Raw genomic sequence first — 57671 nt, 5'->3', positions numbered from 1 at the left:
TGGAAGGAGGTCTTCAGCGGACTCGATTCCGACATCCGCACCGTGGTCTGCGGCCACACCCACATGCCGTTCGTCCGCCTCGCTCACGGCCGCCTCGTGATCAACCCCGGCAGCGTCGGCATGCCCTACGGAAGAGCCGGAGCCCACTGGGCCGTCCTGGGACCGGGCGTCGACCTGCGAACCACGGACTTCGACATCGAGGCCGCCACCATCCAGGTCAGCCGGGACTCGGCCTACCCCGAGATCATCGAGTGGGCCGAATACTTCCTGAACGCTCGCGCAACCGACGAAGAAGCTCTCGAAGCCTTCGGCCCCCGGGACGGACGCGACCACACACCGTGACACCCATTCCCTTTGGATGACAGAAGGCAGGTCGAACAGCGACTGCTCGATGGACGACGCCCACCAGTCTCAACCCCGTTCTCCGAGAGGACCGGATCGCACCCGGCCTGCCAGGCGTTTCCCAGAAGCGCTCCTGGTCCTACTCCGCGCTCACCGCCTCGACCACGGACAGTACGGTCGGCGTCGGCACGATTCGTCGCAGGCGCAACCCGGCCTCCTTGAAGAGCTGCGCGAAGTCCTCCTCCGTGCGCTCCCTTCCCACGAGGGAGGCCATCATCATCAGGTCCAGGGTCTTGGACTGGTGGGGCAGGTCGCCGCGCGGCACGACGGCGTCGATGACGAGGATGCGGCCGCCAGGTGCCATGGCCTGCCGGCAGTTTCGCAGGATCGTGGCCGACTGCTTGTCGTTCCAGTCGTGGAGGATGCGCTTGAGGAGGTAGAGGTCTGCTGCCGGGACCGACGAGAAGAAGCCGCCCTCCGACAGTGACCAGCGGTCGGCGATGTCCTCGTGGTCGAGCCGGTGGCCGGCCAGAACGTGCGCCTGGTCGTGGAGGACCCCGTGCAGGTCTGGTTGCCGGCGCAGCACCTCGATGAGCAGGCCACCGTGGCCGCCGCCGACATCGACGACGGTGCCGGTGGACGGGAAGTCGTAGGCCTCGGCGATGGGCTCGTTCTCGGGATCCGACATGGCGGCCATGCCGACGTGGAAGACGGCGGCGGTCTCCGCGTCACGGGCGAAGTGGTCGAAGAATGGTGTCCCGAAGATCTCGGTGAAGGCGGAGACTCCGTCGGTCAGGCAGCGGTGCATCTCTCCGGCGGGACGCCACATGGTGGGGTCGGTCAGCATAAGGATCGCGGCACGGGCCGAATGGGAGGCGTCCGAGCGCAGGGCCTGGCCGGTGGCGGTCAGTCGGAAACGTCCCTCGCAGGCATACGGTCCGCGAGCAGGTCGACCCGGCAGGTGAATGCGGGCGTCCCCTTCCCGATGCCGTGCACCCCCGCCTCCCCGCGCCCGCGGAGATGGTCCCGAGCCGACCTCCACGTATCAGGGCAGCAGCTCCCGTGCGGCGTAGTAGGCGTGCAGCGCGGCCTCGCTGCCGGAGCCCAGGGCGGTCATGATTCGCTGGAAGCGGGCGGAGCGCAGGTCGCCGGCCACGATGATGCGGGGGTGCTGGTCGGTCGGCGGGCAGTAGCCGTCCGCATCACGGCTGAGGTCGCCGGCCGGGGCGGTGGGCGTGTTCCCGATGTTGACGTAGACGGCGTCTGCCGTGACCGTACGTAGTCCGCCGTCCCGGCTCACCACGTCCGCTGTCACCGTGGCCCCTTCGAAGGGGTGCAGGGTCAGGCGCTCGACGGGCAGGAGCGTGACGCGGTGGTCGTCGCGGATCTCCTCGGTCTTGTACTCGTCGGCCTCGGGGTGAACGACGAGCAGGCGGGTGTCGGTGGTCGGGTGGGCGCGCAGGAAGGTGCCGATCGGGCGGTCGCCACCGAGGACGAGGAGGGTGCTGCCTTCGGCGTCGTCCGCGTCGGCCTGCCAGAGCGGGGGCAGGGTGAGGCCGCTGGGTGCGGTGATCCAGGTGGCGTCCGGGGCCTGGAGGGGGCCGACACCGGTGGCGACGACGGCGTACGGGGCGGTCAGGCGGATTCCGGTGTCCAGGATGACGGTGACGTGGTCGTCGGCGGCGCGGAGTTCGACAGCGCGGCGGCCGAGTTCCAGGCGGCACAGCTCGGTGCTCTTCAGCTCCGTGGTGATGGAGGCGGCGAGTCCGGGGCCGCTGGTGAAGCCGCCGAGGACGTTGTTCAGGGCCGGGATGCGGTACAGGTTGCGGCACAGGGTGTCCGGTTCGATCAGGACCGAGCGCATGCCGACGCCGGCGGCCATGTGGGCGGCGGCGCAGCCGGCCGGTCCGCCGCCGATGACGATCAGGTCCGTGTCGTGGGTGGTGGGCGAACTGGTGTGGGGCGGTGTGTCGGCCATGGGGCCATTCCAGCACCGGATCTCCTGAGTACGCGGTGACTTCTCCCACCACATGCTCTGCGGTGACGAGTTGGCCGGTGCCGATCAGGCGGCGGGCGACGACGAGTCCGGCGTCGTGGACGTCCGGGCCGGCGTCACTCGCCAAGAGATCGGGCTTCCGATCCGGGAGCAGCTGCCCGAGAACTGGCAGGCAGATTCTACGCTGGACGCTTTGCACTGCCGCCCCTTCGTTGGACGCGAGAACATTATCGGGTTGGTTACGAGAAGTGTCAGTAGTCGCCCAATGCCGCCCGGCATCGAAGAGCTGTGTCAGCGGTGGATGGCAGCATCGGGCGCATGACGAATACGACACCGCCCGGCTGGCAGCCGTTCCTGCTCGGATGGAGCGAGGAGTGGTCGGATTCCCTGCCCGATGACGAGACGCAGAGTGAGAGGGACGAAGCCGCCCGGCGGGCTCGGTGGTTGGGGTTCCCGCCTGCGTCCGAGGAACGGATCGCAGCCATGGAGGAGCGTCTCGGCCGTCGGATGCCCCCGTCGTACCGGGAATTCCTCAGGGTCAGCGACGGGTGGCAGCACGCCGGCGGGTTCGTCCGGCTGCTGGCGGGGACCACGGACGCACGCTGGCACAACAACGAGTCCGGGCTCGCGGACGTGTTCGAGGAGTACCTGGACGACGACGCCGGACCCGACGAGCGGCGGGAAGCTGACATCTGGCGGCGTGGGCTCCAGCTCGACGTCGAGTCCGACATCACCCACGTCCTCCTGGATCCCGAGGATGTGGACGAGGAAGGCGAGTGGGCCGTGTACACGTGGGCGAGCTGGCGGGCCGCGCCACCCGAGCGGTATGCGAACTTCACCGAGTTCATGCGGGGCATGTACCAGGAGTTCCACGGCCTTCGGGCACGCCCGGCCGACGGGGAGCCGGAGTTCGCCGACGACACGACGCGAGAGCTGGACGCCCGGATGGAGCAGGCCCGGCTGGAGGCGCTGCGCGGCGACTGGGAACGGGCCGGGCACGCGCTGGACGAGGCGAAGGAGTACGGCAGACCGCGGGCCGCCGGGCTGGGTGACCAGATACGCCGCCTGCTCGGACGGACCTGCATGGTGTACTTCGAGGACGTGGTGACCGATCCGCAGTACGCGCCCGAGCTGCTGCCGGCGCTGGTCGCCGAGCACGCGGCGCACTCGTACAGGAACGACTCCACGCTGATGTTCCATCTGCGGAGAGCTGGTGACGACGTGGTGTCGTCGGCCCGCGCGACACTGGAGCAGGTGCGCAACGGCACGTACCGGTACACGGCGCCCGGACCGTTCGGGGAGGCGGTCGAACGAGCACGGGAGCTGGCGCGCTGGGGCGACACCGACGGGGCATGGCGGACGCTGATGGACGCTCTGCCGGTATGGCAACCACTGGGACCCGACCATCTGGCGCCGCTGGGGTGGGTGGCCGATCCCTTGCTCGGACCCCTGCTGACCCCGGAACGGGGCCGCGAGCTGCTGTCCACCCCCAGGGGTGGGCAGGCCGGTGAGGCACCGGGCCCGACGGCCGGCCTCGACCCGGACAACCTGGCGTGGCTCGCGGACCCGGACCCCCACGACAACCTCACGTCCTACCGGTTCGTCCTGGTCGAAGGCGTGAAACCGGAGGACCTTCCCGGACGCCTCGCGGACGGCAACGAGGCAGCGCTGGACGATCCCATGACCGCCGACGAAGCGCGCCACCGATTGCTCCGCGGACAGAGGGAGTTCTCGTCCTACGACGACAAGGCCCTCATGGCGGTCGGCCGCGCCGGTACCCGTTGGAGCTTCGCCTTCGACAGCGACCCTGCGCATTTCGCACCGCAGCGGTTCGTCTCCCCGGCTGCGGCCGCCAGCACGGGGACCCGCGCGGTGGTTGTGTGGAGCGGTCTGAGGACCTGGCGCGAGGAACCGTTCTTCCACCTTTCCGTAGCGCAGGACGGTGCCGAGCAGTACGCCTTCACGTACGCGGACGGAGAGATACACCGAACCGGGGAAATACCACGAACACTGGACCCGGAGCGCTTCTTCGGGCCCCGGGAGGAGGGCACCGAGGCGGAACGTTCGCTACTGGAGGCCATGACCGGCGAGTTCGGTGTCCGACTGCCGCGCCACGCGATCACGGACGGACGGCTGCACACGTTCACCACCCGCTCATGGACGCGGCCGCCGGGAGACGGGGAGACGTACGCCGTGGTCAGCATGGACTGGGGCGCCGCGAGCTGACGGACAGAGACCTGCGTCGGGTCAACGCCCACCCGGGGACGGTCCACACGTCGCGTACAGCCTGCGGACGCTCACCGAGCCGCCACCGGACGGCACGTCCACGACATCACTGTCGTACTGACTTCGCGATGACCAGCCCAGTGACATCCCGTGTCCGGCCCCGCTCACATCTCGACGTCCGACGGCACCGGTCGTGGTCGGTCTGACGTCCGCGGACAACAAAGTCGTCCGACACGGAAATGTCAGTGGTCCCGGCATCGGAAACGTCAGTGCGGTCCGTGCTCTGGGGCTCAGCCGGTTCTCGCGGATCGGTCCAAGGCGTCGAGGTAGGTGGAGAGCTGACCGGCGGCGTAGAGCTGGGCCATTCCGCGGGACGTGAGGTCGCGCCGCCACCCTTCCAGGGCCCTGGCCAGCGCTTCGAGGCTGCCGGCGTCGCGGAGTTCTCCGAGGACGGTGGCGATGGTGCCCAGCGGCTGGCCTCCCCGGCGCAGCAGGTGTGCCAGTTCGGCGTCGCGCACGTCCTGCGGGAGGTACTGGCGGTGCCCGGTGCGCGGGTCACGTCGTGGGGTGAGGGCGCCGGCGCGTTCCCAGGTGCGCAGGGTGGCCGGGTTGAGCGCGAGGTGGCGGGCGAGTTCACCGATGCTGTACGGCGCCCGAGTGGCGGCCGCCGTATCAGGGCTGGCGGCTCCGAGATGTGAGAGCGCCGCTTCGACGGTTCGTAGCGTGCCGCGGTCGCGAGCCAGGAGCGCGTGCCCGTCGTCGACGTACTCCAGTGCTTCTTCGAGCCGGCCGCCGGTGACGGCATGCATGATGCGTCGGCTCGTCGAGTGGCCGAAGGCGGGGACTAGCGCCAGGTGGGCCGCGAGGCCGGCGGCATGAGTGGCGGTGTAGTCCCGGTACCCCGTCGCGCTGCGGTGAGCCTGCGGAATGATGCCGGCGGCCTCGTAGTTGCGGACCGCCTGCGTGGAGAGGCCATGGCGACGAGCCAGATCCACGGGCCGCATATGACCTCCGATTGAGGGTTCTGACGCGGGCGAGCTGAGGATTCCTCGCAGAGTCTCCACCGAGCGTTCAAGGATACGATTCAGGAACATGACGCAGAGCACGCACACCGTGTCCGGAGACTTCGATCTGACGATGGACGAACTGCGCGTCGTGGCACGTTACGTGGTTCGGCACGCGGAGGACGTCCTGTCGGTCTTTGAGCAGGCTGTTCCCGACGATCCGCGCCCCCGTGCGGCGATCGACGCGGCCTGGGCGTTCATCGACGGTGCCAACAGGACGAAATTGCAGCGCGTCACTTCCCTCGACGCTCACCGAGCCGCCCGGTCCGCGCCCTTCGAAGCCGCGCGACTGGCCGCGCGATCCGCCGGCGACGCCGCATCGGCCGCATACTTGCACCCCATCGCCCAGGCCGGCCAGGTCGGCCACATCCTGCGAGCCTGCGCGAGCGCTGCGCGCATCGGGGAGATGGAAGCGGGCGGTGACCCCGCGATCGGGGACGCCCTGCTGGAACGGTCGCGGCAGCGTGCGACACCGGCGCTCATCGACGTGCTGCGCCGCTACCCGCCCGCGACAGGCGGCAGCAATCGTGTCGCCCGGCTGATGAGCGCTCTGGATCATTCCCTGCGCCAGTCGGCTGACCGGCCGCAAGGACACACCGAGGCGAGCGGCTCCGATGCGCGCAGGAGGAGGTGCACGTCATGATCCTCCCGAAGGTCCGCGACCCTCGCTTCGTGACGATCCGCCGCGGTGGGACTCTCACTGACACGGATCACCGCCTCCTCGCTCTATGGGCTGCCGCCTGTGCGGAGCACGTCCTTGGCCTCTTCGAATCGGGCCGGCCCGGGGACCCGCGACCGCGCCAGGCGATCGAGCATGCCCGGGCCTGGGTGCGTGGCGAGGTCAGGATGATGCAGGCCCGCGCGGCGGGCGGCCATGCGATGGGGGCAGCCCGGGACCTGCGTGGGGCAGCGCGGCATGCCGCGTACGCCGCCGGCCAGGCCGGGGCCGTCGCTCACGTCGCCGCGCACGAGCTCGGCGCGGCCGCCTACGCGATCAAGGCCGCACGCGCAGCAGCACCGGAAGGCGAGAGCGAGACCGCGGGACGACTCGAGTGCCAGTGGCAGCGCCATCAGCTCCCGGAGGCGATCCGCGAGCTCGTACTTGATGACCAGCGGCTGCGCAACGACATCTGCTGGTCGGTGTTCGACTGTTGAAGCCGACGTCCGCCCCGGTCTGGACGTCGGCAGGAGCGAACACCACGCCACGGTGCACCCAAACCAGGTCGGCCTCCGGGGGGTGAAGAACCGCCGCCCAGGCAGCCGTCTGAAGGATCTCCCACAGTCCATCGGGCACGACACGCTCCGTTGTTCCCGTGCAAGTGACAGCGACCGATCTCCTCCGGGACTCGCAGTCACGTGCTGTCGCGCGGGATGGGTGTGGCCTGGTGGTAGTACATCTGCCACGTCGTGGCCGCATCCTGCTTGCGCCAGAGCGAACTCCGCCGTGCCCGGTCCCCATCCATCGTGGTCTCGTAGGTGAGGTGCACCAGCCCGGGTGCCAGCAGGACACCGGTGATCCTTGAGGGCTCGTAGCGCGGACCGCTTTCTGCCGCACCGTCCAGCTCGGGCAGCGCCGCAAGCATCTCCTCGTACGTCCACCGCCGCCCCGAAGCGCCGACCTCCACGAAGTCCGGGTCCAGGAGCTGTCGGGCAAGCAAGCGTGACATGCGCACGCTGGGCTCCATAAGGCGCAGCTCGCCTGCGATCGCCTCGCGTACCTCATCCGTCTCTCGGCTCATGCAGGCATCTTCGCCAGGTGATCAAGCCCATCGCAACCGAGTTACCGCGCAGAGCACAGCTCGGCTTCCGGGCCGGCTGGTCGCCACGTGCCGAGACGCCCCCTGAAGCCAACCTGGAGGGCGTGGTCGCCATGGCGCCACAGAGGGCCGAGCAGCGCCGAGATCCGGTCGATGCGCTGGTAGAGCGTGTTGACGTGGACGTAGAGGGCGGTGGCTGTTCGGCTCAGGTTGCCGTCGCAGGCGAAGTAGGTGAGGGCGGTGCGCACCAGATCGCTGCCACGGGTCTCGTCGTGCTCCACCAGCGGACCGATCGTGCGACGGACGAAGCGGTCCAGTTCCTCGCGGCCCGCCGGGCCCAGGAGGATGCCGTGGATGCCGAGGTCGTCGCGGCAGGCGCCCTCGCCGACACGGTCCGGTGCGACCAGTACGTCCAGGCAGCGAGCGGCGTCGCGGTGTGCCTCGACGACGGCAGCCGCGCCGGGTGGCGCGGGCTCCGCGCCCACCGTGACGGGGTGTCCGATCCCGTCGGTCAGCAGTCCGGCGAGGGTGCGGGCGGCGCCGCCGGGGTCGTCGCCGGCGGGCAGGACGACCACCGTGTTGCCGCCGTACTCGCCCGCGATGCCGCCGAGCCGGGTGGCGTGGCCGCCCGCCAGTTCCGTGATGCGGCGCCGCCTGTGGTTGTCCCTGCCCCGGGCCACCAGCACTGTGTGGTCGCGTTCCAGGTCGAGACCGACCAGCGCGGCGCGGCGGCGCAGCCCTTCGGGGTCGCGGTGCGGAGCGCCCAGCAGGTCTTCGAGGATCTCGCCGCGCAGCCGGTGCTCGGCCTCCGCGACCGCGCGTTCGCCCAGCAGCATGAGGGCGGCTGCCTGGGCGGCCCGTTCCAGGGCGTGGATGTCGGAGGCGTCGAGTCCGCCGCGTACGAGCAGCAAGGTCCCGAGGTGTTCGTCGGCGGCGACGATCGGGGTGACGCAGACGGTGCCGCGCGCCGCGGGGCCTCGGCGGGCCCGGGCCTGTGCCATCTCCCGTACGAGGTCCACGGGTTCGGGCGGTGCGTCGCCCGCCGAGGCGAGCGGCCGGTCCTGTGCGTCGAGGACGAGGACGCTGCCGCGCAGGACATCGGCGAGCTCCGAGGCCAGCCCCGCCGGACCGCCACCGTCGAGCGCGACGGCGGTGAGCCGCTCGTGGACGGCCGCGGTCTTGCGGACCTCTTCGAAGAGAGTGGCGTTCTCGATGGCCAGGGCGGCGTGGTTGGCGAGCGAGATGAGCAGGTCGACCTCGTCCGGCGAGAAGGGCCGCACGCGGCGGTTGGCGGCGAACAGCACCCCGTACACCTGATCGCCGAACTTCAGCGGCACGCCCTGGATGGCCACCAGCCCCTCCGCGCCGATGACGCCGTCCACGTAGGGGGTGTGCTCGAAGCGGGCGTCGTTGGGGTAGTCGGCGGTGTGGTAGGGCACGGCGGTCGCGGCGACCAGTCCGCCGAGACCGGTACCGGCGGCGAGCCGGCCGGTCTTGAACGCGTTCGTCGTGATGCCGTCGGTGACGCGTACGTATGTGTCGCCCTCCTCCGGGTCGGAGAGCAGCAGGTACGCGACGTCGGTGCCGATGAGGGTGCGTGCGCGGCTGACGATGGCCTGCAGGACGTCCTCCAGATCGCGGAGCGAGGCGAGGTCACCGGCGGTCTCGTAGAGCGCGGCGAGCGCGGCTTCGCGGCGGCGGTGGGCCGCGAGCCTGGAACGTATCTCCAGGGCGTCGTCGACGAGTCGCGGTGCGGCCGCCACCACGCGGAACTCCGTCTCGTCGGCCTCTTCGCGCAGCAGGCGCAGCAGCACACCGGCTGTCTCCGGCTCTGTCATCACCCGGCCAGTGATATCGCACCGTCGCCACCGTGCACACCGGGCGACGGAGAGAATCTCCACTCATCGCCCGTGGACGACGTGGCACACCTCCATTTCCCGCGGGACGGTTCGCGGCCAACCATGGCCCCGTCCGCTTCCGGAACCCGGCTTCGCACCCCCCTTTCCCCGGACGGGCACCAGTGAAGGAGAACGCACGATGAAGCTCAGCTCCCTGCGGTCCGCCGCTGTCACCCTGGCGGCCGCGCTGGCCGCGGCCCTGGGGCTCACCGCCCCCGCGCACGCGGGCGAGCCGGGTCTCCCCCGGCTCGACATCACCGATACGTACGTCACCGGAATCTCCTCCGGCGGATTCATGGCCTCGCAGCTCCAGGTCGCCTACTCCGGCACCTTCAAGGGCGCGGGCATCGTCGCTGCGGGCCCGTACTACTGCGGCAAGGGCGGCATCGTCGTCGGTCTGATCGCCTGCGGTACGGGGCTGATCTCCACCGACCCGGAAGGCATCGAGCAGATCGCCCGCCGCTGGTCGGCCGAGGGGCGGATCGATCCCGTGTCGAACCTGGCGGGCAAGCCCGTCTACACCTACCACGGCACCAAGGACCCGCTCGTCCGGACATCGGTGAGCGACGAAGGAGTCAGGTTCTACCGGGACTTCGGGGCACGGATCGCGTACCACGACACCGATCCGGCCGGGCACGGCTGGCCCACCCCGAACGCCCCGCTGAGCTGTGGCACCACGTTCTATCCGTTTCTGATCAACTGCGGCAACGACCCCCAGGGGGAGATGCTCGGTCACTGGCTGGGACAGGTGAACCCACCGGCCGCCGCCCAGTCGGGCACCGTCAGCCGGCACGACCAGAACCGGTATGTGCCGGGGGGCCTGGCCCAGTGGTACAGCATGGGAAGCAGCAGCTTCCTGTACACGCCGGACTCCTGCGCGGCGGGGGCCGCGTGCAAGCTGGTCGTCGCCCTGCACGGCTGCATGAGCGACAACAAGTTCGTGGGTGACCGGTTCGCCCGTGAGTCCCATCTCAACGAGTACGCCGACACCAACAACCTGGTGATCCTCTATCCGCAGACCGACATCAGCCTGCTGCGGGGCAATCCCCAGGGCTGCTGGGACTGGTGGGGGTACACGGGCAGCGACTACGCGCAGAAGTCGGGTCCCCAGATGCGTGCCGTCCTGAACGAGGTGCATGCGCTCGGCGGCTGACATGCCCACTCTGCCCGCGCCCGGTCGGCCAGGAGGGAGACCGGGCGCGGGTTGCGCTTTGCGGGCGGGCCACGACGATGGAACGGAAGACGTGTGACCGGGGGCGGGTCTTCCCCGGGGGGCGGATCATCAGCCGCGGCCGGTGGGCCGCAGGAACAGGGCACGCCCGTGCCCGCTCGCGACATGGAGTGGAACATGACCCAGCTGCCTGCGCCGATCACCCCCATCTCGAACCCGCCGCGAAGGAACTGGCCGAGGCGACCGATCCGCACCCACGGATCTACGAGGTCCCGCCCGAGAAGGGCCGGGAGATTCTTCTGGGTCTGCAGAGCGACCCGAGCGTGCCGCGGCCCGATGTCGACGAGGAGTGGGTCGAAGTGGACGCGGGCCGGTGGGGCACGGTCCGCACCCGCGTCATCCGGCCCCGTGGAGTCACCGGACCGCTGCCCGTGGTCTTCTTCATCCACGGTGCCGGGTGGGTCTTCGGCGACGACCGGACGCACGACCGTCTCTTCCGCGAGCTGGCCGTCGGTGCCGGGGCGGCCGGTGTCTTTCCCGTATACGACCGCGCGCCGGAGGCGAAGTACCCCACTCAGATCGAGCAGAACTACGCCGTCGGCCAGTGGGTCGTGGAACACGGCGCGGAACACGGCCTGGATGCCTCCCGGGTGGCGGTGGCCGGCGATTCGGTCGGCGGCTGCATGTCGACGGTGTTCGCGCTCATGAACAAGGAGCGCGGTGGCCTCGGTCTCAAGGCGCAGGTCCTGCTCTACCCGGTGACCGACGCCGGCTTCGACACCCCGTCCTATCTGCAGTTCGCGGAGGGCCACTACCTCACCCGCGACGGCATGAAGTGGTTCTGGGACGCCTACACCACCGACCCGGCCCAGCGTGCCGAGGCACATGCCTCCCCGCTCCGGGCCTCCCTGGAGCAGCTCCGGGGGCTGCCCACCACCCTCGTCATCACCGACGAGGCCGATGTCCTGCGCGACGAGGGCGAGCAGTACGCCAACAGGCTCCGCGAGGCGGGGGTCGACGTCACCTCCGTCCGGGTCGCGGGCATGGTCCACGACTTCCTTCTCCTGGACAGCCTGCGCGACACCCGTGCCGCCGACGTGGCACGCAAGCTCGCCGTGGACGCCCTGAGGACGGCGCTGCACGACGGCTGAGACAACACCTGCATCCGGTTCGCACGTGCCCCCGCGCCGGAAGCCCGCGGGCGGCCCGGGTCCGGCTCCCTTCCGCGTCCCTGGACGGGCCGCTCGCCGCGTTCTCCCACCGGCCGGTGCCACCACAGCGGTGCCACGGTCTGCCGGGAACGAACTCCGGTCACGCCGGCCGGTCGACCGTCGCGGCCTCCTGGGACGCGGCAAGCCAGGCACGGTACCGACGCAGTGCCCCCTGCTCCTTTCGCCACTCGGAGAACAGGGCGTACGCCGGGTGGGTGCCGGGCCTGGGGTCGCTTCCGCGGGCGAGGCGACGCATCTGCTGGCGGACCTGGGCCATGCCGGCGGCCGAGGCGAGGGTCTTGTCGGACCAGCCGGGCCGCGGCATCTGCCGGCCGGCCTCGCGACGGTTCTGCCAGCGGTCGGGCAGGTCCGGTGTGACGGCGAGGGCGGTGCCGATCCCGACGACCGCGACGCCACTGCCGAGGACCTTCTCGGCGGTGGCGCGCCGGGTGATCCCGCCGGTGAGCATCAGCGGGAGGGGGCTGGTTCCGACCATGTCCTTCGCCATGTCCAGGAAGTAGGCCTCACGGGCCTGGGTACGGGCATCGGCGGGGCGGCCGGACATCGCCGGGCTCTCGTAGCTGCCGCCGGACAGCTCCACCAGGTCGACGTCGAGCGGTTCGAGCATCCCGATCACCCGCCGGGCGTCTTCGGCGTCGAACCCGCCGCGCTGGAAGTCGGCGGAGTTGAGTTTCACCGCGACCGCGAAGGACGGTGCGACGGCGGCGCGGACCGCGCCGACGACGTCCAGCAGCATCCGGGCCCGGTTCCCGAGCGAGCCGCCCCACGCGTCGGTGCGGTTGTTGACCAGGGGAGACAGGAACTGCGAGAGCAGATAGCCGTGCGCGGCATGGACCTCCACACCGTCGAATCCCGCCTCCTCGGCACGGCGGGCCGTGAGCGCGAACCGGTGCACGGTGGCCTCGATCTGCTCGGGGGACATGGCGACCGGACGGCCGAAACGGCTGCTGTTCCGTCCCAGGTCGACACCGACGGCGGACGGGCCCCACACGACTCCGGGCAGGCCGGTCTGGACCTGGCGGCCGGGGTGGTTGATCTGCATCCACATCGCCGCGCCGCCGGACTTTCCGGCCTCGGCCCACCCGGCGAACGGCTCCAGCGGCGCGGCGTCGTCGAGCACGACACCGCCGGGGCGGTCGCCGCCCAGGTGAGCGCCGCCGTGCACGCCGCGTTCACCGTCTCCCCGGCGATGAAACGGACGACGGCCGCACCGCCCGGGCCGGAGGGGCCGGGCACGGCACCTGGTCGATCCTGAACTACGACGCGCAGGGCCGCCGGTCGGGGATCCTCGGCTCCGGTGACCGGCGCACGGCCGACTGGAGCCGGCCCGTCGGCGCACCGCAGAAGAGCGGCCCGGTCGCGGGCGCCGATACATGGGACATGCTCAACCTCGATCACGCGGACGCGGTCCAGTCGCTGCGGACACGTGCCCGGGGACTGTGCGCCGACGCCGGAACCGCCCCGACGGCCCCGGCCGGCGCGCTGTCCACGGTGGTACACGACGAGCGCAACGTCCAGCAGGGCGACTGCGCCAGCGGCTACACCAAGTTCCCGTGCGGAGTGGACGAGTTCATGTCCGGGTACAGCGTGCGTGGACAGCGGATGTCGGCGGTCCTGTGCACTCCCGCGGGCCGCGCGCCCGGCCCGCTCCCGCCGTCCAGGCACGGAAGCACACCTGGATCGGCGCGGATTCCACCCTGCCTGTGGCCCGTCCCCAACGCACTTCGCGAGCCGCTCGACACGCCGCTCACTGCCGTCCGCGCCGTTCGGGTGCACATGGACGGTGTGGTCCTGCGAAGGCGAAGCCTCGCACAACTCGGGCCTACCGGGATCGACGGGGATCAGCATCCGGCAACGGCTGCGCGCGACCGCGTGGGGCGGTCCCGCCATGGGACACGGGGTCCGCGAACAGAGCGGGTGCGTCGGCCTGTTCCGCCGCGGACCCCGGACCCGGGGCTCAGGTGGCGGCGGGCCGACTGGCCAGGTACTCGGCGAGGCCCTCGCCGGTGAGCGGATAGTAGTCGGAGAGCCGACCGCCCTCGTCGAGGCGGCGGCGGGCGAACTCCTCACGGTCCTGGTGCAGCAGGGAGTCCTCGGCGAGCGGGATCGCGTTCTGCTGCGGAACGACGACGGCGCCGTCCTCGTCGGCGACGATCAGGTCGCCGGGCGTCACCAGGGAGCCGCCGACGCCGACGGGCACGTTGAACGCGGACGGGAACAGCTCGGTCTGCGAGGCGTAGTGCGGGGTGACTCCGGTGCACCAGATGGGCACGCCGAGCGCGCGGATCCGGGCAGCGTCCCGCACCCGTCCGTCCACCACGATCCCGGCGCCGCCGCGCAGCTTGAAATAGCGCACGAGCATGTCGCCGAGGCAGCCGGTGAAGTGGCTGCCCCGGGCCGACACTACGAGTACGTCGCCGGGCTGGATGGATTCGAGGACGCCCCACAGCGGGGTCTTGCGCTCGATGTCCTCCTGCTCCGCGCCGTTGAAGACGTCCTCGCGCTGCGGCAGGAACTCCAGCGTCACGGCACCGCCGGTGATCTTGACGTCCGGCTCACGGTGCAGCGGCACGGGTCCGTCGATGAACGTCCGGGTGACGCCCATCTGATGCAGCTTCGCGCAGGCCGTCGCCGCGCTCACGTCCTTGAGGGCTTCCACCATCCGAGACGTCGGTCGTACGTAGGCCGAGGTGTGGACCGCCGCTCGCATCGACTCATATGTACGGGACTCCTCCGTCCCGTTGACGCGGGGCGCCCCCGTCGACGGCGCTTCCTGATCCCCAATCGGGTGCATGCACTTGCCTCTCCGCGTGCTCACCGCACGCCACGCCAGTGACATCATCGCCTATCGATGGTAGATAACAGCCAATCGATTAGTGATGTCAATGCGTCTGGAGCCGTCCGTGACCGATGCTTCCGCCGATCCCACCGACTCCCCTGCCCGCACAGGGTGGTTCGAGGCCTCGCGCTTCGGGCTCTTCGTCCACTTCGGCCTGTACAGCCTGGCAGCGCGGCACGAATGGGTACGCAGCCGTGAGGCCATGTCGCATCAGGAGTACGACCGTTACCTGGACCGGTTCGATCCCGATCTGTTCGACGCCAGGCAACTGGCGCGTGCCGCACGGGAGTCCGGGATGCGCTACGCAGTGCTGACCGCCAAGCACCACGACGGTTTCTGCCTGTTCGGCTCGGCACTCTCCGACTACACCTCCGTGCACGCGGCCGGTCGCGATCTGGTGCGCGAGTTCGTCGACGCGATGCGCGCCGAGGGCCTGCGCGTCGGCCTGTACTACTCTCTGCTCGACTGGCACCACGCCGACTTCACGGTCGACGAACACCACCCGCTGCGGGACACCGAGGCCGCGCGGGAGCCCCGTGACATGGCGCGGTACCGGGCGTACATGGAGGGTCAGATACGCGAGCTCCTCACCGACTACGGCCCCATCGACCTGCTCTTCTTCGACTTCACATACCCGGAGAAGGGCCCGGAGGAATGGGGAGCGAGGCAACTGCTCGCTCTGGCGAGAGAGTTGCAGCCGGGCATTCTGGTCAATGACCGGCTCGGCATACCGGGCGACTACGTGACGCCCGAGCAGTATCAGCCCGACCGGCCGCTGGAGCGCGGCGGTGAGCGGGTGCTGTGGGAGGCCTGTCACACGCTCAACGGCTCGTGGGGGTACGACCGCGACAACCACGACTACAAGGACCCCGCGCTGCTGGTCCGCATGCTGGTGCAGTCCGTCGCCTGCGGCGGCAACCTCATCCTGAACGTCGGGCCCACCGGTCGCGGCGCCCTGGACCCCCGGGCCCGCGCCACGCTCCGCGCCATCGGCGAGTGGACCGGGCTGCACTCCCGGTCCGTGCACGGTGCGGGACCGAGCGCCTTCGAGGCGCCCGCCAACGCCCTGTACACGCAGTCCGGGACCCGTCTGTATCTGCACCTGCTGGCCTGGCCTCTGAAACACCTCCATCTGCCGGGCCTGGCCGGGCGCGTACGATACGCCCAACTCCTGCACGACGGCTCGGAGATCCGCTTCCACGAGATGGACGGCGCACGGCACGAGCACAACAATCTCGCGCCACCGGAACAGCCGGCGGGCACCCTCACCCTGACTCTCCCCGTGGCCCGGCCCGACGTGCTGCTCCCGGTGATCGAGCTGGAGCTGGACGGGGAGGAGCGACCTCGATGGTGAGACCGTTGAGCGAGTGCCTTCTGGCGATGCGGGGCGCGGACGGCGGACGGGAGCTGGAGCGGTTGCTCGTCGATCCGGCGAGCCGGGTGGGGGTGCCCGATGTCACCTGCCGCACCGTGTGGGACGCGGTCCCGGGACCGGTCCGGGAGAACGTGCTGAGCGATGCGGCAGCGGAGTTGATGCGCCCAGCACCCCGGCTGGCAGCCGGGGCGTGGGCCCGTACCTTCCGGGACGGTGACCGCAGTGCGTACGAGGACGCGGCCTGGGCACTCCAGGAGCGGGTGTCCGTGCTGGTTCTGGCGGCGGTCCTCACCGGCGAGTCGGCGGATGCGAGGGAGGCCACCGGAGCCTGCCCGCATCTGGACGCCGCGATCGACGGGCTCGTGGCGTTCGCCGAGGCCAGCACCTGGTGCTGGGCACCGCACGAGCGCTTCGCGGCGGAGCGCCGCGACCTCGTGCCTGATCCGGACGACCCCTGTCTCGACCTGGGCGCCGCCGAGGTCGCTTCGCTGTTCGCCTGGGCGGACCACGCCCTGGGGCCCCATCTCGACCTCCGCATGCCGGGGCTTCGACGCCGGCTGCGCCGCGAGGTGGAGCGGCGGGTTCTGCTGCCCTTCGAACGCCGGCGGGACTGGCGCTGGATCGGCATGGACGGCGGCGCCAACAACTGGAATCCGTGGATCCACGGTGCCGTGCTCGCCGCCGCGCTGCTGCTCTGCGCGGACGACACGCGACGCGCCCGCCTCGTACAGCTGGTCGTTCAGGGCCTCGACCACTACGTGGTCACGCTTCCCGACGACGGCGGGATCGACGAGGGCATCGCCTACTGGTGGGTGGGGGCCTGCCGGTTGTTGGAGATCCTCGATCTGCTCGCCGGGGTCGGCGGGCCCGCGCTCGATGCCCGTCGGACCCCTCTTCTCGGGGAGTTGTTGAGATATCCGCAACGCATGCACTTCGGCGGCCGCTGGTACGTAAACGTGGGCGACGCGCCCGCCCGGCTGACCGCTGACCAGCCCTGGCAGGTCCCGTTCCGCTGGGGCAGGCTGCTCGGGCAGCCGGAGACCGTGGCACACGCCTTGGACGGAGCGCGTCGGCAACGCAGTGCCGCACCGCCGCGCCCGGGGCTCGGGCGGGCGCTGGCCGCGCTGACCGACGAGGACTGGTGCCGGGCGCTCACGGCCGGCGGGCCGGACGCCTCCGCGCCCTGGCTGGCCCGCGAGTCATGGCTGCCACGGCTGCAGATCCTGGTCGCCCGCGAGACGGCGGGGAGCACGGCCGGTCTCACCGTCGCGGTGAAGGCGGGCCACAACGGCGAACACCACAACCACCTCGATGTCGGCTCGTACTGGGTGGCTGCCGATGGGCGGCCCATGGTGGTGGACGTCGGCCGCCCCACGTACACCGCGCAGACCTTCGGCCCTGACCGGTACGACGCCTGGCCGTTCCGGAGCGGCTGGCACAACGTGCCCGAGCCCGGCACCGCGCAGCAGCCCGGCCCCGAACACCGGGCCCGGGATGTGCGTGTCGAGCTCGGCCCCGGCAGCACCGGGATGACCGCCGACCTCAGCGGCGCCTATCCCCGCGGCACCCTCACCGCGTGGGACCGCACGGTGCGCCTGGTCCGGGGCGACGGGACCGCTCCCCCGTACGTGAGCGTCAAGGACCGATGGGCAGGGGGCGGGGAGAGCGTGGCCCTGCGTCATGTGCTGGCCGGGCACGTCGAGCTGGAGGACGGCCGCGCCACGGTCACCGCCCCTGACGGGAACAGGCTGGTGATGCAGTGGAATTGCCGGGTCGCAGTCGCCTCCGTCGAACGGAAGGACTTCGACGACCCGCAACTGACCCGGAGTTGGGGTGACCACCTCACCCGGCTCACGCTCACGGTTCACTCCCCTGCAGCCCAAGGTTCCCTCGCTGTGCGATGGTTGCTCGCGCACGAGGGCAGCGAGGACCGGAAGAACGAACTCAGAGGTTTGGCGCAGCACCCTTGAAGAAGCGGGGTGCCGCCCCTAGCATCAACAATCGATAGACGATAGTCACGGAGGCGAGGGCTCCGCCCCGCCTCCACCGCATCGCACCACCCCGCCGGACGGCCTGCACCGATGACCGCCCGCGACCCCCTCCCACTGCTGCTCCACCGGGAACTCTGCGGCTGAATACCAGCTATCGATTATTCACGACTACGCAACGGAGCGTGTCCCGATGAAAACAATGTGGCGTCGTACCTGCGGACTCGCCCTGGCTCCCCTGGTGATGGCATCGGCCGTCGCCTGTGGCAATGGGTCCGACCAGGCCTCGGAGGGCACGACCCTCCGCGTCATCGTGAACATCACGCCGAACCTGACGGAGAAGTACTGGAACGATCTCTTCGACACCTACGAGAAGTCCCACCCCGGTGTCACGGTCAAGCTCGAACTGACCGGCACCATCTCGGCGGACGCGAAGCTGAGGCAGGACCTGGCCGCGGGCGACCCGCCGGACGTCGCCCAGCAGATCACGCCGACCGCCGACACCGCGTCGCTCTTCGCCGACCTGTCCGACCAGCCCTGGACCGCCAGGACTCCGCTGGCCGACCAGTACGCCATAGACGGCAAGCACTACGTGGTCGGTGTGGGTGAGCAGATCCAGTCGCTCGTCTTCTACAACAAGGCCGCTTTCGAGAAGGCCGGGATCGACGCCACGAGCATCCGGACCCTGGATCAGTTCACGGCGGCGATGGGCAGCCTGAAGGGGGCCGGTTACAAGCCGCTGCAGACCGCCGGGCAGTGGGTCACCGGCTCCCAGTTCTCGATGATGGCCGACGCGGGTGTGCTCACCGCCGACCCCGAGTGGACGGCCAAGCGCAAGGACGGCAAGGCCTCCTTCGCCAAGAGCGACTACCTGCCCTACCTGGAGCACTACAAGAGCTGGATCGACAAGGGCTACCTGGACAAGAGTGCCCTCGGTCTCACCTACGCGGACGGACAGACGGCCTTCCTGAACGGCAAGTCCGCCATGTACATCATGGGTTCGTTCTTCGTGCCCGCCGCTGACGCCGCGAAGAAGAGCGACGACATCGGCGTGTTCACCATGCCGACCGACGGGGCCTACCCGTCCGGCCAGTTCGGCAACATCTCCAACCCGTACGTCGTGGTGAACAAGTCCCGGCACAAGGCCGAGGCGATCGAGTTCGTGAAGTGGGCGACCACCGACCCGAAGGCCATCAAGAGCCAGCTCGCCTCCGACGCGAATCTGCGCGAGGGCTTCACGTACCCGATGTCCAGCCTCGGTTCGTCCGTGCAGAAGATCCTGGACAAGGCTCCGTCGGTGATCGTGAAGTCCGGGAAGAGCCAGCCGATCGCCGGGTTCAGCGACGAGCTCAACAAGCAGATCCAGTCCCTGTACACGGGCTCGTCCCCCGCGGGCGCGGCCGACGGATTGGACAAGTGGTGGAACTCGCAGAGCTGAACGCAGGGCTCAAGCAGCGGCGCCGGGCGAGGCTGCGGGACTCGGCGATCTCCCTCGGGATGATGGGCCCGGCCGTCCTGCTCTACACGGTGATGACGGTCGTGCCGGTGGGCGTCGCGGTGTATCTCAGCCTGACCGACTGGGACGGCTTCTCCACCGCCACGTTCACCGGGCTCGACAACTACAAGCACCTGTTCGACGATCCGAGTTCGTCGGACGCCTGGTACGTGACGGGGCTGATCGCCGTGGTCGGCACGGTCCTCATGGTGGGACTGGGGCTCGTGTACGCGCTGGCCCTCAAGGGCCGTTCACGCACGAACTCCTTCTTCCGGGCCGTCGCCTACTTCCCACACGTGATCAGCGCGCTGATTCTCGGCTATCTGTGGGCGGCGATCCTCGGCACCAACGGCGCCATCAACAACACACTCGCCAAGTTCGGCATCGAACCGCTCGGCTTCCTCTTCGACGAGAAGTTCGCGCTGATCTCGCTGATCGCGGTGATCGTGTGGGCCGGATTCGGCTTCAACGTCGTCCTGTTCGTGGCCGCCCTGCAGACGGTACCCGCCGAGCTGCTGGAGGCCGCGGCGATCGACGGCGCCTCCAAGCGGCAGATCAATCTGCGGATCGTGATCCCCATGATCGCTCCCGTGGTCACCGTGGCGACGGTGCTGAACCTGGTGGGGCTCATCCGGGCGTACGACATCGTGGTCAGCCTCACCGGCGGCGGGCCGGCCGGGTCGACGCAGACGTTCACGTACCTCATTCTCGCCCGGTCCTTCGAGGGCACCAAGGTCGGGTACGCGACCGCGCAGGCAGTGTTCCTGATGGTGGTGTCCGCCGTGCTCGCCCTCCTCGTGACGGCGTTGCGCAACCGTCAAGACCAAGCTGCGACAGGTTAGTTAGGAGCCGGTGGTGGTCGTACTAGAGGCAGAGGTCCGCGACAGGCCGAAGGCCGCGCCGACCGAAGGTGGTGTCCCGGCGCGGCGCACGGAACACAAGGAGCCGCGCTCACCGGTGCGGTGGGTCCTACTGGGTGTGCTCCTCGTCGTCATGGTCGTGCCGATCTACCTGCTCGTGGTGAACGCCTTCAAGTCACAGCAGGACATCCTCGACAACCCGTTCTCGATCCCCCTGAGCGGGCTGACCTTCGAGCACATGTCGGCGGCGATCAACAGCCCGCAGTTCAACGTCATCGGCGGTTACGGCTTCACGCTGTTCCTCGTCGTGGTCGTGGACGTGCTGTGCATCCTGCTCGCGGGCCCGGCCGCGTACGCGATCGCGCGCAGCCTCAAGCGGCGTACGCAGCTGGTGCTGCTGTACTTCCTGGCCGGCACGTTCATCCCGGGCGCCGCCGTGATCATCCCGGTGATCTATGTGCTGCGCGAGGTGGGCCTGGCCAATACCGTGACCGGTCTGGTCGCGCACGATGTGGCGTCCACACTGCCGGTGAGCATCTTCCTGTTCGTCGGTTTCATCCGCACCATTCCGGTGGACATCGATCACGCGGCGACGATCGACGGCGCGGGCCGGTACCGGACGTTCTGGTCCATCATCTTCCCGCTGATGCGTCCCGCGGTCGTCACGGTGCTGATCCTCAACTCGATCGGGATCTGGAACGACTTCGTCTCGCCGCAGATCCTGCTCAGCCCGTCCTCCGGGCACTACACGGTCACGACGGCGATCTACGCCGGCATCAGTCAGTACTCGACCGACCTGACGAAGGTGTTCCCGAACCTGCTGCTCGCCGTCGCGCCCGTCGTCATCTTCTTCATCTACATGCAGCGCCACATCATCAGCGGTCTCACCGTCGGCGCGGTGAAGGGATGAGCCGCGAGAGCACGGGCCGCAGGCAGACGGCCGGGCTCGATGTTTCCCGTCCGAGAGAGAGCCGAACCAAGAGAGAGGATCACGGAGTGCTGAGGAGTTGGATGCCACGGTCCCGCAGGGGACCGTGGTCCGCAGCCGCCCTGCTCGCCGCCCTGACCGTGGTGGTGGCCGGTCAGCCCGCCGCCGCCCATCCGGTCAAGTTCCGGACGGGACAGACGTATTACGTCTCACCGTCCGGCCAGGACACCGTCGGCGGCAGAAGCCCCCGGGCGCCGTTCCGGCACATCCAGAAGTGTGCCGACGTGATGGTGCCGGGCGATACGTGCCTGGTCCTGTCCGGCACGTACGAGGAGACCGTGGTGCCGGCCCGTTCCGGCACCGCCGAGCTGCCGATCACGTACCGCGCCGCCCCGGGTGCGGAGGTCACGGTCAGCGGGGCCTCCCGGATCGGCGGCTTCGAGCCGGTCACCGCCGCCGATGTCACCGAGATCGCCAAGTCCGACCCGTACGCCGCGGACTCGCAGTTCAGCGAAGCGGTGGCGGCCGGGCACATCTACAGCACCGGCGTCGACCTCGGCGCGGACGTGACCACCGTGCAGGTGTTCACCGACAAGAAGATGGGCATCGAGGCCCAGTGGCCGTATCCCGGTCTCGATCTCCTCGACCCCACGCTCCAGTACGCCGGTGAGGGCAGCGCGGACGCCACCATCGCCGACGCGGACCTGACCCGCCCGGCAGGGTACTGGGACGGTGCGCGTGCCCTCACCGGCTACTGGTACATCTCGTCCACCACCACGGTGAAGAGCTCCGCCACCGGCTCGGTGACGCTGGACGCGGCACCGCCGTGCGTGCACAAGGTGGTGCCCAAGGAGACCCGGTACGCGCTCTCCGGGAAGATCGGTGAACTCGCGCATCCCGGCGAGTGGTTCTACGACCCGACCGCGAAGCGCCTGTACATGTACGGCACCGACGACCCGGACACCCACACCGTCGAGGCCAAGCGGCGCACCCTCGGCTTCGACCTGACGAACGCGGGTCACACGACGATCGCGGGCATCGGCCTGTTCGCCACCACGATCAAGACGGGTCCCTCCAGTACCGGCGTCACTCTGGACGGCATCAACGGCCGGTATCTGTCGCACTACACGGACATCACCCGGGGTGCGACGGACTGCGGCAGCACGGTGACACGGGGCGTCGGTGACACCGGCATCGTCCTCGACGGCACCCATAACAAAATCGTGAACAGCGATCTGGCGCTGAGCGCCGGGAACGGCATCGCGCTGCGCGGACAGAACAACACCGCCACGGACAACGTGATCCGCGACGTCGACTACATGGGCACCTATGCTGCGGGCATCGCCGTGCAGGGCAACAGCCAGACGGTCACGCACAACACGATCTCCCGCGCCGGCCGCAGCGGGATCAACCTCCAGTGGAACGAGGTGAGCGGACTCACCCCGGGCAAGGACCTGATCGCGTACAACGACATCTCCGGGTACGCCCGGCTCAGCCTGGACGTCGCCGCGATCTACACCTGTTGCAGCGCCTGGATGATGGGCACCTCCATCGACCACAACGTGCTGCACGACCCGGCACCGACCACGACCTCCACCACGTTCGGGATCTCGGGGGTCTACGCGGACAACGGCCAGAGCGATCTGGTGATCGCGAACAATGTGGGCTGGGGCAACCGGGAGGGCACGGTGATGCTCAACGGTCTGGGCACCGGGTCGCACGACAACAGCGTCTACAACAACACCGGTGGAATGACGCTGTTCTATGTGAAGGAGCCGGGGCAGTCGACCGGCACCAGGATCTACAACAACATCGGCACGATCCGCGGCCTGGACGGCGCCACCGACGGCGGGCTCGTGCTCTCCAACAACCTTCCCACGGGCGTCGATCCGCTCTTCGTCGACGCGGCGAACCACGACTTCCGGCTGACCGCGGAATCCCCCGCACGCAATCAGGCGATTCCGCTGCCGGGAATCAATGACGGTTCCACGGACGCGACTCCGAGTCTGGGCGCCTTCCAGTTCGGGGCACCGAAGTGGACTGCGGGCGCCCGTCGGTAGCCCGCGCGCGACACGGCCGTGGGCCCGATCCGGAATTCCGGGTCGGGCCCACGGCCGATTGGTCAATTCGACTTCGCCGCCGGTTTCACGGCCGCGGTCTTCCTGGCCGGCGTCTTTCCGGCCGCCGTCCTGGCCGCCGCCGCCCTCGCGGCCGCCGTCTTCTTCGCCGCGGCGGCCTTCTTGCGCGGCTTCTTGGCCTCCCGCGCGTCCGGGACGGGTCCGCGGCCGGCCGCGTGGTCGGCGAAGGCCTCGGCCGCCTTGTCGGGCTCCCCGGACCGCAGCAGGCCGACGAGACGGCCGTGTTCATCGGCCATCGCACACCAGTCGCCCTCGAAGAGCGGGTCGGAGATGGCCCGCAGGGTGCGCAGGCTCGGCTCGATGACCTCCCACATCCGGGCCAGGAACGGATTGCCCGCGTACTGGCTGACCAGGGTGTGGAACTCTATGTCGGCGTCGCGGAAGCCGCTGACGTCGTTCGCGGCGACCGCCTCGTGCATCCGCTCGACCAGTGCATCGAGCTCGGTGAGCTGTTCCTCGGTGATGTGCTCGGTGGCGAGCCGGGCGGCCAGGCTTTCCAGGGGTTCGCGGACCTGACGGGCGTACTCCGCGTCCTGCGAGGAGATCTCGACGACGAAGTGGCCGCGACGCGGGACATGTGTCAACAGACCCTCACGGGCGAGCCGCTTGACGGCCTCGCGCACCGGGGCCTGGCTGACGCCGAGCCGCCGGGCGATCTCCGATTCGACCACTCGGTCGTTCGGCGCGAGATCGCCCTCGACGACGGCCTGGCGGAGCAGTTCGTACACCTGGTCCGAGATCAGGGTCTTGCGGAACCGGTCCTTGTTGGTGGCCAGCGTGGAGACGAATCCACCCGACGCATTAGATGCCATGAATACCCAATCCTGCACGGGGGCACGTCAGTTGCGACATAATACGCGCCCGTCTTCTCTCGATGGAGTCACATCGAGGTTTCCAGCTGCCTGTCTTCCGGCCGTTCCCGTTCGACAACTTCACGGGCGGTTCGAAATGTGCCATCGGGCCTCTCCGCGGAGGTGGGGACCGACTCTCGGCGAGGTGAAGTCGGTCACTTTTCATCGCCTATCGATCATCGAGGGAATCGAAGCAGGGGCGTTCGAGCACTGTCAACCGCGCGGACGCCGACCGTATGCACATCAGCCACGCGGGCTCAGCCGTCGAGCCCGTACACGCGGACCGCGTTCGTATGCAGTACGCGATCGAGCTGATCGGCCGCCAGATGGGACAGCCCGAGCCTGGACGTGGCGAGCGAGTCGGCCCGTGAGCCGCGGGGCAGGCAGATCGGCCAGTCGGAGCCGATGAGACAGCGGTCGGGCCCGAGCGTGTCCACGACGTGTCGCACCATGTGTGCGATGCGCTGCGGCGGGAGCCCGTGCTGCTGGGTGAGCAGCCCGGAGATCTTCACCACCACGTTCGGACTCGCGGCGGCGCGCTCCACATCACGGAACCACTCCCCCGCCTCCGGTGCGCGCGGGTCCGGGGCGTTGCCCAGGTGGTCGACGACGACGGTGAGCCCGGGATGCCGGGCGCCGACCTCGGCGGCCGCCGCCAACGCTCCACGGTGCAGATTGAGTTCCAGCGAGACACCCGCGTCCTCCAGCCCGGGGACGAGCGCGCGGGCCGGCTCGGGGGTGTCCGTCCACGAGGAGCCGCCGAGCCGCATCCCGTTGGGGCGGGTGTTCCCCAGGTCCTGGAGACGGGCGCGGAAGGCATCGGGCCCGTCCGCGCCGTGGACGTGCAGATTGGCCACGTATCCGATGACCAGTTCCGGACGGCGCCGGCGCAGTTCACGCAGGGCGAGCGTCTCTCCCGCGTCGCCCCGGGACGCCTCGACCAGGATCGCCCCGGCAAGGTCGAGGCCCGCACCCGACTGCTCCAGGTCGTCCTCGTCGAAGGCGCGATGGTGCTCGCCGCCCGGCCGGATCCACGGGAATCCCTCGGCCGGATCCCACAGGTGGACATGGCAGTCGATCACGGTGCGCCTCCTCCTCGGGCCTGTCGGGGCCGCTCCGAAGTATTGACACTTCGGCCCCCCTCCTATGAGTCTAACTATCGGCTATCGATGGGCGATTGTTCAATCCGTACATGACGAGGGTGCAGGTGTTCTCGATGCTCAGGCCTGAACGAACCGGCGACGCGCGCAGCACGGGCGAGGCGCACGGACCTCTGCTGACCGCGACCCGGCGCGTCAGTGAGGTCCCCGAGTGGGCTTACTTGGAAAGGGAGTTGTTCGCGGCCCAGGACAAGGCATGGCGACTCTTCGCCGACCGCTACACCGAGGGCGACGGCCGTCTCGTCTTCCGCGACACGCTCGGGCGGGGCATGGACGGCCGGGACGGCGTGGACGACTTCTACGAGCCGTTCTTCAACTGGCCGACGCTCTATCTGCTCGGCGGCAGCGCGGAGCTGCTGACCGCCGCGCGGCGCCACTGGCGCGGAGTCACCGCGCAGCTCACCGAGATGGGGATGCTCTCCGACGGTCTGGAGCGGGGCTACGACTGGTTCCACCAGGGCGAGGGACTGCTCCTCTTCTACGGCCTGTGCCTGGCCGACCCGCACGACGCGGAACTGCGCGAACTCGCCGTCCGCTTCGCCGATTTCTACCTTCCCGGCGGCCCCAACTACGACCCCGGGCACCGCCTCCTGCGCGCCCCGCACAACGGCTCGGCGGGCCCGCGCTTCGGCTTCAGCGACGAGGAGGCGTACTTCCCGTGGAGCCTGGCGCTGCGCCCGTACGGTCTGCCGCTGGACGGGGTCGACGACGTCGCGTCCTTCGACGACCTGGCAGCGTCGCCCGAGCGTGCCCGCGCGTACGGCCGCGCGATGTGGGACCGGATGGGCCGGGGTGACACGATCGTGAACCTCGCTGCCACCGGCCTCGCCACCAACGCCTTCCTGCTCAGCGGGGAACAGCGTTACGCGGACTGGGTGGCCGAGTACGTCGACGTGTGGCAGGAACGGCTCGCGGGCCGCGACGTCGTGCCCGACAACGTCGGCCTGAACGGTGTGGTGGGCGAGTACCTGGACGGCCGCTGGTACGGCGGCCATTACGGCTGGTCGTGGCCGCACGGCCTGTCCCCCGTCGGCAGCGCCACCGTCATCGGCGCCGCCAACGCGACACTCCTCACCGGGGACCGGGGCTTCCTGGACCTCGCCCGCAATCCGCTCGACGCGGTGCTGCGCCATGCCGAGCAGCGCGGCGCCGACGGGATGGGCACCCTGGGCGAGCGCTGGGAGCCGCACCTGCGCGCGATGACGGCCGAGCGCACCCTGATGGTGCCGCAGCGGCACAACGACTCCGGCTGGTTCGACTTCACCGTCATGCCGGGCCAGCTCCCGCTCGCGCTGTGGCACTTCAGCCGCGAGCAGGCCGACCGGGACCGGATCGAGCATCTGCGCGCCGAGTCCCACTGGGACTGGACCACCGTGCACACCCAGCGGATCAAGGACGAGGCCGGGCACGAGGAGCCCTGGTACGAGTTCCTGCACGGGCGGAACCCGCACTTCCCCGAGCGGATGCTGCGCAGCGCCCTCGCGAGCTGCGCCGAGCGGGTCGAGGCCATCGAGAGCGACACCGTCGACCCGGCCGTCGGCCCCGACGCCCTGGACATCCACCACTGGCAGCACCTCAACCCCGTGGTGACGGAAGCCCTGTTGCAGCTGACCACGGGCTCGCCGCAGGTCCTCTACAACGGCGGCCTCGCCCAACTGCATGTGCGCTACCACGATGCGGAAGCCCACCGCCCCGGCCTGCCGCAGGACGTCGCCGCGCTGGTCCGCGACATCCGCCCGGACCACACGGTGGTGGAGCTGCTCAACCTCGGCGGTACGGCGCGCTCCCTGCTGGTGCAGGCGGGGTCGTTCGCCGAGCACCACGTCGCCACCGTCCGTGTGGACGACGGACCCGAGCTGCCGGTCGACGGGCCGTACTGCCGCGTCGGCCTTCCCGGGAACTCAAGGATCCGGCTGACCCTGACCATGACGCTGCGCGCGAGCCGCGCGGCCTGTGCCTCCCCGTGGGAGACGGCATGACCGACACCGCCGCAACGAGCCGGCTGCCCTTCACCCTGCCCCGCCTCGGCATCGGCACCGCTCCCCTGGGCGGGCTCTTCGAGGAGGTCACCGAGCAGGAAGCCGCCGCGACCCTAAGGGCCGCCTCCGAGGCCGGGATCACGTACTTCGACACCGCGCCCCGCTACGGACACGGCCTCGCCGAACAACGCCTGGGCCGCCTGCTGCCCCCGTCCGGGGACACCGGCCCGGTGATCTCCACCAAGACGGGCTGGCTGCTGCGCCCCCGGCCGGACGGCTCACCCGGTGAGGTGATCACCGACTGGACCGAGCGCGGGATCCGCGAGTCCCTGGAGTCGAGCCTGACCCGCCTGGGCCGCTCCAGCGTCGACATCCTGTATCTGCACGACCCGGACGACTACCCGGACGAGATACGCCGCACGGCCTATCCGGCGGTGCGCAAGCTGCGTGACGAGGGGCTGATCCGGGCGATCGGATTCGGCATGAACCACAGCGGGCCACTCGCCTCGTACGTGGCGGAGTTCGAGGTCGACGTCGTGCTCATCGCGGGCCGCTTCTCACTCCTGGACCACGAGGCGCTCACCACCCTGCTGCCGCTGTGCGCCAGGACGGGCACGGCGGTGGTCGTCGGCGGCGTCTTCAACACCGGGCTGCTGGCAGACCCGTCCCCCGGCGCCATGTTCAACTACCGACCGGTTCCCACGGAGGCACTGGAGCGGGCGCGCCGGTGCCGGGCGCTGTGCGAGGAGTACGAGGTGCCGCTCCCCGCGGCCGCCATCCAGTTCCCGCTGCTGCACGACGCCGTCGACTCGGTCGTCCTCGGCTGCCGTTCGGCGGCCGAGGTGACGGCGAACGCGGCGGCTGCCCGCTTCCCGGTCCCGGACGAGCTGTGGCAGCGGCTCGCGGAAGCCGGATTCGTGCCCGGGCAGTTGCTGGACGGGCGCGCAGGGTAGCGCCTCCCGGGAGCAGGCCGGGCAGGCCGGAGCGGCGCCGCTCCGGCCTGCTCCGGGTGGTGTCCGGCCTCAGGTGCGCTTGAAGATCTCGACCTCCCCGACCGCGATCGGCCGCCCCTCGCCCTGACCGGACGCGGCCCTCAGCACGAGCCGTACGGAGACGACGTCGCTGATGCCGGTCCGCATCGTCTGCCGGCCCGGCTTGTCGGTGAGCGTCATCGTCTTCTCGTGGATCTCACCGTCCGCGGAAGTGATGATCACATCGGCCCGGGTGGGCCTGGCTCCTTGCCGGAATTCCTCGGGCTCCGTCGACACGCCGGGGTACACCACGACGCCGACCAGCCGGAACGGCTTGTCGAAGGTGCACGTCAGCGACGAGCCGAGCGTGGGTGCCCCCCAGTATTTGTTGGTCAGGCCGTCGACGGCGGCGGACGCCGGATGGCCGGGAGCATGTGCGCTCGCGGTGACCCCGGTCGGACTGATCTCCGCCGTCCCGCCGAGCTTGTCCCGTACGTCCTCGAAGACGTAGCGCCCGGCCGGCACGAGCAGGAAGCCCGCGAACAGCAGCCCGACGACCACCAGCACCAGCACGGTCCGCCGCAGCGCCCGGCCCGATCCGCTTCGCACCCGGCGGCGGAACGGCCACACCGTACGCCACCACGGCAGCGGCGCGGACTGTTCCCTGACCTGCAACGGTGCGGCGCAGCGACGGCAGAACTTGCGTCCCGGCAGGTTCGGCGTGCCGCACGCCGGGCACGGCGGCCCGTCCGGTTCCTCGTCCTCCGTCACGGGCCTCACGACGGGCCGCCGGGCGATCGGCCTGGCCGGCTGCACCGCGACCACGGGCTCCTCCGGTGCCGCCGGCTGCGACGGTTGCGGTGCTTGCGGCCGGACAGGAGCGGGCTGCGCCGGTGGTTCGGGGCGGACAGGAGCGGGCGGGGCCGGTCGCGGGGCCGGCTCCGGTGCCGGGACGGGCTCCGCGGGCGGCGGCGCGGCGGCTGGCTCCGGTGCACGCGTGGGCGCCGGTCGTGCCGCCGGCTCGGGGCGCGGAGTGGGCCGGTCCCCGGCCGGCGGGGCCTCGGGTTCCGGGGCGGGGCCGGTCACGGGCTCGGCCGGGGTTCCGGCCGCGGGCTCGGCTGCCGGGCCCGTCGGTTCGGTGGGCGGAGCGGGGGCGGCGGGTTCCGCCGCGGCGGGCGCGTTCTGCGACGCCCTGGACGACCAGCCCAGGTAGGAGCCGCAGTTACCGCAGAACTCGTCGTCCTCGCGGTTGGCCGAACCGCACGCCGGACACGAACGCATCGTGTCAGCCTCCTGTCTCGTCTGGCGGGCCCGGCAGGATCTCCACCCGGCATGTGAGGTGTACGGGGCACGAGGCCGCGACGACGTCCAGGACACGGTTCGCGTCCACCGGTCCGCCGTGCAACGCCCAGACGCGGACCAGCAGTTCTCCGGTCGGTGGCGGAGGCAGCTCCGCGCCCGGACGGGACGACCATGTGGCGCCGCCGCCGTCCTGGACATCGGCGCCCACGCCGAAGCAGAGCCGGAGGTGCTCGACCAGGCCGCGACGGGTGCCGCGCCGGCGGTGCAGCTCGACGGCGCGCGCAACGACGGCCCGCCGCAGCCCCTCGGGCCACGCCGGATCGATGTCGGCGGCCACCCAGGACGACAGCCAGGGCAGGAAGTCGGCCGGTGCCAGCGACGGGTCGAAGTAGGCCGGGAGGTTGTCCAGGGTGGACAGGACGGGTGCCAGTACGGTGTCGAGGCCCGCGGTGAACCGCTGGGCCAGGTCGTCGTCCGCGTAGAGCGCGGGCAGCAGCCCGCCGATCGGATAGCGGCTGGCGAGCCCCGGAACCGCTGCTCTGGTCATGAGCCGTCACCGGCCACGCTCGCGATGACCTCCACCTGGTGCTGGTGCGAGAAGACCAGAGCACCCGGGGCGACGTCGATCCGCTGCACCGCCGCCCCGCGCCGGCCGGTGATCGGGTCCGCGGGGAACATCCGTACCTCCTCCACCAGGGACACCCCCGTCACGCCCTGGAGCACGGCGAAGATCTCGCCGTACTGCACCGGCCTGCCGAACGGCCACCCGGTCCCGTCCGCACCGCCCCGCAGCGGGTCGATGTGGCGGAACAGCGCCGCGACCGCGTCCGCCCGGACCCGGTCCACGTCGCCGCCGGCCGTCACCAGCCTGGCCACCACGGTCACTCCCTGGTACGCGGGCGGTTCCACCACCAGCCGGGTGCCGACCAGCCGCCGTTCGTCGAGCCGCTCCGTGACCGCCGCGAGCACCGGGTCCGACGGGATCAGCTGCTCGAACCGGAGCTGTCCGCCCTCGTCGGCGACCGCGTCGGGCACCACCAGGACCCGTACCGCGCCCGCTTCGCCCGCGACGGCGGGCAGGCACCGGACCCTGCGCAGCGAGGGCGCGGCCTCGCGGGCGACGGCCTCGTAGTCCCCGGCCGTGACCGCCCGTTCCTGCACCCGCAGGATGTTCGGTGCCCGGACCTTCGCGTTCTCCACGGTCTCGCCGTCGACCCCGCCCCGGGCCGCCTCGCGGTTGTCCACGCCCGCCACGTACGGCACCGAGCTGCGCAGCACACTGATCGCGCCCCGGGCCACGTTGCCGGCCGCGCCGCCGCCGGTCCGGTAGCGCGGGATCCTCAGCTGTGCCCCCTTCTCGGGCACCTGCCCGTAGGCGCGCATCGTTCCGTCCGGTTCGCGTACCTCGGGCGGGAAGGCGAACTCGCCGGAGACGGCGTCGATCCGTACATGCCGGTCGTGCGGCGAGGAGGCGCCGAAGTGCTCCACCGCGGTCCAGTCCTGCCAGCCGTCCGCGGAGGACACCTGGACGACCGGCGGCTCCCCGTCCAGCAGCAGCGGTGCCCTGCGCACGGAGAACCGCTGCCCGGCGACACCTTCGGAGGTGCCGAGCGGGACGTCGAGGACGGTCTCCGCGTGTTCGACGTCCGCCGTGCCGCCGACGGTGAACACCTCGGCCTCCCGGATCGTCGGCGACTCGGAGTAGAAGGGCTGGCCCGGCTCCGGTGCGGTGACCCGGCAGCGCAGCCATCCCGCCCGGGTCCCCGCCGTCACCGAGGTGGTGTGTCCGGCGGGGACGAACACGATCACCTCGCCGGGCCTGTTCAGCCCGCCGGTGCTGTCGGTGCCGGTCTGGCAGGTGACCCAGCGGGCACCGTCCCACGCCTCCCACACCAGCGGGGGCTGGCGCGGGTCGACGCCGACGCCCTCCACCCGGCTGTCCAGGCGTACGGCGACGATGCAGCGGGGCACGGCGGTGGGCAGCCCGAACAGCAGGGCGTCACCGGGCTCCGGGCGGGGCTGGAAGCACGGGATGTCCTTGCCGGCGCCGAGCGGTGCGGTGCGGTCGGTCTGGTCGCCGGACACCGGCGCGGTGACGAGCCGGACCAGTGAACTCGGCACGATCGGCAGCTCTTCGGAGGTGGAGAACACCACCGCCTCCGCGGACTCGCCGCGCGAGGTGGCGACCTCCGTGCCCGCAGGGAGCCGCACGGTCTCCGGCTGCGGCGCGGACAGCCAGAAATCGACCTCCGCCCGCGCCACCGTCGGCGGGAAGAGGGTGACGCCCAGCAGGTCGAGGAAGGCCGCGTAGTTCTTGTCCGGCACCCGGTTCAGCCGGTACAGCAGCTGGTCGACCATGTAGGCGAAGGTCTCGATGAGCGTGACCCCGGGGTCCGACACATTGTGGTCGGTCCACTCGGGTGAGCGCTGCTGGACGTACCGCTTGGCCTCGTCCACGAGTTGCTGGAAGCGACGGTCGTCCAGGTTGGGTGAGGGCAGGGCCATCAGCGCACTCCCGATTCTTCGGAGCCCTCGGAGGACGGAATGGTGTAGAAGGGGAAGACGAGGTTGCGCAGGTCGTTCGTGGCCCGCACGGTGTAGTGCACGTCGATGTACAAGGTGCCCTCCTCGATGGCGTCGAACGCGATCACCACATCCGTCACCTCGATGCGCGGCTCCCACCGCTCCAGCGAGGTGCGGACCTCGTGTGCGATGCGCCCGGCGGTGGCGCCGTCACCCGGGGCGAAGACGTAGTCGTGGATGCCGCAGCCGAACTCCGGGCGCATCGGCCGCTCGCCCGGCGCCGTGCCGAGCACCAGCCCGATCGCCTCCTCGATCTCGCGGTCCCGCTCGACCATGCCGATGCCGCCCGTGGCGCCGACCCGCAACGGGAAGCCCCAGCCGCGTCCGATGAATCCGCTGCCGCTCACATCGGGCCCCCGATCAGTACGTTCAGCGCACCGCTGATGATGGGCGCGCCGCAGCTGGTGTTGTCCCGCATCCGGGCGGCAGGGAGCCCGCCGATCAGGACCTGACCGGTGACCGCGGCGGCCGGATTGGGCATGATCACATTCCCCGGCCCGAGCGCGGCGTGCGGGGGAACGACGCACACGTGCAGGCTCCCGGTGACGGCCGCCGGCCGGCCGCCGATCAGCACAGTGGCGACGGCCACCGCACCCGGGGGCGGGGTGCCGATGAGGCCGCCGTGGGCGGTGCTGTCGCCCGTGCGGGCTGCGGGGGGCATGGTCGGTGTTCTCCTTGCTGGAAAAGGGACTTCTGAGGGTGTCGCACGGTTGTTGAGCGCGTCAGTTGATCCTGATGAGTCTGGCCTTGAGCACGCCGAGCAGTCCTCCGTCGATCGTGACCCCCGTCTTGCCGTTGACGGTCACCGAACTGCCCTTGATGTTCACGTCGCCCGTTCCGGCGTCGAGTGTGATCCCGGACGCGGAGAGCGTCACGGAGCTCAGCGCGCGGGTGCCGCCGCGGGCGTACACCGTCAGCGCGATCTCGCTCCGCCGCTCGTCCAGGGTGACTTCGAGCCGTTTGTCGCCGCTGGCCAGCCGGACACCGGACGGTCCGCGCGGGGCGTCCAGCAGCTCCAGCCGGTTGCCCGAACGGGACACCAGGGAACGGCGGTTGACCTTTCCACTGGTCGGGTCGACCAGTGGCACGTCGTGCGGCGAGGGCTTGTCGACCCCGTTGTAGAGACCGCCGAGCACATACGGGCTGTCCAGCAGCCCCTGCTCGAACCCGACCAGCACCTCGTCGTTGACCTCGGGGCTGAACACCCCGCCACCGCCCTGGCCGCCCCACTGCACCGTACGGACCCAGTCGGTCACATAGGTGTCGTCGAGCCAGGGGAACTTCAGCCGGACCCAGCCCCGTTCGGCCTTGCCCTCACGGATGTCGGTGACCACACCGATCGCGAGACCCGGCATGCGCGGGCCGCGCGAGGGCGCGTTCGCGCCGCTGGTCAGTCCCGCCAGGGAGCGGTCGGGGGCCGCGCTCACCAGCACGGTCGTGCGGTAGCCGCCGTTGGGTTCCAGTACGTGGTGCGCGGCGGTCGCCGTGTAGCGCCCGGCAAACGCGGGTCCGACGTTGCCGAGGGCCACCGGCTCGCCCGCCCGCAGTTGGGGATTGCCCTCGGCGACCGCCTCGATCTCGCCGAATCCGGCGCTCACCGAGGCGGCCACCGAACCGGCCACCGCCGTGGCCTCGGCCTGCGTCCGGTACGGGGTGTCGGTGACCGTCATCCGGGCGTTCGGGCCGAACGCCCCGGCCGCCAGCGACGGGCTCATACCCGGGGACACCGTGTCGCTGCGGATGGACTGCTCACGGGCGACCAGCCGTGTCTTGGTGTCGACGTTCCAGCCGCGCACCTCCACACTGTCCGCCCCGTCCGCACCGGTCAGCACGGCCCGCAGGGCCAGGAGGTTGCGCCCGTACTCCAGGACCATCGGATGCCGGGTGGCGGAGGTGGCCGGTGAGGGGGCGGAGGCCGCGGGCTTCGGTTTCACGAACTGCAACAGGCCCTTGTCGTCCACCCGCACCTGCGCGCCGCTCTCGCCCGCGAGGTACTGGAGGAAATCCCAGTCCGAGACATTGGGCTGGGTCAGCTGCTTGTACGTGATGGGCGCGGCCTCGATCTTCCCGCACGCCAGCCCGGCGCCCGCGGCGACCTTGCGGACGATGTCCGCGGTCTTCATGTTGCGGAAGGCCACCACCTTCCGTCCGCGCTGGAGCCGGTGGGCCTTGGAGAAGGCGCGGACCACCGTGAACGAACCGGTGGTGTCGCTGTCCAGCTCGACCGCCGTGACCTCACCGGTGAACAGTCGCTCGCGCACCCGCTCCTGCACGGTGACCACGGATATCTTCAGCGGGGTGCCGATGGTGAGCCCGGTGGCGGTGAGCAGCTTGTGATCGGGGTCGCGGTACGTCAGCACGGCGGTGTCCGGCAGGCCGACGTTCTCGTCCACCACGCAGCTCACCAGCTGGGCGGCCCAGGCCGCCGGCAGCTCACCGGGGGCCTCGACGATGGGGTCGGCGGCGAAGGAGCGGCCGGCGGCGGTCACCGGCTGCCCTCCGGGGCGTGGTCTTCCAGTCCGGGCACGACGAGCTCCGTGCCGGGGATCAACTGCATGGGGTCGTCCACGTCGTTGGCCTCGGCGATCGTGCGCCACGCGGTGGCGTCGCCGTACTCCCGCCAGGCCAGCAACGGCAGGCTGTCGCCGGCGACGACCCGGTGCGTACGACGTGCCTCCCGCGAGCCGGACGTGGGGTTCTGGCCCGCCGGGTCCACGCTCGCCTCCTCGATCGACAGCGCGCAGGTGGCGCGCAACGGCTTCCCGTCGACGTCGAACAGGGTGTACGAGACGGAGAGGTTGGACATCACGCCGTCGAACGAGGTCGTCTTCGACGTGCCCCAGTCGAAGCGGACCCAGGGGCTGGCGGGCGTCTTGCGGGCCAGGCTGCTGGGGGTGGGCACACATGCCAGCATCAGTTGCTCCACCGCTTTCTCCACCGAGTTGTCATGGGTGGCGGTGGCATCCAGGAAGACCTCCAGGGACAGCGCCCGGGGCCCGCTGCCCACGAACTCGGGCAGTGCGGACTGCCCGGCCATCCGGGACGGCGTACGCCGCCACTCGGTGCTCTTGCTCAGCGACAGCTTCGCGGGGTTGAACTGCAGGGTGATCCGGGCGAGGTTCCCGCCCGGTTTGGCGCCGACGGTGGTCGGCGGTTCCATGATGGTCAGCTGGGCGCGAGCACGGCTGGTACGGACAGCGGGTGACATGGCGCTCCTCCTTCCCGGTCTTCTCTGATACCTGTACCTGTGGTGAACGTTGGCTGGTAGGGACTGTGACTGGTTGTCAGGACGGTTCCAGGCCCTCGTGTGCGATCTCCAGCGTCTCGATCGCCGCCTGCGAGTTGGCGGGGTCGAAGGACGGTCCCTGCCAGCGGACCGGCACGATTCCCTGCACCTGCCAGCTGATGATGCGGCTGAGGTCCGGACGGAGTGCGACGATCTCGCCGTCCTTGGGCTCGACGCGCTGGATCGTCTCGTTCAGCCATCGTGCGATCTTGAGGGTGTCGGCGGTGACGGGGCGGGTCAGTGTGATGTTGGTCCAGGTGATCCGCCCCGGCAGCTGCCAGGTGAAGCCGTTGTTGCCGCCCTCGGCGTACTGCTCCATCTCCACCTCGGCGCCCAGACCCGAGCAGGTGTGGAACGCCCCCAGATCGCTGCCCCCGATGACGAGCTTGAAGAACACGCTCGTCGCGAAGATGTTGTCCGTCATGTGCTTCTCTTCTTCTCTGATGTATCCAAGTGCCGAGCAGTGTGCGGGCGTTCGGGGTGCGGTCAGCGACGTCCGTCGTACAGCCGCCCGGTACGCTCCCGCCCTCTGCGCATGTCCGCCCGGATCAGCCTGCTCACCGGGTCGAGCAGGCGGCGGGCCAGTTCCTCGATGTCCGCCGCGGTGACCCGGTTCGCGGCCGGAGCCTCCTCGGCGGGCGAGTCGGCCGGCCCGGTCCTTCCGGGTTGCCGGGCGGTCTGCACGGGAGCTGCCCGCACCGGAACACCGGTGATCCCGGCGGCGGCCGCCGCGCGCTGAACCACCTCTGCCGAGACCCCGGAGGCGCCAGGAGTTCCGGTGGCGCCGGAGGCTGCGGCTGCCGGAGCCGGTGCGCGTCGCGGAACCCGTACCGCGAGGCTCGGTGGCCCGGGGAGGGGGGAATCGGTTCCCTCCATCGGTCCGGTGGCCACCGGAGCAGCGGATTCGGGCACCACGGGCAGCGGCATCCGCTGTACGGGCACGACGGTCGCCCCCGGCCTGTGCGGGCCGGGCGGATCCGGGCGCACGACCGGAACCGGCTGAGCTGCCGGCGACGCGGACGGGGTGCCGGATGCGGGCCGTGGTGCCGGGGGCGGCGCAACGGGACGGTGGGCGGGGCGTGGCCCCGCGAGGTGCTGCTCCGGCAGGCCGGGCTCGGGGCGGGACGGCGACGTTGTCCTGCCGCCGCTTACCGCACGTTGCACGAGCCGCACGAGGGGGCCGCCGCCCGCCGGCCCGCGCGCGTTCCGGTCGGCGGCCGGCCCCGCATCGGGTGCGGCTACGGTTCCGGCCCCGGATGCTGCACCTGCTGCCCGTCCGGTCCCCGGAACGCGAACAGGTTCACCGACGGGCATCCGGCCGGGGGGCGTTCCGCTCCGCGCGGGGCCGGGCGGCGGGTCTTGGGACACGAGGCGTTGGACGGCGCCGGGCGACGGGTCTCGGGACACGAGGCGTTGGACGGCGCCGGGTGTCGGGCGCTCGGGCGCCGCACCGCCGGACGTCGGCCCCGGGGCGGTCGCACGGGACCGGTGCGGTGCAGCGGGTCCGGCAGGACGGGAACCACCGGGCCCCGAGGACGGCGACAGCGCACCGGCCCCCGGCTGCTGGGAATCGCGACGCCAGGTGGGCACCACGACCGGACTTACGTTGCTGTCGGCCGTCGGCCCCGAGAAGCCATCGCCGGAGCCGGTGCTCACCTTCAGGGACCTGCCCGAGAGGAGAGCCCTCGACCGCTGGACGACGGGTGTGGTCGGCCCCCCGAGGACCCCGGCGGCCCGTCCGGCCGGCTGTCCCTTCTCCCGCTCCGGGGTGATCCTGCGGATACGTACCGGTGCGACAGGAGCGGGAACGGAGGAGGCAGAGGTGGTGATCGGTGCGCCCGCACGCGCGGCGTCCACCACACGCTGAACGGCCGCGGGTCGCGGTGCGGATCCACTGGGCGGAGCAGGTACGACGGACGAGCGCACCGGCATCGAGGGCGCGTTCGCGGTCATGGACACCGCCGGTGTGGCCGGTGCGGCGGGCACGGGCTGCTGCGACGCGCCCTGCTGCGGGGCTGCGGCTCCCGGCCGGGGTGTGCGACGGCGGTCGCCGAGCAGCGGAGCGTCGTTCCGGACTCGGGCCGTCGACGGAAGCGCCGGAAGAGGAGTGCCGATCCCGCCACGGGCACGAGCCTGCGGGCCGGGCCGGTCGGGCTGCGACGACTGCGGGGCCCGGGACTCCGGGGCCCGGGACTCCGGGGCCCGGGACTCCGGGGCGCGAGCTTCCGACGGGGACGGCGGCTGACGTGTCGACGGCTTCGTCGCATCCGGTGGGGGCGCGGTCACCGCCGGGGTTGCCGTGTCCGATCCCAGGCGCTGAAGTACCGGCATGTCCGCCGGCTGTTGCCCTGCCGGGGCGGACGGGACGACCCCGCTCGGTGCTGCCGGGCCTGTGGGTACGGCCCCGGTGGGCAGTTCCCGCAGGGGCTTGCCCAGAGCGGGGCGCACCGGGGCGGCAGTGGGACCGCCGACGGTGGGACTGCCGGTGAGGGAACGGTCAGCGGCGGGACGGTCAGCGGTGCGGTCCGACGGCGGTGCGACACCCGGCGCGACAGCTCGTGGAGTCTGTTGCGGCGCGTCCTGCCGCGCCGTGGAGGTGGTGACGGAAGTGTCCGGCAGGGAGGCCGTGGGCGGCAGGATTCCGGCGATGTTCCGCAGTGCCATCGCCGGACGCCGGGCAACGATCAGCGACGGGGTGGTCCGCCGAGGACGTACGGCCGCGGGCTCGGCCCGCTGGAGCGGGACCGGCGCCGGTGCGGTGTCAGCCGGGTGCTGCGACGCCGGTGTGCCGGCCGGTTCCGAAGCCCGGCCCGAAGCCCGGCCCGAAGCCGGGCCGGGAGTCGCGGCCGGTGCCGTGCCCGTCGCAGGGACCGCCCCTGCCGCGGCTTCCGGGGCGGTCGCGCCGTCCCCACCGGCCCGCCGCCCCGGGGCCCCGCTGCCGGAGGAACGGGCGGACGAGGAGCGGGGAGACGGAGATCGGGGAGACGAGGAGCGGGCGGACGGAGCGCGGGAGGGCGACTTGGTGCTCTTCCGCTGGACAGTCGCGGGCGTCGGGCCCGTCACGGTTTCCGCGTCCTCGTCCGCACCCGTCCGGGCGGCACGCAGCAGCAGCGGCCCGCCCGGGGACTCGGACCGCGGTGCGCCCGGACGGGCGACGCCATGGATGAGACCCACCGGCGCGGACGGCAGTACGGCATGGCCGAGTTCGCTGCCGAACGCGAGGTTCTGCCACGAGGCGAGGCCGTCCCTGAACCGCAGCCCGTCGCTCACCCCGATCGAGGACCGGGCGACGGTCACCGTGGGCGGCGCGACCTGCCGCCAGCCGCCGTCCCAGTCGCCGCCCCGGGCACGGTTCGGCCGGCCGGCCCCGTTGTCGCCCCGGTCGGCTTCCGGCTCCGGGCTTCGCCCGGTGTCGGCCCCGGCCCCGACCGGGGACGGCGTTCCGGGCCGCTGCCGGTCCCCTCGGCGGAACCAGTCTCCGAACCCCACACGATCACCCGCCTTCGTTGACGCGGGTGTTGATCCGCGCTATCTCCCGCACCCACTCCTGACGCTCGCCGTGGGTGAGGTCGAGGATGTCCTCTCGCTGCCAGTGGAAGTGGTAGGCGACGTACGCGATCTCCTCCCGCAGACGGGAAGGCGCGTACGTCACGATTCCCCCAGGCGCCCACCCGACAGATCCACCTCGAACGACCCGTGGCACAGCGGGCAGGTCACCGCGGCGTGCGTGTGGCCCTCGCTGTTGATCCGGCGGTAGAAGTCCTGGAGGAACGCCACGTCCGTGGCGTACATCCGCTCGACGACCCCGGCGTGCACATCGGTGATGGTGCCGAGCTGGGTGATCACCTGGCTCAGCAGCACCACGGACAGATACGCCGGGTTCTCCTTCACCCGCAGGTCGATCTGCGGGCGCAGCTCGTCCCGCGCCGTCGCGAGCCGCATCGAGCCGCGCCGGTGGACCTGGCCCTCGTCGTCGACGTAGCCGCGCGGGAGCTCGAACTCGAACTCCGCACGCATCGCCTGCTGTTCACGGGCCGGAGGCTGCGCGGGAGCAGCCTCCTCCCGTGCGGCGGGCGGGGCGGACGCCAGGCTGTCGAGGACTTCGTCGAGCCCGCCCGACGTAACGGTCCTGCGCCTCATTCGACCACGATCTCCTCGAAGGTGATGGTCACCGACTCCGTGGCGGCGCTGGATTCGCCGGCCTTCAGCGAGGGGCCCTCCCACTTGCTGGCCCAGCCCTGCATCAGCTGGATGCGCCGGACCGTCTCACCCTTCGAGTCCTTGATCTCGATGGTCAGGTTCTGGCGCGCGGTGTCGACCGCACCGTTGTTGAGCGTCTCCTTGATCCATTTGGTGAACTCGCTGCTCTTGTCGAGTCCTCGGGTGATCGTCACCTCACCCGCCTGACGCGCGCCGGGCTGCTTGCGGATGATCTGCTTGCCCTCGGCGGTCACCTGACGGACCTCGACGACTTCCTCCTCGACGGTCAGGCCGCTGATCTCTTGGATCGACTCGACGAGATAGCCGCCGAGCTGCACGCCGAAGACGTGGGTGGAAAGAGCGTCGCCCTCTGCCATGACTCTGTGTCACCTGTTCCGTTTGCGGACCCTGTCGGGTCACTCGTTGACAAGGCTGGTGCTGTCGGAGAACTGTGCGAGGCGGAAGATCACGAACTCCGCGGGCTTCACCGGAGCGACGCCGATCTCGCACACGACCTGACCGAGGTCGATCGACTCCTGCGGGTTGTTGTCACGGTCGCACTTGACGTAGAACGCCTCCTCGGCCGTGCGGCCGAACAGGGCGCCCCGGCGCCACTCCTCGGTGAGGAAGGCGGTGACATTGCGCCGGATGCTCGACCACAGACGGTCGTCGTTCGGCTCGAACACCACCCACTGGGTGCCCAGGAGGATCGACTCCTCCAGGTAGTTGAAGAGGCGGCGCACATTGAGGTAGCGCCAGGCCGGGTCGGACGAGAGAGTGCGGGCGCCCCAGATCCGGATGCCGCGTCCGGGGAAGGCGCGTACACAGTTGACACCGATCGGGTTGAGCAGGTCCTGCTCGCCCTTGCTGAGGCGGATCTCCAGGTCCAGCGCGCCGCGGATGACCTCGTTGGCAGGGGCCTTGTGCACCCCGCGCTCGCCGTCGCTGCGTGCCCAGACACCGGCGACGTGACCGCTCGGGGGCACCAGGGCGTTCTGACCGGTCGCCGGGTCGAAGACCTTGAGCCAGGGGTAGTACACGGTCGCGTAGCGCGAGTCGTATCCGGCGTCGTCGTTGCGCCAGGTGCGGACGCGCTGGGCGTTCATGCCCGGCGGGGTGTCCAGGACGGCGACCCGGTCGCCCATCTGCTCGCAGTGCGAGATCACCGCCAGCTGGACCGCCTTGACGCCCTCGGCGTCGATGTCCCCGCGCTGGTAGGCGCTCATCAGGTCCGGAACGGCGACCATGGTGATCTCGTCGATCGCTTCGAGTCCCGCGAACCCCGTACGGGCGGCGGCGTCGCCGACGTACTCGGCCGGGTCGACGCGAGCGACGCCGGTTCCGGGGGCGGCGGCGGGTGCGAGGGAGAGGCTCTGGTTCTCGGGGCGGGTCTGGGTCGCGCCGGGCTGCTCGGTGACCTCGACGAGCTTGGACTGGCGGGCCTGGGTGACGAGATAGCCCTTGACGTTCTTGCGGCTGGAGACGTCGTAGGTCTCCACCACCTTGCCGGCCTGCCGCACCAGGAGCCGGAACCGGTCCTCCGGAGGGTTCTCTCCCTCGGCGTCGGTGACCTCGACGGAGAGGTCCGCGCTCGCGCCGGGCCGCGCGGACACCTGGAACCCCCCGAGGGCGGCGGGCGCGGCCGGCCCGGACACGGACTGCTGCGCCGAGTCCTGCGCGGGGCCGCCGATGCGCACGATGTAGGCCGCGCCACCACCGTTGGCGAAGTAGCCGTAGACCGCGGGGGTCAGGTACGTGTCGGCGGTGAAAGTGCCGAAGATCTGGACGTACTGGTCCCAGTTCGTCACCAGCGTCGGCTGGTGGAAGGGGCCGGACTCCGCGAAACCGACGAAGGCTGCGACCGCGGTGCCGACTCCCTCGATGGGCCTGGCTCCGGACTGCACCTCCTCCACGTATACACCGGGGGTGAGGTACGACGGCATACTCGCTCCTTCGCGTGGTCATTCGTTCGCCGCCGAGTCTTCCTCGGCGGCCGTGGCGGACAGTAGGTCTCAAAGTCCTGGGCACGGGGCAACGGTGCTGCCTTCCCAGGCACCCGAGCGACAGAAGTGCTTCCCCTTGCGGACCGGTCGCGGCAGTCGCGGCATTTCCCGGTCCGGCCGTGTGACAGCGATGTGTACTGCGGATTTCCGGAAGATGTCCGCCGGCCGGGGGTAGGCGGAAATCAGCCAGAATTCACGGGCCACGACTATCCGCTCAGGACCGGCCGACCGAATCCGGTCCTCGGCCGCTCCACGCGCCCCTCCGGAGTCCTCGGATGGGCACGTGGCCGGAAACTCCCTACCTACCGCATACATGACGGAACCCGGTCGGGCCGGATGACCTCTCAAGTGCACGGGAGAAGGAAACTGCCAACGACCGGCAAGCCGGGTTTCCCTCGGTCGGGTTTTCTGCTGTTCTCATCCTCCGTGGGGGAAGCAGGAGGCCAGGAGCCTTGTTCCTACGGTGCGAGATCGCTCAGCACACCGCTGACATTGAGCACCTGATGGCATTCGGAAGCTTGGGTTCCGGTCGCCGGTGTGCCGGGTTTGGCACAGGTGACGGACGCGGTGACCGTGTCGTTCTCCTGGATCTGGATGGGGGTGACCCAGTGGTAGTCCTGGTTGCGAAAGGTCTCCAGCGCGATGGTGGTGATCTTCCGTTCCCCGAAGGAGATCGTCAGCACCCCTTCGTCGCCCTGGAAGTTCGCCACCACAATGTCCGTGATTCCGAATACCTTCCCCTGCGGAACCCGGTACGTCCCGTTCTTCTTGGCCCCGGATCCGGTCTGCACATCGATCGTCGCCGAGCTCTGCTGGGTGCCGCCCGTTCCCCCGCCCGTCCCCGAGCCGGAACCGCCCGAACCGGAGCCCCCGGACCCGTTCGGCTTGCCCTGCCCCTTGTCGTCGCCCTGGCCACCGGACGGGTCTCCCGAACTGCCCCCAGCTGCCGAACCCTTTTGCCCGCCAGGGGGTGTCTTCTCCTGCGCGGCTTCGTGCGCCGCCTGCTTCGCGGTGCTCCGCACGGCGGGCCGGACCAGCGCGAACCACGCGAGCAACAGGGCGAGCAGCGCGGCAAGCACGATCAGCAACCACCGTGGGAAGACGGGCAGTTGAGCGAACTCACCCGACAGCGCCTCGGCCCTGCCGGGCTGCTCGCCGTCGGCGTCCCCTTCGGTGCTTTCCGCAGCCTCGACCTCGAACGGCCAGGTGACCGGCTTGCCGAACCAGATGAGCTTGCGGGTCCGTACCCTCAGCCCCATCTCGGCGGACTCGCCCGGTTCCAGGCGCCGTTGGCCCGGCGTGAAGGCCAGTCGCAGCTCCTCCCCGGCCTGTTTGCCGGTGAGGGTGATGTCGACCGCGGTGTTTCCCCTGTTCTGCACCGAGGTGCGGAACCGGGCGCCCAGCCAACCGGAGCGCCGGCGCGGGTCGAGGTCCGCCCGGAGCTCGTGAAAGGGCCCGACGACCACCGTGGCCTCGGGAACCGCCACCGACTCGGGGTGCTCCGTGGGCAGAACGCGGACACCCAGGGGTATCTCGCCGGCCCGCACCTCATGGGACCGGGGCGGGGCGAGCCGTACGGTCACCGCCTCGGAGGTGCCCGGGTAGAGGGACACCCGTGCCGGCTCGACAGTGCTCCAGGCGGCGCAGTCACCGACCACTTCGAACGTGTACGCCTCGACGATGTCGCCATCGTTGCGCACGGTCAGGGTCGTCGTCGCCTCGGCACCGGGCGACACCGTCACCGTGGGCGTTTCGAGTTCGGCAGATGTGGTCACCCTTCGACGTTAAGCCGCACCGATGGTCGCGCAGCAGAGACGCGAGGGCAACGATCGGGCACGAGTGGTGCCCCGAGGGCACAACGGCGCGATGTCCCGGCGACCCCTCCGCGGGCCCGCTCGCCGTGCCGGAGGGCGGCGCGGTCGAGTGCGGAGACAGGCGTATCGGACGGAATCAACGACGGAAGTATCTGAGGAAGACAGGCACGCAGAAGAATGACGACGACAGCAGAGATGAAGAACACGGCCGTTGAACGCGGCCATTACCGCAGGCCCACCGCGGCGGAGCGATCCGCCGAAGGCCGGGCCAAGGAGGCTCCCCGGGGCAGGGTCTCCGTCGCCGTGTACGCGGAGGACCTGATCCTGCGGACCGGTGTGGAGCACCAGATCCGTCCGCGGCCCGAGATAGAGCTGATAGCCGACGCCGAGGCGGACCGGGCCCAAGTCTCCTTAGTAGTAGTGGACATGGTGGACGAGCGCACCGTCCAGCTCCTTCAGCGTCTCCAGCGCAACACCACGACCCGCACCGGACTCGTCGTCGGTTTCTTCGAATCGGGCGCGCTCCAGACCATGATCGAGTGCGGTGTCGCCGCCGTCCTCAGGCGCGGGGAGGCCAACCAGGACAGCCTCGTGCACCTGGTCACGGCCATGGCGAACGGCGAGGGAGTGCTGCCGGGCGACCTGCTCGGCAAGCTCCTCGACCATGTCAGCAGCCTCCAGCGCACGGTCCTCGACCCCCGGGGGCTGTCGCTCTCCACGCTCACGACGCGGGAGGCGGAGATGATCAGGCTGGTGTCGGAGGGCTACGGCACCGCGGAGATCGCGCAGAAGACCTCGTACTCCGAACGCACCGTCAAGAACGTTCTGCACGAGGTGGTGACACGGCTCGAACTGCGCAACCGGGCGCACGCCGTCGGCTACACCATGCGGCACGGGCTCATCTGAGTGCTGTCCCCGGGCTCCCGTGCGGACGGCGTGAGGACGTCGCCGCACGGGGGTGAGCCGGTCTTTCCGGCCCTGGCGGACGGGCGAGGGGCCGGGGAGGCGCCGCAAAGGGCAACAGTCGCTTCCCCCTCTCCGGGTACTCCGGACCTGTCCTCGGCCCCGGCCGCGCACGATGCTTGTCTTGGAGAGTCATCAAAAAGACTGTGAGGTGGGCCGTGACCGGCACTGCTGGCCCTGCGAGGCATACCCGGCTGGGCCGACTGACGGGTGCGGTGGTGCTGTTGGCGCCGCTGCTGGTGGCGGGTTCCGCGACCGCGCCCCGGAGTGCGCCGCGCATCGCCGCGGCGGCGGACGAGAGCCCCGCGGATGCCGGGCGCATCGCCTATGCCGGTACCGAGCACCGCAGCCTCGGCCGGGTCACCGACCCGTCCACCAGCGACCCGCTGTTCGGCCCCGGGCCGGCCCACTACGACCAGGACCCCTTCGCGCGCGGTGAGTTGCTGGTCTTCACCAGCCTGCGTGACAGCCTGCGGCCCCAGGTGTACGTGCGTGACGCGGGCGGAGCGGTGCGCAGGCTCACCACCGACCGGGACGCCGCGCATCCCGAACTCTCCCCGGACGGACGGACCGTGGTGTTCGACTCCGCGGAGCGCGGATCGGACGGTGTGGTCCAGCGTGAACTGTGGATCGTCGGGATCGACGGATCCGGTCTGCGGCGGCTGACGGACACCCCCAACAACGAGACCTCCCCGACCTTCTCCCCGGACGGCTCACGGATCGCGTACTCCTGTGACTCCGGTCCCGGGCGGACCGGTCTGATCTACGAACGGGCCGTGGCAGGCGGCGCGGCGAGGGTGATCAGTGACGGCCCGCCCGGCGACGCGACCGAGCCGGAGTGGAACCCGGTGGACGACGACACCCACCGGGCTCGTATCGCGTACACCCTCACCACGGACGAGACGACGGGTCCCCGGCTCCGGGTGACCGAGGGAATCGGAGCCGACCGGCCGCTGCTGGCCGGTGTCCAGGCCGACTGGCGCTCGCGGTCGGCCGCCTGGCTTCCGGACGGGAACGGCCTGCTCTTCCTCAGCCCCGACACCACCTGCGGGTGCAAGGACTACGACCACGTCTACCGGACGACCGCCTTCGACGGGAACGAGCCGGGCCTGACGCTCGGCGAGGACCGTGCGGTCGAGTCGCCGACCTGGCTCGGGCCCGCGGACTCCGGGACGCCCGTCGTGGCACGGCGGACCTCCCGCGAGGCGAACGACGTGACGCTCCAGGACGTCCGGCAGGACGGTTCGGACCCGCGGGACCTCGGGCGCTCCATCCTGAAGGAGGACCCGGAGGCCAATACCAACACCGACCCCGCCAAGGATCCGCTGTTCAATCCGTCGGAGGCCTACGACCCCTGGACCGAGCGGCAGAACTACACACCGGACGGCAGGCGCATCGTCCTGACCCGCTTCGAGGGTCCGGAGAAGGAGCGTGTCGAGCGGATCTGGCTGGCCGACACCGACGGCACCCATGAGGCGGCGATGCCGCTCGCCGGGCGCGGTCCCCGTGACTGGGACACCGACCCCACGTTCTCGCCCGACGGCACCAAACTGGCGTTCACCAGAACCTCTCCCGGCCGGGTCGACGGTCAGCCGGGGCCGAGCAGCATTCTCATCGCGGATGTCGCCACGGGAGCGATCGAAGGCCGGATCGTGCCGCCGGCAGGGCAGTCGACCGGAGGCGACGCCCAGCCGGCCTGGTCGTCGGACGGCACCACGCTCGCCTTCACCCGCAACCATGTGATCCGGGGCCTCGGCGGCATCAAGCACGTCTGGACCGTCCCGGTATCGGCGCTCGACCAGCAGCGGGACCTCAGCGCAACCATCTGCCCCGGTGAATGCAAGAAGATCGACGACAGTCCCGCGTTCTCCCCCGACGGCAGCTCGCTCGCCTTCAACCGGAAGGACGGCGGCGGCCAGGTCAATGAGCGCGCCGGTGTCGTCGTGACCTCGCTGACCGGAGGCGAGTGCCGGGTCGTGCTTCCGTCCGTCCAGCGGAACAACCCCGACGCCTGCCACCAGGAGATCCCCGACACCTCACGGACCGGTCCCTTCCAGCCCCGCGACGTGGCCTGGTCGCCGGACGCGGGGCGGCTGGTGCTGAGTTCACGCCGGGCGCTCGCACCGAACTCCCCGGAGCAGCTGTCCGTGCTCGACCTCGCCTCCGGCACGCTGACGCCGTTCGGCGAGAGGATCGGCGGACGGCAGAAGGAGCCCGCGTTCCAGCAGTCGGTCGACCTGTCCCTGACCGCGCCGCCCACCGGCCCCTCGGTGGAGACCGGTTCCTCCGTCTCGGTGACGGTCACCGTCACCAACCGGGGTCCCGCGCCCTCGCCCGGCACCGTGCTCACCGTCGACGCCCCACCCGGTGTGCGCCTGGAGGAGCTCACCACCCCGGCCGGGACCTGCGGCACCGAATCTCCCCAGTGCGACCTGGGAGTGCTCCCGCCGGGGACGAGTGTGGAGGTGACCGCCCGGCTCACCGGGGTGACGCCGGGAGACCAGCGGATCGGCTGGTCGGTCGCCGGAGCGGTGGTCGACCCGAACCCCACGGACAACGCCACCGGCACCACCGTCCCGGTCCAGGAGACACCCGAGAAGCCGACGCCCACTCCGACGCCCCGGCCTCCGGCCCCCGAGCCTCCCGAGCCCGAGGCCGGGCCGGCGGTCTCCGTGCGGGCCCAGCCCAGTCCGGGCTACGTCGGCGGCCGGGTGGTGGTGACGTACACCGTGCGCAACGGGCGGAACGCGCTCGCCACCGGACTGCGGCTGAAGCTCGGACTGCCCTCGCGGATCCCTGCGGGTCCACTTCCGGCGGGCTGCACCACCGGGGTGTGCACACTGCCCGACCTGGCACCGAACGCCTCCACGGTCGTCCGCGTCGTGCTCAGGCCGGACCGGGCGCTGACCACGAGCATCACCGGAACACTGACCACGACCGGCACGGACGCCAACCCCCGTGACAATGTGTCCAGGAAGCCGCTGCGCATCCTCCAGCCCCGGATCATCGCGGTACCCGCCGTCGGCAAGCCGGGGTTCGTCACCTCCGTGCGGGGCAAGGACTTCCCGCCCGGGGCACCCGTGAAGCTGTCCTGGAAGCCGGGGATCACGGCGGCCGCACCGCCCGCCTTCCCGCGCCGGGACCGTACGTTCATCGCGCAGCTGCTGATCCTGGCGAAGGACCAGACGGGGCCGCGCACGATCACCGCCGAGGGACCGGGGTTCAGCCCGGTCACCACGTCCTTCCTGGTGGTCGGCGGCACCATCGTCCCGCCGGACGAGGTGGGTCGCCGATGATCCACGAAGTGGACGAGGGGCTGCGGCTGTTGCTGGTCGACGCCGGCCTCCAGGAGAGCGGCGTCGACCTGGTCTTCGACGCGCCGACGAAGGACTGGTCCGCCCGGCGCAACGCGCCCACGATCAGCGTCTTCCTCCACCGCATCCGTGAGGACGCGACCCGCCGCCGCACCGGTGCCGCCGAGGAGCACGACGAGGAGGGAATGGTCATCGGCCGGCGGACCCCGCCGCGCTGGTACGAGCTGACCTATCTGGTGACGGCCTGGACCAATCGCCCGCAGGACGAACACCGCCTGCTCTCCGAGGTGTTGCGCTGTCTCGTACGGTCGGACGTGCTGCCCGCCCGGATGCACACGGGCAGTCTCGCCGAGCTCGGGCTGGCGGTGGAGCTGGAGGCGGCGGGACCGGGCATCGACGGGCCGTCCGCCTCGGACGTGTGGTCAGCGCTCGGCGGTGAGCTCAAGGCCGCCATCGATCTGCGGGTATGGGCACCGCTGGCCGGTGAACGGACGGCCGCCGGCCCGCCGGTCACCGAGGGCCTGGTGGTGAAGTCCGCGCCCGCACGGGAGGGCGACGGGGCGGGACCGGGGCGCCGGCTGCGCTACGACGGGGCGTCCGACCCCGGCGGTCAGGGCTTCGCCGCGGAACGGGAACGGCAGCTGCCGCCCGGCCGGCGCAGGCGCGGAGGCACCGCCCGATGACCACGACACAGGGCACCCGTGCCGTCCGCGGACCGGCCGACGCCCCGACGGCGGCGGTCGAGGAGCTCTGGGAGCGGCTGGTCCACGTCGAGCAGCGGGTGCGGACCGCTGTGGCGCTCCGGCGGGCGGCCGATCCGCAGCCGGACGATCCGTACCGGGGGCAGTACCTCACCCCCGAGGCGGCCGCGCGGATCGTGGAGTCCCGCGACGCGTTCTCGCCCGTCCCCGTGTACGGCTCCGAGCCGTCGCCGCAGTCGCCGCCCGGGAGCCGGATCAGGCGGCTCGTCGAGAACTTCGGCCTGGTCCCGCTGGACATCGATCTGCTGCTGGTCGCGATGGCCCCGGACATCGACAACCGGTTCGAGCGGCTCTACGGCTATCTCAACGACGACCTCACCCGGCGCAGGCCCACGATCGGCCTGGCCCTGGACCTCTGCGGACTGCCCGCCGCGGGCTCCGGCCGCTTCCGGTTCTCGCCGTCCGCGCCGTTGGTCGCGGGCGGGCTGCTGGAGGTCCTGGAGGCCGACCGCCCGCTGCTGTCGCGGGTGCTGCGTGTGCCGGACCGGATCACCGCGTATCTGCTGGGCGACGACGAGACCGACGGGAGGCTGCGCGGTCTCGTCCGGGCGGTCACGTGCGGGGAGGGGCCGGACACTGCTCCGGAGGTCCTGCGGGTCGCGGCGGCGCTGGGCACGGGCAGCGGACTGGTGCATCTGCTCGACCGGGGCGGCGATCCCGGGAAACTGGCGGTCGAGGCGCTTCTCGCCGCGGGACGCCGTCCACTGGTGGTCGACATCGCGGCCCTGGCTGCTCTTCCCGAACCGGCGGATACCGTACGGACGCTGGCGGCCGAGGCCAGGCTGAGCGGCGGCGGGGTCGTCCTCGGGCCGCTGGAGTCGCTCGCCCCCGAGCGGCCCGAGCGGGCCCGGCTGCTCAGCGACGTCTGCGCCGCGGTCTGCGGTGCTCCCCTGGTCGCTTACGGGAGGAAGAACTGGGATCCGCTGTGGACAGCGGAGAGTCCGGTTCCGGTCCCTGTCCTGCCCCCCGGCCCGGGGGGCGTGGCGCGGCAGTGGCGGCGGGCACTCGCCGAGGCCGGCGCTTCGGTCGGGCTGCCCGCCGGGGGCGCGTCGGCCGGTGAGGAGCTCGTCGAGGCCACCGCCTCCTACCGGCTCGACTCCGAGCAGGTGCGCAAGGCGGCCGTCGTCGCTTCCCGGCTGGCCGTCCTGGAGGACCGTCCGGTGGACGCGCAGGATCTGCGTGCGGCGGTCCGGGCGCAGAACGGGGCGGGGCTCGAACGGCTCGCCCGCCGCATCGAGCCGGCGGTCGGCTGGGACGACCTCGTACTGCCTGCCGCGACCCGTCGCGAGCTGTCCGAGCTCGCCCTGCGCGCACGCCACCGCGAGCAGGTGCTCGGGCAGTGGCGGATGCGGCCGGGGGGCGGCCGGGGACGCGGGATCATCGCGTTGTTCGCGGGCGAGTCCGGGACCGGCAAGACCATGTCCGCCGAGGTGGTGGCGTCGGAGCTGGGCATGGAGCTCTATGTCGTGGATCTGTCCACGGTGGTGGACAAGTACATCGGGGAGACCGAGAAGAACCTCGAAAGGATCTTCGCGGAGGCGTCCGACGTCAACGGCATCCTGCTGTTCGACGAGGCGGACGCCATCTTCGGGAAGCGCTCGCAGGTCAAGGACGCGCACGACCGGCACGCCAATGTGGAGTCGGCGTATCTGTTGCAGCGGATGGAGTCCTTCGACGGGATCGCGGTGCTCACCACCAATCTCCGGGGCAATCTCGACGAGGCCTTCACCCGGCGCCTCGATGTGATCGCGGAGTTCCCCATGCCGGACGCCGTCCAGCGCCTGGCCCTGTGGGACCGCTGTCTGGGGACGGCGGTCCCCCGCGAGGCCGGACTCGACCTGGAGTTCTGCGCCGGCCGCTTCGAGCTGGCGGGAGGGTCGATCCGTGCCTGCGCGGTGACCGCCGCCTATCTGGCGGCGGAATCGGGGCAGCCGCTGGGGATGGAGCAGATCGTCTCGGCCGTGCTCCAGGAGTACCGCAAACTGGGCCGACTGGTCCGGGAGAACGAGTTCGGTCCCTGGCTGGAGCGGGCGCGGGGCGGCGGCGCGGGGTAGCGCCGGAAGTCAGTGTCCCGGGGCGGACGTTCCCGGTGCCCTGCGCACGGGGTGCTTGCTCAGGATCGAGACCCGGTTGAAGGCGTTGATCGTGATCGCCACCCAAATCACCGCGGAGATCTCGTCGTCGCCGAACACCTCGCGGGCCGCACCGTAGGCGGCCTCCTGCGCGGTGGCGTCGGCGGGTTCGGTGGTCGCCTCCGCCAGCGCGAGCGCCGCGCGTTCCCGCGGGGTGAACACCTCCGTGTCCCGCCAGGCCGCCAGCACTCCGAGGCGCTGCGTGGACTCGCCGGCGCGGAGCGCCGCCCTGGTGTGCACATCGAGGCAGTAGGCACAGCCGTTGAGCTGTGAGACGCGGAGATTGACCAGCTCCACCAGCACACGGTCCAGGCCGGCGTCGGCGGCGGTCGCACGGACCACCTCGGAAGTCTGGACCAGAGCGTGGTACGCCTTGGGGGACTGCTTGTCGACGAAGATCCGCCGACTGTCCGGTGTACTCATCGCGTCGCTCACTCCGGTCTCCTTCCGACCACGCCGGTCCGCCCGCCGTTGCCGTGCGTTTCGGGCGGTGGTGCCCTAAGATCCAACCATGGTAGTTGAATATCCAACAAGCGTGGTCCAGGGGGTACCGGGCGATGAGCAACGCTGAGACGGCCCCGGCCGAGGTGCGCTGTGCGGCTTCGGTGAACGACGGGCACGGCGGAGCGACACCGCAGGTCGAAGTGCTGACCCCGCGCGACGTCCCGCTGGGCGGCCCGCGGGCGATGACGGTACGGCGCACCCTGCCGCAGCGCAGCCGCACCCTGATCGGCGCCTGGTGCTTCGCCGACCACTACGGCCCCGACAACGTCGCCGAGACAGGCGGCATGGATGTCGCGCCCCACCCCCACACCGGGCTGCAGACCGTGTCCTGGCTCTTCGGCGGGGAGATCGAGCACCGCGACAGCATGGGCAGCCACGCCTTCGTGCGCCCCGGCGAGCTCAACCTGATGACGGGCGGGCACGGCATCAGCCACACGGAGGTCTCGACCCCGCGGACCACGGTCCTGCACGGCGCCCAGCTGTGGGTGGCACTGCCCGAGGAACACCGGCACGCGGAGCGCGACTTCCAGCATTACGTCCCCGAGCCCGTCCGCCTGGACGGGGGCGAGGCCCGGGTCTTCCTCGGAACACTCGCCGGCACCGCGTCCCCGGTGCGGACCTTCACCCCGCTGCTCGGCGCCGAACTCCTCCTCGACCCGCACGCGACCGTCACCCTCGCCGTGGACACCGGCTTCGAGCACGGCGTTCTCGTCGATCAGGGCACCATCCGCCTGGGCGAGACCCCGGTACTCCAGGCGGAGTTGGGCTACGTGGGCCCCGGAACCGAAACCCTGACGCTCACCAACGCCTCCGAAGAAACGGCACGGGTGCTGCTGCTCGGCGGCACACCGTTCGAGGAGGAGATCGTCATGTGGTGGAACTTCATCGGCCGTAGCCACGAGGACATCGTCCGGGCCCGCGAGGACTGGGAGAGCGCCTCCGACCGCTTCGGCGCCGTCGACGGATACCCCGGTGACCGCCTCCCCGCTCCCGTTCTGCCGAATGCCACCATCCGGTCGCGCGGCAACCCCTCGCGCCGCTGAACCACCCCCACCCATCTCCCACTCGACGATCGGAAAGACCATGACGACGCCCGACGCCTCCGCTCCCGTCGTGGAGCGCATCGACGCACGGCACCGGTACGCGATCCAGGTGGACGGCACGACCGCCGGCTTCACCGTCTACCGGGACCGGGACGGACAGCGGGTCTTCTACCACACGGAGATCGACGACGCCTTCGCCGGGCAGGGCCTGGCCTCGATTCTCGTGACGGAGGCCCTCAACGACGTACGCGAGAGCGGTATGCGCATCGTTCCGGTCTGCCCCTACGTGGCCAAGTACCTCAAGAAGCACGATGAGTTCGCCGACATCACCGATCCCGTGACCTCTGAGATCCTCCAGTGGCTGGGGGTCGAGAAGCCGTAGGCGGACACGCAGTCCCTTCTCAGGTCGTGAGGGGCCGGGTACGGCAGCATTCGGTGGAATCCATGGGAATCGCTTCCTCGGGCCCGGCCGGGCGCGTGCGGCGGCCCGGTCCTCGACAGCGCCCGGCACCGGCGGTGGCCGAGCACCAGGGACTTTCGTCCGGATCAGGCCAGGCCCCGCGAGCCCGGCATGATCCGGACGAGAGGCCGTAACTCCTTCGGCCTCGATGACCGCCTGTGGCAGGGTGCTCCGCTGTGAAACGGTGCCGTCGAGGTACCCGGCGCACTGACACCGGTGCACTGCGACACCGCCCACGATCACGCCGTCTACGTCGAACCCAACGTCTGGATCCGGCACACCATCGCGCCGCGTCCCGCCTGAGTAAGCCCCTCGGCTACGACAGTGTGTCGGCGACCACGGACGCCGCCTGCGCGATGAGTTCGTTGTCGTAGTCGGCGTCCGCCCTGCTGCGGTTCGAGAGGATCGCCACCACGATGGGGGCACTGTCGGGCGGCCACACCACGGCGATGTCGTTGCGGGTGCCGTAGGTGCCACCGGATCCGGTCTTGTCGCCGATGACCCAGTCCTCGGGCATCCCGGCCCTGATGAGCTCGTCTCCGGTGGCATTGGCGCGCAGCCACTTCGTCAGCTGCGCGCGTTCGCCCTGTCCTAGAACGTCTCCGAGGACGAAGGCCCGCAGGTCGCCCGCGAGCGCCCGTGGCGTGCTCGTGTCGGACAGGGCACCGGGAGACCACTGGTTGAGTCGCGGTTCCCGGTGTTCCATCCGCGTCACGTCGTCGCCGATCCCGGCGAGCACGGCGTCCAGGCCCCGGGGGCCGCCCAGCCGGTCCAGAAGCAGGTTGGCCGCGGTGTTGTCGCTGAAACGGACGGCGGCATCGCACAGCGCGCCCAGGCTCATCCCGGTCCCGACGTGCTTCTCGGTCACCGGGGAGTTGCTGACCAGATCGTCCCGGGAGTACGTGATCACCTGGTCCAGCCCGTCCACGGAGTACTTGCGCAGGACCGCTCCCGCTGCCAGCGCCTTGAACGTGGAGGCGTAGGCGAAGCGTTCTCCGTCGTTGTGGGTGACCTCGCGACCGGTGCCGGTGTCGATGGCGTAGACGCCGAGCCGCGCGTCGAACTTGCGCTCGAGCTCCTTGAACCGTCCCGTGAACGGATTCGCACCCTCGGCCGGTCCCGTCGCCCCGGCGTGCGGGGAGGACGCCGCCGGGGAGGAGGGCGACGAGGGGTGGGGATCCTCGCCGCTGCACGCCGTGAGTGGTACGAGGGCGAGCGTGGCCAGTGCGCATACCGTGACGCGCCGTTCCATGCCGATCAGCGGTTTCATCGTCGTGCGGTTCCTTCTGTTCGTTCCGAGGGCGCGGTTGCGAAGTCACGGACCCGGAACGGGTTGCCCGGTGTGACCGTGTCGGCCTCCGTGTTCTTCGGGCCCCGAAGCGCGGTGGTGCTCGTCCGGTCCCTGCCGGAGCGGCGGTACGTGCGGGGCAGCCATACCCATGCCCGTACCCGTGCCCGCGGCCATCACTCACTTCGTGGTCCGTTGTCTTACCTGGGGCAGGAGGCGGCTTCCGGAATGAGGACAACCCTACGGAACGTGGTGGAGAACGCTCTCGGGTGACGCCGTGCGTCCATACCGTGCGGTGACACCGTCTGCGTGACGATCGGTGACTTCGCGACGACACGGGTGCCCGGCACGTTCACGGTCTCCTACCTCGTCTTCAACACGATCAACAATCTGACGACGCAGGACGCACAGGTCGACTGCTTCCGCAATGCCGCAGCGCACCTGAGACCCGGTGGCTGTTTCGTCGTCGAGGTGGGGGTGCCCGATCTGCGCCTGCTGCCGCCGGGACAGACAGCCGTGCCGTTCCACATCGGTCCGACGCAATGGGCGTTCGACACCTACGACACCGTCTCCCAGGCGATGAGTTCGAACTACGTCACCGTCGTCGACGGTCGCGCCGAGCACCGGTCCATCCCGTTCCGGTACGTGTGGCCGGCCGAGCTGGACCTGATGGCCCGGCTCGCCGGAATGCGGCTGCGCGACCGGTGGGAGGGGTGGAGCCGCACGCCGTTCACCGGCGAGAGCCGCAGGCACGTCTCGGTCTGGGAGAGACCCGGCGACTGACGGTGTACGGCTCAGGCGTGGAAGCCGTTGCAGACGACGGAGGTGTACTTCGTGGGCCCGCCCTCGACGTGGTACAGCACCACGGTCCAGTCACCCCTGTCGTCCCCCACCGGGAGCGCGTCGACGGCGCGTTCGCCGAAGTGGGCACGGAAGTCGTCGGGGTACTTGAACCTGACGGTTCCACCGGAGGACCAACCGGAGTAGATGTCGACGGGTTCGCTGGTGAAGCCGATGCCCTTGCTGACGGACCGAAGGGGCCGTCCGGTGGCCCGGTCCGTCTCGTGCGGGGGCCGCACCCCCACGGATATGTAGTACGGCGCCGGCCGCTTGCCCTCTCCGGCGTTCTGCGGGCGCAGCTCCAGCGTGGCGGTGTCGGAGCCCGTGGTGTGGGAGACGGAGGAGCGCAGTCCGGAGGGCGGTGAGGCATCGGTGATGCTGGACAGATCGCAGGAACCGATGCCCTGGGCTGCCTGCGCAGGATCGTCGGACAGGGTCCAGCGGTCCTGCGAGACACGGTCGTTCACGATGTGGTCCGGCGGCCCATCGGCCGGCCGCTTGTCGGCGGACGGTGAAGTGCTCGTCCGCGGTGCGGTCGGCCGCCCGGACGTGGTGATCTCCGTCGTGGGCTCGGCGCCGGTGTCCCCGCTGTCCGATTCCGGGAGCAGCCAGACCGTCAACGGGACCGCGACCGCCACCGCGCACACCGCGAGCCAGGCTCTGCCGCGTGAGGTCCGGGCGGGGCGCCGCGGGTCCGGGCCGGCGTCCGGTGCGGTGTCCGGCAGTCCGTTGGGTCCGGTGGTAGCGGCCCGCTCCGCCCGGCCGGCGGCCGGCCCGTGATTCGTCGGCCGTGTACCGGCACCGCGCTCCGGTGCGCGGACCGTCCCCATCTCCGTCTCCGGCTCCGCCTCCGGGCGCGCGCCGGACCACGTGGGCGGCTCCGTCGCGTACCCGGGTCCGGGGACGGGTTCGGCGGTGCGTACCAGCATCCGGTAGTGGGCGTCCGACGCGAGCGGCGAGTTCACCGCGCAGTGCGCGATCACGGCAGCCGGATCGGGTCGGTCCGCCGGGTCCTTGGCCACGCACTGCCGTACGATTTCGGCCAGCTCGGGCCGCACGCCTGCCAGGTCGATGTCCTCGTGCACGGTCCGGTAGCTCACCGCCGCCGGCTCGCCGGTGCCGTACGGAGGCCGTCCCGTCGCCGTGTACGCGAGGGTCGCGCCCAGCGCGAAGACGTCGGCCGCAGGGCCCACCTCATTGCGCAGGAGCACTTCGGGTGCGGTGTAGCCGGGGGTCCCCGACACCATCCCGTCCCGGGTCAGGATCGTCTGCTCAAGTCCTCGCGCGATGCCGAAGTCGATCAGTTGCGGCCCCTGTGGGGAGAGGATCACGTTGTGCGGCTTCAGGTCCCGGTGCGTGACTCCGTGGGCATGGACCGCGGCCAGCCCTTCGGCGAGCGCGGCGAGCAGTCCGAAGGCGCTGTCCGGCGGGAAGGGCCCACTCGCACCCACGGCGCCGCGCAGGGTGGGCCCTGACACGTACTCGGTGGCCAGCCAGTAGGGAGCCGCGTCGAGCGAAGCCTCGATCAGCTGCGCGGTGTAGGCGCTGCGCACGGCCTCGACGGTCTCGGTCTCCCGCCGGAACCGGGCCAGCGCCTCGGGGTGGTCGCTGATCTCGTCGCGGATGACCTTCACGGCCACCAGTCGTCCGCCGGGTGACCTGCCGAGATACACCTGTCCCATGCCGCCCGCGCCGAGACGGGCGAGTAGGTGGTAGGCGCCCATGCGCGCAGGGTCCTGAGGCCGCAGTGCATCCACGGCACGACTGTGCCACAGGTGCACACATCGTGGAGCGACGGTCGTCAACTCGTGACCGGGCCGGTCGCTCTCAACACGAGGGGGTCAAAGCCCTGTTGAGGACCGGGCCGGGCCGTTCCGGGGCAGCCGCGCTTCGGGACCGGCGAAGGCCACGGCGCTCCTCCGGGCCCCGCCGGGCCTCTGTGCCCTCCATGGCCCGGCGGCCGGGACGCGGGAAATGCTTGAGCGTCGACGCCGCGGGCCGTGCCAGGATGCTGGGCATGTCCGGTCGCGCACTGAGTTTCGGAGTGATGGCGGAAGCGTACGAGCGGTTCCGGCCGGGGTATCCCGTAGGCCTCTTCGACGAGGTGATGGCGTACGCGGGTGAACCGGCTCGGACCGCCCTCGAGATCGGCGCCGGGACGGGCAAGGCAACCCGGCTGTTCGCTCGACGGGGGGTCGAGGTCACCGCGACCGAGCCCGACGGGGCCATGCTCGCCGAGCTGCGCAAGCATGTGCCGGCGGGCGTCAGGACGGTGCAGGCCGCGTTCGAGGACTTGCGGCCCGGCCGGAAGTACGGGCTGGTCTATGTGGCGGCAGCGCTGCATTGGACGAATCCGGAGGGCCGGTGGTCACGCATGGCCGCGCTGGTGGAGCCGGGTGGTGTGTTCGCCTCGTTCGGCGGGCCGGTCCGACTGGCCGACCCGGTTGTGGCGGACGCCGTTCGCGCGGCACGAGCACCGTCCCTGGAGAGCGACGAGGTTCCGTCCCCGGACGGAACGCCTCCGGAGCAGGACATGCAGTGGCCGGGTACGGAGCTCCGACGGTCCGCATGGTTCACCGACGTTCAGCAGTCGGTGATCGAAAGGCGCTTGACGATGAGTGCTGCCGACTACGTCGGCCAGCTCTCGACCATCTCGGCCTATCTCGTGTTGCCGCCCTCGGAGCGGGAGCAGGTGTTCAGCCGGATCATGCGGGTTCTGCCCGCAACCGTTGAGATCGCCGCCGACATCACGGTCCACCTCGCCCGTCGGCGGTGTGCACGTTAGTGGACCGTCACGGCGTGCCATCCGCCTGTCAGTAGGCGGAGTTGACGTTGTCGATGGAGCCGTAGCGGTCGGCGGCGTAGTTGGCGGCGGCGGTGATGTTGGCGACGGGGTTGGTGAGGTCGT

At 70.8% G+C, this 57671-nt stretch carries 46 protein-coding genes and 5 pseudogenes (1 of these 51 running past the window's edge); 23 read left to right on the top strand and 28 right to left on the bottom strand.

Going from position 1 to position 57671, the window contains the following annotated elements:
• Positions 1-342 carry the end of a metallophosphoesterase family protein gene (locus tag ACWCPY_RS32285; RefSeq protein ID WP_451270955.1) on the top strand. Its footprint begins 420 nt before the window's first position, so only the last 342 of its 762 coding nucleotides appear in the window; its start codon lies beyond the left edge, outside the window; it ends in the stop codon at positions 340-342.
• 139 nt (positions 343-481) lie between these two features.
• Here the strand turns inward: ACWCPY_RS32285 and ACWCPY_RS32280 are convergent, their stop codons facing one another.
• Complete coding sequence (locus tag ACWCPY_RS32280) at positions 482-1171, bottom strand: methyltransferase (RefSeq protein ID WP_451270953.1); 690 nt, start codon at positions 1169-1171, stop codon at positions 482-484.
• A gap of 216 nt (positions 1172-1387) precedes the next feature.
• Positions 1388-2320, bottom strand: coding sequence for an FAD-dependent oxidoreductase (locus ACWCPY_RS32275; RefSeq protein WP_451270951.1), 933 nt, complete (start codon positions 2318-2320; stop codon positions 1388-1390).
• A 336-nt stretch (positions 2321-2656) separates the two neighbouring features.
• On the opposite strand from ACWCPY_RS32275, the gene ACWCPY_RS32270 reads away from it, so the two are divergent.
• The gene (locus tag ACWCPY_RS32270; RefSeq protein WP_451270949.1) at positions 2657-4564 is read left to right on the top strand and encodes an SMI1/KNR4 family protein; all 1908 of its coding nucleotides are present in this window, start codon (positions 2657-2659) and stop codon (positions 4562-4564) included.
• Between the two features lie 290 nt (positions 4565-4854).
• On the opposite strand, the gene ACWCPY_RS32265 is transcribed toward ACWCPY_RS32270, so the two are convergent.
• The gene (locus ACWCPY_RS32265) at positions 4855-5568 is read right to left on the bottom strand and encodes a MerR family transcriptional regulator (RefSeq protein WP_451270947.1); all 714 of its coding nucleotides are present in this window, start codon (positions 5566-5568) and stop codon (positions 4855-4857) included.
• Positions 5569-5656: 88 nt separating this feature from the next.
• On the opposite strand from ACWCPY_RS32265, the gene ACWCPY_RS32260 reads away from it, so the two are divergent.
• Together ACWCPY_RS32260 and ACWCPY_RS32255 are read left to right on the top strand one after the other, a co-directional pair.
• Positions 5657-6271 carry a putative immunity protein gene (locus ACWCPY_RS32260; protein ID WP_451270945.1) on the top strand — a complete coding sequence of 205 codons (615 nt, stop codon included), beginning with the start codon at positions 5657-5659 and terminating at the stop codon, positions 6269-6271.
• On the top strand, positions 6268-6783 hold the full coding sequence (locus ACWCPY_RS32255) for a putative immunity protein (protein ID WP_451270943.1): 516 nt from the start codon (positions 6268-6270) through the stop codon (positions 6781-6783). Before ACWCPY_RS32260 ends, ACWCPY_RS32255 begins: the two co-directional genes overlap by 4 nt.
• A gap of 197 nt (positions 6784-6980) precedes the next feature.
• Here the strand turns inward: ACWCPY_RS32255 and ACWCPY_RS32250 are convergent, their stop codons facing one another.
• Both ACWCPY_RS32250 and ACWCPY_RS32245 read right to left on the bottom strand, forming a co-directional pair.
• Positions 6981-7367, bottom strand: coding sequence for a nuclear transport factor 2 family protein (locus ACWCPY_RS32250; RefSeq protein WP_451270941.1), 387 nt, complete (start codon positions 7365-7367; stop codon positions 6981-6983).
• 41 nt (positions 7368-7408) lie between these two features.
• A complete protein-coding gene (locus ACWCPY_RS32245) occupies positions 7409-9223 on the bottom strand; it encodes a helix-turn-helix domain-containing protein (RefSeq protein WP_451270939.1) in 1815 nt (604 codons plus the stop codon).
• A gap of 199 nt (positions 9224-9422) precedes the next feature.
• On the opposite strand from ACWCPY_RS32245, the gene ACWCPY_RS32240 reads away from it, so the two are divergent.
• Both ACWCPY_RS32240 and ACWCPY_RS32235 read left to right on the top strand, forming a co-directional pair.
• Positions 9423-10436: an extracellular catalytic domain type 2 short-chain-length polyhydroxyalkanoate depolymerase gene (locus ACWCPY_RS32240; protein ID WP_451270937.1), complete on the top strand. Its 1014-nt coding sequence runs from the start codon at positions 9423-9425 to the stop codon at positions 10434-10436.
• Positions 10437-10631: 195 nt separating this feature from the next.
• Positions 10632-11605: pseudogene (locus ACWCPY_RS32235) on the top strand (alpha/beta hydrolase).
• Between the two features lie 160 nt (positions 11606-11765).
• Here ACWCPY_RS32235 and ACWCPY_RS32230 read toward each other — a convergent pair.
• Together ACWCPY_RS32230 and ACWCPY_RS32225 are read right to left on the bottom strand one after the other, a co-directional pair.
• On the bottom strand, positions 11766-12851 hold the full coding sequence (locus ACWCPY_RS32230; RefSeq protein ID WP_451270935.1) for an oxidoreductase: 1086 nt from the start codon (positions 12849-12851) through the stop codon (positions 11766-11768).
• A gap of 792 nt (positions 12852-13643) precedes the next feature.
• The gene (locus ACWCPY_RS32225; RefSeq protein ID WP_451270933.1) at positions 13644-14396 is read right to left on the bottom strand and encodes an RraA family protein; all 753 of its coding nucleotides are present in this window, start codon (positions 14394-14396) and stop codon (positions 13644-13646) included.
• A gap of 169 nt (positions 14397-14565) precedes the next feature.
• On the opposite strand from ACWCPY_RS32225, the gene ACWCPY_RS32220 reads away from it, so the two are divergent.
• The 6 genes from ACWCPY_RS32220 (at position 14566) to ACWCPY_RS32195 (ending at position 23231) form a co-directional block, all read left to right on the top strand.
• Positions 14566-15879, top strand: a complete 1314-nt coding sequence (locus ACWCPY_RS32220; protein ID WP_451270931.1) for an alpha-L-fucosidase — start codon at positions 14566-14568, stop codon at positions 15877-15879.
• Positions 15873-17870, top strand: coding sequence for a heparinase II/III domain-containing protein (locus tag ACWCPY_RS32215; RefSeq protein WP_451270929.1), 1998 nt, complete (start codon positions 15873-15875; stop codon positions 17868-17870). Before ACWCPY_RS32220 ends, ACWCPY_RS32215 begins: the two co-directional genes overlap by 7 nt.
• Positions 17871-18081: 211 nt before the next feature.
• The gene (locus ACWCPY_RS32210) at positions 18082-19326 is read left to right on the top strand and encodes an ABC transporter substrate-binding protein (RefSeq protein ID WP_451270927.1); all 1245 of its coding nucleotides are present in this window, start codon (positions 18082-18084) and stop codon (positions 19324-19326) included.
• Positions 19305-20225: a carbohydrate ABC transporter permease gene (locus tag ACWCPY_RS32205; protein WP_451270925.1), complete on the top strand. Its 921-nt coding sequence runs from the start codon at positions 19305-19307 to the stop codon at positions 20223-20225. The genes ACWCPY_RS32210 and ACWCPY_RS32205 overlap by 22 nt, the downstream gene beginning before the upstream one ends.
• Before the next feature lie 115 nt (positions 20226-20340).
• Positions 20341-21153 (top strand): carbohydrate ABC transporter permease, encoded by an 813-nt coding sequence (locus ACWCPY_RS32200; protein WP_451270923.1) that lies wholly within the window; start codon positions 20341-20343, stop codon positions 21151-21153.
• Between the two features lie 101 nt (positions 21154-21254).
• Positions 21255-23231: a right-handed parallel beta-helix repeat-containing protein gene (locus tag ACWCPY_RS32195; protein ID WP_451270921.1), complete on the top strand. Its 1977-nt coding sequence runs from the start codon at positions 21255-21257 to the stop codon at positions 23229-23231.
• A gap of 62 nt (positions 23232-23293) precedes the next feature.
• Here ACWCPY_RS32195 and ACWCPY_RS32190 read toward each other — a convergent pair whose 3' ends face one another.
• Positions 23294-24121, bottom strand: coding sequence for a GntR family transcriptional regulator (locus ACWCPY_RS32190; protein ID WP_451270919.1), 828 nt, complete (start codon positions 24119-24121; stop codon positions 23294-23296).
• A 296-nt stretch (positions 24122-24417) separates the two neighbouring features.
• Entirely contained in the window at positions 24418-25242 is an 825-nt protein-coding gene (locus ACWCPY_RS32185) for an amidohydrolase family protein (RefSeq protein ID WP_451270917.1), read from the bottom strand.
• Positions 25243-25352: 110 nt separating this feature from the next.
• On the opposite strand from ACWCPY_RS32185, the gene ACWCPY_RS32180 reads away from it, so the two are divergent.
• Positions 25353-27299, top strand: a complete 1947-nt coding sequence (locus tag ACWCPY_RS32180; protein WP_451270915.1) for a hypothetical protein — start codon at positions 25353-25355, stop codon at positions 27297-27299.
• Positions 27296-28252, top strand: a complete 957-nt coding sequence (locus tag ACWCPY_RS32175; protein ID WP_451270913.1) for an aldo/keto reductase — start codon at positions 27296-27298, stop codon at positions 28250-28252. Before ACWCPY_RS32180 ends, ACWCPY_RS32175 begins: the two co-directional genes overlap by 4 nt.
• Before the next feature lie 69 nt (positions 28253-28321).
• Here the strand turns inward: ACWCPY_RS32175 and ACWCPY_RS32170 are convergent, their stop codons facing one another.
• The 15 genes and pseudogenes from ACWCPY_RS32170 to ACWCPY_RS32100 form a co-directional block, all read right to left on the bottom strand.
• Positions 28322-29095 (bottom strand): NADase-type glycan-binding domain-containing protein, encoded by a 774-nt coding sequence (locus ACWCPY_RS32170; protein WP_451270983.1) that lies wholly within the window; start codon positions 29093-29095, stop codon positions 28322-28324.
• A 393-nt stretch (positions 29096-29488) separates the two neighbouring features.
• Positions 29489-29551, bottom strand: a pseudogene (locus ACWCPY_RS32165) (zinc ribbon domain-containing protein); the annotation flags it as partial.
• A gap of 4 nt (positions 29552-29555) precedes the next feature.
• Positions 29556-30119, bottom strand: a complete 564-nt coding sequence (locus tag ACWCPY_RS32160) for a phage tail protein I (RefSeq protein WP_329816653.1) — start codon at positions 30117-30119, stop codon at positions 29556-29558.
• Positions 30116-32077, bottom strand: a complete 1962-nt coding sequence (locus ACWCPY_RS32155; RefSeq protein WP_451270911.1) for a putative baseplate assembly protein — start codon at positions 32075-32077, stop codon at positions 30116-30118. The genes ACWCPY_RS32160 and ACWCPY_RS32155 overlap by 4 nt, the downstream gene beginning before the upstream one ends.
• Complete coding sequence (locus ACWCPY_RS32150; protein WP_344510880.1) at positions 32077-32502, bottom strand: GPW/gp25 family protein; 426 nt, start codon at positions 32500-32502, stop codon at positions 32077-32079. The genes ACWCPY_RS32155 and ACWCPY_RS32150 overlap by 1 nt, the downstream gene beginning before the upstream one ends.
• A complete protein-coding gene (locus ACWCPY_RS32145) occupies positions 32499-32816 on the bottom strand; it encodes a PAAR domain-containing protein (RefSeq protein ID WP_329816656.1) in 318 nt (105 codons plus the stop codon). The genes ACWCPY_RS32150 and ACWCPY_RS32145 overlap by 4 nt, the downstream gene beginning before the upstream one ends.
• Before the next feature lie 61 nt (positions 32817-32877).
• Positions 32878-34644 (bottom strand): VgrG-related protein, encoded by a 1767-nt coding sequence (locus tag ACWCPY_RS32140; RefSeq protein ID WP_451270908.1) that lies wholly within the window; start codon positions 34642-34644, stop codon positions 32878-32880.
• A complete protein-coding gene (locus ACWCPY_RS32135) occupies positions 34641-35363 on the bottom strand; it encodes a CIS tube protein (RefSeq protein WP_451270906.1) in 723 nt (240 codons plus the stop codon). The genes ACWCPY_RS32140 and ACWCPY_RS32135 overlap by 4 nt, the downstream gene beginning before the upstream one ends.
• Before the next feature lie 76 nt (positions 35364-35439).
• Positions 35440-35865 carry a phage tail protein gene (locus tag ACWCPY_RS32130; protein WP_093544217.1) on the bottom strand — a complete coding sequence of 142 codons (426 nt, stop codon included), beginning with the start codon at positions 35863-35865 and terminating at the stop codon, positions 35440-35442.
• Positions 35866-35927: 62 nt separating this feature from the next.
• Positions 35928-36185 (bottom strand): hypothetical protein, encoded by a 258-nt coding sequence (locus ACWCPY_RS32125; protein ID WP_451270904.1) that lies wholly within the window; start codon positions 36183-36185, stop codon positions 35928-35930.
• A 2749-nt stretch (positions 36186-38934) separates the two neighbouring features.
• On the bottom strand, positions 38935-39093 hold the full coding sequence (locus ACWCPY_RS32120; protein ID WP_177328192.1) for a DUF6760 family protein: 159 nt from the start codon (positions 39091-39093) through the stop codon (positions 38935-38937).
• Positions 39090-39581: a hypothetical protein gene (locus ACWCPY_RS32115; RefSeq protein WP_451095113.1), complete on the bottom strand. Its 492-nt coding sequence runs from the start codon at positions 39579-39581 to the stop codon at positions 39090-39092. Before ACWCPY_RS32115 ends, ACWCPY_RS32120 begins: the two co-directional genes overlap by 4 nt.
• A complete protein-coding gene (locus ACWCPY_RS32110; RefSeq protein ID WP_072486912.1) occupies positions 39578-40018 on the bottom strand; it encodes a phage tail protein in 441 nt (146 codons plus the stop codon). Before ACWCPY_RS32110 ends, ACWCPY_RS32115 begins: the two co-directional genes overlap by 4 nt.
• Positions 40019-40057: 39 nt before the next feature.
• Positions 40058-41584, bottom strand: coding sequence for a phage tail sheath family protein (locus ACWCPY_RS32105; RefSeq protein ID WP_451270901.1), 1527 nt, complete (start codon positions 41582-41584; stop codon positions 40058-40060).
• 518 nt (positions 41585-42102) lie between these two features.
• On the bottom strand, positions 42103-43419 hold the full coding sequence (locus tag ACWCPY_RS32100; RefSeq protein WP_451270899.1) for a COG1470 family protein: 1317 nt from the start codon (positions 43417-43419) through the stop codon (positions 42103-42105).
• 216 nt (positions 43420-43635) lie between these two features.
• Here ACWCPY_RS32100 and ACWCPY_RS32095 point away from each other — a divergent pair, with 216 nt between their 5' ends.
• From ACWCPY_RS32095 to ACWCPY_RS32080, 4 genes are all read left to right on the top strand, one after another.
• On the top strand, positions 43636-44364 hold the full coding sequence (locus ACWCPY_RS32095) for a helix-turn-helix transcriptional regulator (RefSeq protein WP_451270897.1): 729 nt from the start codon (positions 43636-43638) through the stop codon (positions 44362-44364).
• A 215-nt stretch (positions 44365-44579) separates the two neighbouring features.
• Positions 44580-47717: a hypothetical protein gene (locus ACWCPY_RS32090; RefSeq protein ID WP_451270895.1), complete on the top strand. Its 3138-nt coding sequence runs from the start codon at positions 44580-44582 to the stop codon at positions 47715-47717.
• The gene (locus ACWCPY_RS32085) at positions 47714-48418 is read left to right on the top strand and encodes a DUF4255 domain-containing protein (RefSeq protein WP_451270893.1); all 705 of its coding nucleotides are present in this window, start codon (positions 47714-47716) and stop codon (positions 48416-48418) included. Before ACWCPY_RS32090 ends, ACWCPY_RS32085 begins: the two co-directional genes overlap by 4 nt.
• Positions 48415-50550 carry an ATP-binding protein gene (locus ACWCPY_RS32080; protein ID WP_451270891.1) on the top strand — a complete coding sequence of 712 codons (2136 nt, stop codon included), beginning with the start codon at positions 48415-48417 and terminating at the stop codon, positions 50548-50550. Before ACWCPY_RS32085 ends, ACWCPY_RS32080 begins: the two co-directional genes overlap by 4 nt.
• 9 nt (positions 50551-50559) lie before the next feature.
• Here ACWCPY_RS32080 and ACWCPY_RS32075 read toward each other — a convergent pair whose 3' ends face one another.
• Complete coding sequence (locus ACWCPY_RS32075) at positions 50560-51051, bottom strand: carboxymuconolactone decarboxylase family protein (RefSeq protein ID WP_451270981.1); 492 nt, start codon at positions 51049-51051, stop codon at positions 50560-50562.
• 134 nt (positions 51052-51185) lie between these two features.
• Here ACWCPY_RS32075 and ACWCPY_RS32070 point away from each other — a divergent pair, with 134 nt between their 5' ends.
• The 3 genes and pseudogenes from ACWCPY_RS32070 to ACWCPY_RS32060 form a co-directional block, all read left to right on the top strand.
• The gene (locus tag ACWCPY_RS32070) at positions 51186-52175 is read left to right on the top strand and encodes a pirin family protein (protein ID WP_451270889.1); all 990 of its coding nucleotides are present in this window, start codon (positions 51186-51188) and stop codon (positions 52173-52175) included.
• A gap of 40 nt (positions 52176-52215) precedes the next feature.
• Complete coding sequence (locus ACWCPY_RS32065; RefSeq protein WP_451270887.1) at positions 52216-52557, top strand: GNAT family N-acetyltransferase; 342 nt, start codon at positions 52216-52218, stop codon at positions 52555-52557.
• Between the two features lie 258 nt (positions 52558-52815).
• Positions 52816-52938, top strand: a pseudogene (locus ACWCPY_RS32060) (N-acetyltransferase); the annotation flags it as partial.
• A 13-nt stretch (positions 52939-52951) separates the two neighbouring features.
• Here the strand turns inward: ACWCPY_RS32060 and bla are convergent.
• A complete protein-coding gene (bla, locus tag ACWCPY_RS32055) occupies positions 52952-53887 on the bottom strand; it encodes a class A beta-lactamase (protein ID WP_451270979.1) in 936 nt (311 codons plus the stop codon).
• A 324-nt stretch (positions 53888-54211) separates the two neighbouring features.
• Between bla and ACWCPY_RS32050 the strand changes: the two are divergent.
• Positions 54212-54706, top strand: a pseudogene (locus ACWCPY_RS32050) (SAM-dependent methyltransferase); the annotation flags it as partial.
• Between the two features lie 11 nt (positions 54707-54717).
• Here the strand turns inward: ACWCPY_RS32050 and ACWCPY_RS32045 are convergent.
• Positions 54718-56487 carry a protein kinase domain-containing protein gene (locus ACWCPY_RS32045; RefSeq protein WP_451270885.1) on the bottom strand — a complete coding sequence of 590 codons (1770 nt, stop codon included), beginning with the start codon at positions 56485-56487 and terminating at the stop codon, positions 54718-54720.
• 293 nt (positions 56488-56780) lie between these two features.
• Between ACWCPY_RS32045 and ACWCPY_RS32040 the strand changes: the two genes are divergently transcribed.
• The gene (locus tag ACWCPY_RS32040; RefSeq protein ID WP_451270883.1) at positions 56781-57548 is read left to right on the top strand and encodes a class I SAM-dependent methyltransferase; all 768 of its coding nucleotides are present in this window, start codon (positions 56781-56783) and stop codon (positions 57546-57548) included.
• Positions 57549-57576: 28 nt separating this feature from the next.
• On the opposite strand, the pseudogene ACWCPY_RS32035 reads toward ACWCPY_RS32040, so the two are convergent.
• A pseudogene (locus ACWCPY_RS32035) lies at positions 57577-57671 on the bottom strand (transglycosylase SLT domain-containing protein); the annotation flags it as partial.

The organism is Streptomyces sp. NPDC002403 (assembly GCF_053593015.1).
Note: the sequence above shows the minus strand (reverse complement) of the source record. Positions and strands in the feature narration are given on the sequence as shown.

Excerpts from the sequence above, each read along its gene's own strand:
- ACWCPY_RS32180 (WP_451270915.1), top strand. The coding sequence starts at position 25,353 with ATGACGAGGGTGCAGGTGTTCTCGATGCTCAGGCCTGAACGAACCGGC.
- ACWCPY_RS32085 (WP_451270893.1), top strand. The coding sequence starts at position 47,714 with ATGATCCACGAAGTGGACGAGGGGCTGCGGCTGTTGCTGGTCGACGCC.
- ACWCPY_RS32135 (WP_451270906.1), bottom strand. The coding sequence starts at position 35,363 with ATGTCACCCGCTGTCCGTACCAGCCGTGCTCGCGCCCAGCTGACCATC.
- ACWCPY_RS32080 (WP_451270891.1), top strand. The coding sequence starts at position 48,415 with ATGACCACGACACAGGGCACCCGTGCCGTCCGCGGACCGGCCGACGCC.
- ACWCPY_RS32240 (WP_451270937.1), top strand. The coding sequence starts at position 9,423 with ATGAAGCTCAGCTCCCTGCGGTCCGCCGCTGTCACCCTGGCGGCCGCG.
- ACWCPY_RS32115 (WP_451095113.1), bottom strand. The coding sequence starts at position 39,581 with ATGAGGCGCAGGACCGTTACGTCGGGCGGGCTCGACGAAGTCCTCGAC.
- ACWCPY_RS32070 (WP_451270889.1), top strand. The coding sequence starts at position 51,186 with ATGAGCAACGCTGAGACGGCCCCGGCCGAGGTGCGCTGTGCGGCTTCG.
- ACWCPY_RS32195 (WP_451270921.1), top strand. The coding sequence starts at position 21,255 with ATGCCACGGTCCCGCAGGGGACCGTGGTCCGCAGCCGCCCTGCTCGCC.
- ACWCPY_RS32045 (WP_451270885.1), bottom strand. The coding sequence starts at position 56,487 with ATGGGCGCCTACCACCTACTCGCCCGTCTCGGCGCGGGCGGCATGGGA.
- ACWCPY_RS32250 (WP_451270941.1), bottom strand. The coding sequence starts at position 7,367 with ATGAGCCGAGAGACGGATGAGGTACGCGAGGCGATCGCAGGCGAGCTG.
- ACWCPY_RS32255 (WP_451270943.1), top strand. The coding sequence starts at position 6,268 with ATGATCCTCCCGAAGGTCCGCGACCCTCGCTTCGTGACGATCCGCCGC.
- ACWCPY_RS32105 (WP_451270901.1), bottom strand. The coding sequence starts at position 41,584 with ATGCCGTCGTACCTCACCCCCGGTGTATACGTGGAGGAGGTGCAGTCC.
- ACWCPY_RS32220 (WP_451270931.1), top strand. The coding sequence starts at position 14,566 with ATGTCAATGCGTCTGGAGCCGTCCGTGACCGATGCTTCCGCCGATCCC.
- ACWCPY_RS32145 (WP_329816656.1), bottom strand. The coding sequence starts at position 32,816 with ATGCCCCCCGCAGCCCGCACGGGCGACAGCACCGCCCACGGCGGCCTC.
- ACWCPY_RS32175 (WP_451270913.1), top strand. The coding sequence starts at position 27,296 with ATGACCGACACCGCCGCAACGAGCCGGCTGCCCTTCACCCTGCCCCGC.
- ACWCPY_RS32225 (WP_451270933.1), bottom strand. The coding sequence starts at position 14,396 with ATGCGAGCGGCGGTCCACACCTCGGCCTACGTACGACCGACGTCTCGG.
- ACWCPY_RS32245 (WP_451270939.1), bottom strand. The coding sequence starts at position 9,223 with ATGACAGAGCCGGAGACAGCCGGTGTGCTGCTGCGCCTGCTGCGCGAA.
- ACWCPY_RS32130 (WP_093544217.1), bottom strand. The coding sequence starts at position 35,865 with ATGACGGACAACATCTTCGCGACGAGCGTGTTCTTCAAGCTCGTCATC.
- ACWCPY_RS32260 (WP_451270945.1), top strand. The coding sequence starts at position 5,657 with ATGACGCAGAGCACGCACACCGTGTCCGGAGACTTCGATCTGACGATG.
- ACWCPY_RS32190 (WP_451270919.1), bottom strand. The coding sequence starts at position 24,121 with ATGGCATCTAATGCGTCGGGTGGATTCGTCTCCACGCTGGCCACCAAC.
- ACWCPY_RS32110 (WP_072486912.1), bottom strand. The coding sequence starts at position 40,018 with ATGGCAGAGGGCGACGCTCTTTCCACCCACGTCTTCGGCGTGCAGCTC.
- ACWCPY_RS32065 (WP_451270887.1), top strand. The coding sequence starts at position 52,216 with ATGACGACGCCCGACGCCTCCGCTCCCGTCGTGGAGCGCATCGACGCA.
- bla (WP_451270979.1), bottom strand. The coding sequence starts at position 53,887 with ATGGAACGGCGCGTCACGGTATGCGCACTGGCCACGCTCGCCCTCGTA.
- ACWCPY_RS32095 (WP_451270897.1), top strand. The coding sequence starts at position 43,636 with ATGACGACGACAGCAGAGATGAAGAACACGGCCGTTGAACGCGGCCAT.
- ACWCPY_RS32270 (WP_451270949.1), top strand. The coding sequence starts at position 2,657 with ATGACGAATACGACACCGCCCGGCTGGCAGCCGTTCCTGCTCGGATGG.
- ACWCPY_RS32160 (WP_329816653.1), bottom strand. The coding sequence starts at position 30,119 with ATGACCAGAGCAGCGGTTCCGGGGCTCGCCAGCCGCTATCCGATCGGC.
- ACWCPY_RS32155 (WP_451270911.1), bottom strand. The coding sequence starts at position 32,077 with ATGGCCCTGCCCTCACCCAACCTGGACGACCGTCGCTTCCAGCAACTC.
- ACWCPY_RS32215 (WP_451270929.1), top strand. The coding sequence starts at position 15,873 with ATGGTGAGACCGTTGAGCGAGTGCCTTCTGGCGATGCGGGGCGCGGAC.
- ACWCPY_RS32075 (WP_451270981.1), bottom strand. The coding sequence starts at position 51,051 with ATGAGTACACCGGACAGTCGGCGGATCTTCGTCGACAAGCAGTCCCCC.
- ACWCPY_RS32040 (WP_451270883.1), top strand. The coding sequence starts at position 56,781 with ATGTCCGGTCGCGCACTGAGTTTCGGAGTGATGGCGGAAGCGTACGAG.
- ACWCPY_RS32265 (WP_451270947.1), bottom strand. The coding sequence starts at position 5,568 with ATGCGGCCCGTGGATCTGGCTCGTCGCCATGGCCTCTCCACGCAGGCG.
- ACWCPY_RS32210 (WP_451270927.1), top strand. The coding sequence starts at position 18,082 with ATGAAAACAATGTGGCGTCGTACCTGCGGACTCGCCCTGGCTCCCCTG.
- ACWCPY_RS32275 (WP_451270951.1), bottom strand. The coding sequence starts at position 2,320 with ATGGCCGACACACCGCCCCACACCAGTTCGCCCACCACCCACGACACG.
- ACWCPY_RS32280 (WP_451270953.1), bottom strand. The coding sequence starts at position 1,171 with ATGTGGCGTCCCGCCGGAGAGATGCACCGCTGCCTGACCGACGGAGTC.